This window comes from Glaesserella sp. (genome assembly GCF_041817755.1).
Taxonomy (GTDB): Bacteria; Pseudomonadota; Gammaproteobacteria; order Enterobacterales; family Pasteurellaceae; genus Glaesserella.
On record NZ_JBGYBX010000061.1, the window covers coordinates 1 to 47,310 of the forward strand.

At 43.5% G+C, this 47,310-nt stretch carries 38 protein-coding genes and 4 tRNA genes; 20 read left to right on the top strand and 22 right to left on the bottom strand.

Annotation, left to right across the window (positions count from 1 at the left end; genetic code table 11):
• From ACEYKX_RS09695 to ACEYKX_RS09730, 8 genes are all read right to left on the bottom strand, one after another.
• A partial coding sequence (locus ACEYKX_RS09695) for an ABC transporter transmembrane domain-containing protein (protein ID WP_373780715.1) occupies nt 1-619 on the bottom strand: 619 nt, incomplete at its 3' end.
• A 7-nt stretch (nt 620-626) separates the two neighbouring features.
• The gene (cydD, locus tag ACEYKX_RS09700; RefSeq protein WP_373766515.1) at nt 627-2,366 is read right to left on the bottom strand and encodes a cysteine/glutathione ABC transporter permease/ATP-binding protein CydD; all 1,740 of its coding nucleotides are present in this window, start codon (nt 2,364-2,366) and stop codon (nt 627-629) included.
• A gap of 100 nt (nt 2,367-2,466) precedes the next feature.
• Entirely contained in the window at nt 2,467-6,408 is a 3,942-nt protein-coding gene (locus ACEYKX_RS09705) for a translocation/assembly module TamB domain-containing protein (RefSeq protein WP_373766514.1), read from the bottom strand.
• 44 nt (nt 6,409-6,452) lie between these two features.
• The gene (locus ACEYKX_RS09710) at nt 6,453-8,186 is read right to left on the bottom strand and encodes an autotransporter assembly complex family protein (RefSeq protein ID WP_373766513.1); all 1,734 of its coding nucleotides are present in this window, start codon (nt 8,184-8,186) and stop codon (nt 6,453-6,455) included.
• Nucleotides 8,187-8,226: 40 nt separating this feature from the next.
• Nucleotides 8,227-9,081, bottom strand: a complete 855-nt coding sequence (locus ACEYKX_RS09715; protein ID WP_373766512.1) for a divergent polysaccharide deacetylase family protein — start codon at nt 9,079-9,081, stop codon at nt 8,227-8,229.
• A gap of 3 nt (nt 9,082-9,084) precedes the next feature.
• Nucleotides 9,085-10,251 (bottom strand): murein hydrolase activator EnvC, encoded by a 1,167-nt coding sequence (envC, locus tag ACEYKX_RS09720; RefSeq protein WP_373766566.1) that lies wholly within the window; start codon nt 10,249-10,251, stop codon nt 9,085-9,087.
• Between the two features lie 182 nt (nt 10,252-10,433).
• Nucleotides 10,434-10,510 (bottom strand) — tRNA-Arg (locus ACEYKX_RS09725).
• A gap of 32 nt (nt 10,511-10,542) precedes the next feature.
• Nucleotides 10,543-10,619 (bottom strand) — tRNA-Pro (locus ACEYKX_RS09730).
• 166 nt (nt 10,620-10,785) lie between these two features.
• Here ACEYKX_RS09730 and folD point away from each other — a divergent pair.
• The gene (gene folD, locus ACEYKX_RS09735) at nt 10,786-11,640 is read left to right on the top strand and encodes a bifunctional methylenetetrahydrofolate dehydrogenase/methenyltetrahydrofolate cyclohydrolase FolD (RefSeq protein ID WP_373766511.1); all 855 of its coding nucleotides are present in this window, start codon (nt 10,786-10,788) and stop codon (nt 11,638-11,640) included.
• Nucleotides 11,641-11,707: 67 nt separating this feature from the next.
• On the opposite strand, the gene ACEYKX_RS09740 is transcribed toward folD, so the two are convergent.
• Nucleotides 11,708-12,745 carry a porin gene (locus ACEYKX_RS09740; protein WP_373766510.1) on the bottom strand — a complete coding sequence of 346 codons (1,038 nt, stop codon included), beginning with the start codon at nt 12,743-12,745 and terminating at the stop codon, nt 11,708-11,710.
• Between the two features lie 443 nt (nt 12,746-13,188).
• Between ACEYKX_RS09740 and priC the strand changes: the two genes are divergently transcribed.
• The gene (priC, locus tag ACEYKX_RS09745) at nt 13,189-13,695 is read left to right on the top strand and encodes a primosomal replication protein PriC (protein ID WP_373766509.1); all 507 of its coding nucleotides are present in this window, start codon (nt 13,189-13,191) and stop codon (nt 13,693-13,695) included.
• Nucleotides 13,696-13,776: 81 nt separating this feature from the next.
• On the opposite strand, the gene polA is transcribed toward priC, so the two are convergent.
• Nucleotides 13,777-16,641 (bottom strand): DNA polymerase I, encoded by a 2,865-nt coding sequence (gene polA, locus ACEYKX_RS09750; protein ID WP_373766508.1) that lies wholly within the window; start codon nt 16,639-16,641, stop codon nt 13,777-13,779.
• 82 nt (nt 16,642-16,723) lie between these two features.
• Nucleotides 16,724-17,482 carry a M15 family metallopeptidase gene (locus ACEYKX_RS09755; RefSeq protein ID WP_373766507.1) on the bottom strand — a complete coding sequence of 253 codons (759 nt, stop codon included), beginning with the start codon at nt 17,480-17,482 and terminating at the stop codon, nt 16,724-16,726.
• 66 nt (nt 17,483-17,548) lie between these two features.
• On the opposite strand from ACEYKX_RS09755, the gene cmoA reads away from it, so the two are divergent.
• The 3 genes from cmoA (at nt 17,549) to ACEYKX_RS09770 (ending at nt 20,353) form a co-directional block, all read left to right on the top strand.
• Nucleotides 17,549-18,283, top strand: coding sequence for a carboxy-S-adenosyl-L-methionine synthase CmoA (cmoA, locus tag ACEYKX_RS09760; protein WP_373766506.1), 735 nt, complete (start codon nt 17,549-17,551; stop codon nt 18,281-18,283).
• Nucleotides 18,284-18,396: 113 nt separating this feature from the next.
• Nucleotides 18,397-18,621: a YejL family protein gene (locus ACEYKX_RS09765; protein WP_373766505.1), complete on the top strand. Its 225-nt coding sequence runs from the start codon at nt 18,397-18,399 to the stop codon at nt 18,619-18,621.
• 1 nt (nt 18,622) lies between these two features.
• Nucleotides 18,623-20,353, top strand: a complete 1,731-nt coding sequence (locus ACEYKX_RS09770; RefSeq protein WP_373766504.1) for a DUF3413 domain-containing protein — start codon at nt 18,623-18,625, stop codon at nt 20,351-20,353.
• Between the two features lie 174 nt (nt 20,354-20,527).
• On the opposite strand, the gene ACEYKX_RS09775 is transcribed toward ACEYKX_RS09770, so the two are convergent.
• From ACEYKX_RS09775 to pheS, 4 genes are all read right to left on the bottom strand, one after another.
• Entirely contained in the window at nt 20,528-21,055 is a 528-nt protein-coding gene (locus tag ACEYKX_RS09775) for a C40 family peptidase (RefSeq protein WP_373766503.1), read from the bottom strand.
• Nucleotides 21,056-21,113: 58 nt separating this feature from the next.
• Complete coding sequence (locus tag ACEYKX_RS09780) at nt 21,114-21,410, bottom strand: integration host factor subunit alpha (RefSeq protein ID WP_373766502.1); 297 nt, start codon at nt 21,408-21,410, stop codon at nt 21,114-21,116.
• 14 nt (nt 21,411-21,424) lie between these two features.
• Nucleotides 21,425-23,812: a phenylalanine--tRNA ligase subunit beta gene (gene pheT / locus ACEYKX_RS09785; protein WP_373766501.1), complete on the bottom strand. Its 2,388-nt coding sequence runs from the start codon at nt 23,810-23,812 to the stop codon at nt 21,425-21,427.
• 137 nt (nt 23,813-23,949) lie between these two features.
• Nucleotides 23,950-24,939, bottom strand: coding sequence for a phenylalanine--tRNA ligase subunit alpha (gene pheS / locus ACEYKX_RS09790; protein WP_373766500.1), 990 nt, complete (start codon nt 24,937-24,939; stop codon nt 23,950-23,952).
• 318 nt (nt 24,940-25,257) lie between these two features.
• On the opposite strand from pheS, the gene ACEYKX_RS09795 reads away from it, so the two are divergent.
• The 3 genes from ACEYKX_RS09795 to ACEYKX_RS09805 all read left to right on the top strand — a co-directional run bounded on the left by ACEYKX_RS09795 (nt 25,258) and on the right by ACEYKX_RS09805 (nt 27,904).
• Nucleotides 25,258-25,938 carry a TIGR00153 family protein gene (locus ACEYKX_RS09795; RefSeq protein ID WP_373766499.1) on the top strand — a complete coding sequence of 227 codons (681 nt, stop codon included), beginning with the start codon at nt 25,258-25,260 and terminating at the stop codon, nt 25,936-25,938.
• 23 nt (nt 25,939-25,961) lie between these two features.
• Nucleotides 25,962-27,224, top strand: coding sequence for an inorganic phosphate transporter (locus ACEYKX_RS09800; RefSeq protein WP_373766498.1), 1,263 nt, complete (start codon nt 25,962-25,964; stop codon nt 27,222-27,224).
• A 71-nt stretch (nt 27,225-27,295) separates the two neighbouring features.
• The gene (locus ACEYKX_RS09805) at nt 27,296-27,904 is read left to right on the top strand and encodes a TIGR04211 family SH3 domain-containing protein (protein ID WP_373766497.1); all 609 of its coding nucleotides are present in this window, start codon (nt 27,296-27,298) and stop codon (nt 27,902-27,904) included.
• A gap of 41 nt (nt 27,905-27,945) precedes the next feature.
• Here the strand turns inward: ACEYKX_RS09805 and ACEYKX_RS09810 are convergent, their stop codons facing one another.
• The 6 genes from ACEYKX_RS09810 to ACEYKX_RS09835 all read right to left on the bottom strand — a co-directional run bounded on the left by ACEYKX_RS09810 (nt 27,946) and on the right by ACEYKX_RS09835 (nt 32,088).
• Nucleotides 27,946-29,688, bottom strand: coding sequence for a hypothetical protein (locus ACEYKX_RS09810; protein ID WP_373766496.1), 1,743 nt, complete (start codon nt 29,686-29,688; stop codon nt 27,946-27,948).
• 186 nt (nt 29,689-29,874) lie between these two features.
• Nucleotides 29,875-30,114, bottom strand: coding sequence for a sulfurtransferase TusA family protein (locus tag ACEYKX_RS09815; protein WP_373766495.1), 240 nt, complete (start codon nt 30,112-30,114; stop codon nt 29,875-29,877).
• On the bottom strand, nt 30,114-30,626 hold the full coding sequence (locus tag ACEYKX_RS09820; RefSeq protein WP_373766494.1) for a hemerythrin domain-containing protein: 513 nt from the start codon (nt 30,624-30,626) through the stop codon (nt 30,114-30,116). Before ACEYKX_RS09820 ends, ACEYKX_RS09815 begins: the two co-directional genes overlap by 1 nt.
• A complete protein-coding gene (gene tgt / locus ACEYKX_RS09825) occupies nt 30,619-31,776 on the bottom strand; it encodes a tRNA guanosine(34) transglycosylase Tgt (RefSeq protein WP_373766493.1) in 1,158 nt (385 codons plus the stop codon). The genes ACEYKX_RS09820 and tgt overlap by 8 nt, the downstream gene beginning before the upstream one ends.
• A gap of 148 nt (nt 31,777-31,924) precedes the next feature.
• Nucleotides 31,925-31,998 (bottom strand) — tRNA-Cys (locus ACEYKX_RS09830).
• A gap of 14 nt (nt 31,999-32,012) precedes the next feature.
• Nucleotides 32,013-32,088: transfer RNA gene (locus ACEYKX_RS09835), tRNA-Gly, on the bottom strand.
• 192 nt (nt 32,089-32,280) lie between these two features.
• On the opposite strand from ACEYKX_RS09835, the gene efeO reads away from it, so the two are divergent.
• The 12 genes from efeO to ACEYKX_RS09895 all read left to right on the top strand — a co-directional run bounded on the left by efeO (nt 32,281) and on the right by ACEYKX_RS09895 (nt 47,003).
• Nucleotides 32,281-33,093, top strand: coding sequence for an iron uptake system protein EfeO (gene efeO, locus ACEYKX_RS09840; protein ID WP_373766492.1), 813 nt, complete (start codon nt 32,281-32,283; stop codon nt 33,091-33,093).
• Between the two features lie 9 nt (nt 33,094-33,102).
• Nucleotides 33,103-34,299, top strand: a complete 1,197-nt coding sequence (gene efeB / locus ACEYKX_RS09845) for an iron uptake transporter deferrochelatase/peroxidase subunit (RefSeq protein WP_373766491.1) — start codon at nt 33,103-33,105, stop codon at nt 34,297-34,299.
• Nucleotides 34,300-34,692: 393 nt separating this feature from the next.
• Complete coding sequence (gene glgB / locus ACEYKX_RS09850; RefSeq protein ID WP_373766490.1) at nt 34,693-36,906, top strand: 1,4-alpha-glucan branching protein GlgB; 2,214 nt, start codon at nt 34,693-34,695, stop codon at nt 36,904-36,906.
• Nucleotides 36,907-36,930: 24 nt separating this feature from the next.
• A complete protein-coding gene (gene glgX, locus ACEYKX_RS09855) occupies nt 36,931-38,916 on the top strand; it encodes a glycogen debranching protein GlgX (RefSeq protein WP_373766489.1) in 1,986 nt (661 codons plus the stop codon).
• 29 nt (nt 38,917-38,945) lie between these two features.
• Nucleotides 38,946-40,217: a glucose-1-phosphate adenylyltransferase gene (gene glgC, locus ACEYKX_RS09860; protein WP_373766488.1), complete on the top strand. Its 1,272-nt coding sequence runs from the start codon at nt 38,946-38,948 to the stop codon at nt 40,215-40,217.
• A 93-nt stretch (nt 40,218-40,310) separates the two neighbouring features.
• Complete coding sequence (gene glgA / locus ACEYKX_RS09865) at nt 40,311-41,744, top strand: glycogen synthase GlgA (protein ID WP_373766487.1); 1,434 nt, start codon at nt 40,311-40,313, stop codon at nt 41,742-41,744.
• Between the two features lie 176 nt (nt 41,745-41,920).
• Nucleotides 41,921-43,384, top strand: coding sequence for an IMP dehydrogenase (gene guaB, locus ACEYKX_RS09870; protein WP_373766486.1), 1,464 nt, complete (start codon nt 41,921-41,923; stop codon nt 43,382-43,384).
• Between the two features lie 80 nt (nt 43,385-43,464).
• Nucleotides 43,465-44,133 carry an HAD family hydrolase gene (locus ACEYKX_RS09875; protein WP_373766485.1) on the top strand — a complete coding sequence of 223 codons (669 nt, stop codon included), beginning with the start codon at nt 43,465-43,467 and terminating at the stop codon, nt 44,131-44,133.
• A 76-nt stretch (nt 44,134-44,209) separates the two neighbouring features.
• Nucleotides 44,210-44,611, top strand: coding sequence for a GFA family protein (locus ACEYKX_RS09880; RefSeq protein WP_373766484.1), 402 nt, complete (start codon nt 44,210-44,212; stop codon nt 44,609-44,611).
• Between the two features lie 43 nt (nt 44,612-44,654).
• Nucleotides 44,655-46,226 (top strand): glutamine-hydrolyzing GMP synthase, encoded by a 1,572-nt coding sequence (guaA, locus tag ACEYKX_RS09885; protein WP_373780716.1) that lies wholly within the window; start codon nt 44,655-44,657, stop codon nt 46,224-46,226.
• A 43-nt stretch (nt 46,227-46,269) separates the two neighbouring features.
• Nucleotides 46,270-46,575 carry a hypothetical protein gene (locus tag ACEYKX_RS09890; RefSeq protein ID WP_373766482.1) on the top strand — a complete coding sequence of 102 codons (306 nt, stop codon included), beginning with the start codon at nt 46,270-46,272 and terminating at the stop codon, nt 46,573-46,575.
• A gap of 164 nt (nt 46,576-46,739) precedes the next feature.
• The gene (locus tag ACEYKX_RS09895) at nt 46,740-47,003 is read left to right on the top strand and encodes a GlsB/YeaQ/YmgE family stress response membrane protein (RefSeq protein WP_373766481.1); all 264 of its coding nucleotides are present in this window, start codon (nt 46,740-46,742) and stop codon (nt 47,001-47,003) included.
• Between the two features lie 26 nt (nt 47,004-47,029).
• Here the strand turns inward: ACEYKX_RS09895 and ACEYKX_RS09900 are convergent, their stop codons facing one another.
• Entirely contained in the window at nt 47,030-47,245 is a 216-nt protein-coding gene (locus tag ACEYKX_RS09900; RefSeq protein WP_373766480.1) for an alternative ribosome-rescue factor A, read from the bottom strand.
• Nucleotides 47,246-47,310: the final 65 nt, after the last annotated feature.

Below are 47,310 nucleotides of genomic sequence, written 5' to 3' on the forward strand. Positions count from 1 at the left end.
ATCGAATCCACTCGATAAATTGGCTGCGATAATCCGCCCGAGATTGAACGACGGCTCGTCCCAGGCGACGACCGAGGCGATAAAATGTCAGTGGTAATAGGAATAATAAGACAAGGAGCGTACCGCAAATCACCCATGCCAATAAGGTCGAAACAAACGAAAGCCCGATGCCCATAAATAAAATCACCATCACTGCACTGATTACCGGTGAAAGCAGATTAAGGTAAAACGCATCTAAGGTATCGATGTCCGCCACCAAGCGGTTCAATAATTCGCTGTGACGATAACGATGTAACCCTGCCGGTGTGAGCGGAATCAATTTACGAAATATCGAAACGCGTAGCTGCGCCAACACCTTAAAGGTGGCATCGTGAGTGACCAGACGCTCAAAATAACGGGAAACCGTTCTCCCGATAGCCAAACCTCTCACCCCGGATGACGGATAGAAAAAATTAAACAATAAACTGGAACCAACCAACGCCGAAGCGGCAAGAAACCAACCGGATAAACTCAATAAGCTGATACCGGCCGCTAAACTGGTAACGGCAAGTACAATGCCTAATAACAACTGTCCCAAATGGGTTCGATAAAGTGAAAAAAACGGAAAAAGTACGCGCATATCGTTGTTAATGTCCTAATAATTCTGCAAAAGAACCTTGTTTCTCGAGTGATTCAAACGAACCTTGTTGAATAATCCGCCCTTTTTTCATGACCCAAATTTCATCGCATTGTTTCAGATCTTCAATGCGGTGGGTGATCATTAAGGTCGTCTGCATACGGCTTAATTGATGAAGGGCATCCAGCACTTGTTGTTCCGATTGCATGTCCAAACTGGCTGTCGGTTCATCAAGTAATAGCAAACGGTAAGGGCGCAGTAATGCTCTTGTAATCGCAATACGCTGAGCTTGTCCGCCGGAAAGACCGCCGTTAGCGTCCTGTATTTGGCTGTCCAAACCTAATCGATGAACAAATTCATCTGCCTTAGAAAGCGTCAATGCCTTCTCCAACTCTGCCGGAGAAGCATTCGAATTGCCTAATAAAATATTTTCACGTAATGTACCTCGAATTAACTGCGGATTCTGTCCGACCCACGCCAGTTTTGACCGCCAATCGGACAAGTTCAATTCACGCAATTCAACACCATTAATCCGTACACTGCCTTGATAAGGTAAAAAGCCCAGCAACATATTCATTAACGAACTTTTACCTGCGCCGCTTTGCCCGACTAACGCAACATGTTGATTCGATCGTAAAGTAAAATTCAGCGGCTGCGTTAAGGGTTGACCTTGGGCAGAAAAGATAACGCAGTCCGTCGCCGTAATATGAAGCGGCTGTTCCGGCAAGGCTGTTTTTCCTTCATATTGCACCGACACCGTTTCATTTAAAAACGTTTCTATACTGTCCGCCGCTCCGATTGCCGCTGCTTTATCGTGGTAATACACACCCAGCTCACGCAGAGGCTGATAAAACTCCGGCGCCAACATTAAGCAGAAAAAACCGATGAATAAGGTAACCGCAGTATCATAGTAACCGAAATCCAGTTCCCCCAAATAGGTAAAACCGAAATAGACCGCCATCACGGCAATCGAAATCGCCGTAAAAAACTCCAGTACCGCCGAAGACAGAAAAGCCATTTTCAGCACCTCCATGGTGCTTATACGAAATTCTTCGGTACGCTGATAAATTTTCTCCGTTTGCGCTTCGGCCTGACCGAATAATCGAATCGTTTCCAAGCCTTTTAAGTTGTCTAAAAATTGCCCGCTTAAACGTGACAGTACACCGATATTACGTTGATTGGCTTCCGCCGCTTTTATTCCGGCAAGCGCCATAAATATCGGCAGTAACGGCAATGTGGCAAACAGAATCAGACCGGCAGCCCAGTTCAACGGGAAGACGGCGCAAAGAATTACAAGCGGTACGATTAGCGATAAAAATTGCTGAGGTAAATAACGGGCGTAAAAATGATGAATATTGTCAACCTGTTCTAACATTAAGGTGGCCCAGCTACCGGCGGGACGCTGCTGAATCGTCATCGGGCCGATTTGAGAAAGTTTATCTAAAATGGCTTCCCGTAAATGTAAACGTAACATTTGTCCTGCTTTAAAACCGGTTCGTTCTCTTAGGATCAATAATACGGCGCGTCCTATAAAACAGCCCAAAAGAACGAAAAGGTATCCGGTAAATTCGGTCGGAGAACGGTGTTCCACAATCATCTGATGTAACATGGCCGCCAGCAGCCACATTTGTAATACCATCAAGATAGCACTGAAACTACCGAAAAGGACATTAAAGTACAGCCACTTTTTGACTTTCTTTTGCTGTTGTCGCAACCATTTTTGTAAATATTTTTGTCGTTGTTTATCCATGTTTTTTTATGTAATTAATTTTTGTGCATCAAACTTTCGTCGGGGCGTATTTACTATACGCCCCGACGATTAATTTTCTCTTTTGACTATGCGAGTACGATCAGTCGAATTCAAATCGATACATTAAATCGACTGCTTGATTCACACTGGATACCCATTGTAAATAAAGGCTCGGCGCCAAACGATAACGTAATGTTAATTCCGTCAACGGCGCAAAAATACCGACACCATATTTCACTTTGAATTTCGGTGTGAGACTGCCGCTTACCTCCACTTTAGTATTGTCACCGATACCGGCGGTACTCACATTCAAATCGGTGATACCGAATGCGCTACCGACACTTCCTACCGCTTTACTGCTTTTCGATAAACTCATCCCCACTAATGCGGCGGCAATTGAATTACTGGAACCCGCATCGCCGCTACTTTCCAACCCGCGACCGGTGAGGATATAAGACAATGCTTGATCCTGCGGTAAGGACGGCGTAGAAAAGATTTTAACTTCCGGTGCATCGGCAATACCGGTTACTCTCACCCCTGCCGTCACACTGCTGTCTTCCATCGCTTCAGGGTTACGAATGGCTTCAAAATCCAAGGTTGGTTGGGTCGGCAAGCCGGTAAATGAAATCAAGCCTTTACGAATAATCAGATCTTGCCCGAAAGAGGCAAAGGTTCCGTTTTTGAGATTGACTTGACCGTAAAGCCCCAAGCCCTTATTACCTTGCCGTACTTTAATCAGCCCTTCAAGATTGGTTTTTAAACCGTAAGCTTCTAATTTCACATCATTGCCGATATTGATCGACACATCGGCTTTAATTGCCATGCCGGAGCTGTTTTGCTGCGGTAACGTATCAAATTTATGTTTGGTTTTATTTTTGGCGGAACCATCCATAATGATTTCATCATCACTGACGCTGACCGCACTTTCAGGTAGTTCTTCCACCGCAATCCGCGCCCACGGAATATCAATATTTCCGCCTAAAATTAATTCCTTCGGCGTTGCCTTTACTTCAATATTCGGGCTAATGTCTACTTTTGCCATATTCGGCATATCGACACGGAATCGATTTGCTTGAGCATGAATACGCGTATACCACGCGTCTAATTTTTGCCAATTGGCATCGCCCTCAAGCAGTAAATTACTTTCTTTGGTTTGCATATTGCCTTTTAAGGTTGAACTTGCACCGTTAAAAAGAATCGCCAAATTTCCGCCGGTCACATCAAACGGCATTATAGTAGAGTTTGCTTTTAAACCGGTCAAATTAAGATTACCGTGTAATAACGGCGACAATGCCGTCCCGCCTAAGGTTAAGCGCGCATTGATATCACCGTCAACTTTGTCGCCGTTGCTCAGCAACGGAGAAGCTAAACCTAAATTAATCTTGTCGATATTGATATTGCCGGATAATCCCCGTGTATTAGCCAAATCTTTCATGAGCAATTCACTGCTTAAACGTCCGTTATTTTCAATTTTAATGTCGGTGTTTAATTTCAAATTGTTATCCGCCATATTCGCCGTGATTTTGATCGGCGTTAACGTCAGCGGGAAAGTCCGATAATCAATTTTCTGATTTAACGTGATCTTATCGGATGTTAATTCCACATTCACTTGCGGCGCTCTACTGCTGAACCATGCCGCATCACCTTTTGCATTCACAATTCCGGTGACTTTCGTTTCTTCGCTTAAATATTCCTGAATCATCGCCAAATCAAACTGCCTGATTTCAAACGGAACATGTCCTTCTTTTCCTGCGCTAAAAGTTTGTGGAAAACAAACATTCAATTTCGGATTAGCCCAGCAATGCGCAGAAATTTCCGCTTTCGTTTGCGAATGAAGATACGTCAGCTGAACCGTTTTATCGTTTTTCCATTCACCGACCGGTGACTGAACCGACACGTTGCTCAATTGCCCTTTCCATGTTTGTTGAGCGCGATTGAACGTTCCTGATAATTGTAAATCCGCACCGACCGGCTCACCTTTTGAAGTCAGTTTAACCGTGTGATTTGCTTCACTGCCTGAAGCGACCAAATTGGCATGTTGGAGATGAACGTCACCGTAGTTTAATTGGTTTAAGTCAATCTCAAGGTTACCTTGAATCTGTTTTTCCGTCGTGATTTTCCCTTTTGCCGTCAAATGCTGTAAGGCTAATTCTTGGTAACCGACATGATTGGCGGTTAAATCAAGATCTAAATCAGGTTGGTTAATATTGCCCGATAATTTGACTTTACCATTCACACTTGCTTGCAAACTTGGCATCAAACCTTGTAAATTCGGCGCATTAATCTCTGCGGTAAAATCGGATTTATCGCCGATCACGCCTTTCAACCCGATTGTATTTTCACCGTAGTTCAGACTCGCACCCGGTATATTTAATAACGTTTTATGGTTGGCGGTTAGCTCGCCTTTCAGTCGTAAATTTTTTTGGAATAAATTGCCGTGAATATCCATCTCGGACACCGACACGCTCCATTCATTACCTTTTTCACCGCGTGCGGTATATCCTTCGGTTTTAAGTCCGCCGGACAACACCGCCGCCCATTCCGGCAGTAATGATTGGGTATGAATGTTATTCAAGTTAACGCTTGATTGCCACTCTACCCCATTTGCCCAATCGACTTTACCGATGATATTGGTTTTTCCCTGCAGAGCATTTAACGTTAAATCACTTAATTCAAATTGTGTTAATTCGCCTTTACCTTGTAATGCAAGACTGCTTGCCGGTAAATTCATCCCTTTGGCATTCACGTTGGTATTTAAGTGATAATTTAATAAATCACCGCTTAATACCACATTTACTTTTTGTAGCGTCAGTGGCTCCATGCCTTTTTCCGGCGTGAACGGGTAAGTGATTTGATCACTTTTCACCGTCAAATGAAAAGGGGTTTTCGGCTCGGCAAGTTGAGCACTTGCTTGAATATCCGCCGCAACTGCACCACTTGTTTGTAAGGTTAATGCCGTAGACTTAAACAGCTCTCCGGATAATTTAAGATCGAACCCGCTTTCCGGAAGATTAAATTCGGGAAAGGTCAACGTCTCGGCGTGAATTGTCCAATCCAAAGGATAATCGCCGCTTAGCATGAGAGAGCCTGTACCGGAAACATTGCCTTTGTCGCTTTTTATCTCCAACCGGCTTAAGGTGATAGATTGCGCATCCGATTTGGCAACCAAATCAATGTCCGAAACATTGACCAATGATTTGGTGTGCGAGTCGCCTTGTGTCGCGATAACTTTTTGCTCAATGCCGATACGGGTTGCACTAAACTCCGGCACGTGAATATTTAACGGTAATTTGATGGGATCAAGCTTCGTCAATAGCGGTTGGGACAATTGTTGCTTTATTGCAGCCCAATCTATCGATTGCTTTGGTATTTCCGCCGAATTTGCATTTTTTTGCTCGGAACTGACCGCTTGCGGCGCAAGCGAAAGAGACAGACCATCCAGTTTTGTCGGTAAAAGCGTAACATCTTTACCATAACCGGTAATCCCCGAATGAAAATGATGTAAGCGAATATCCATGTCATCCACTTTTACCGTCAAATCATCTAAGGAAAGTCGCTTCAACATCACTTCCAACGGTAGATTAAATTCGCCGCCGGCTTGTGCTTCTTGTTCGGGTTGCGACGGCGGTAATTTGCTTGTGTCAATATTCACCACGGCATTTTTTAATGCCATATTTTCGACACACGTACTGCCTTTTAACAAACAACCGAAGCCGATATGCAGATCGGCTTGCCCCAACGAAACATCAACGCCGTCCGTCTTAAAACGGGTATCGGATAGTCTCAAACCGTCTTGTAAACTCCCCTCGACTTTACCGATTGTCAGTGGTTCCAGCCACTTATCCGCCAATTCCAGCACAGTACGTTGCCCAAAGCCCGTTGCTAAAAAAATGAAAGGGCACACGATGATAATCAGTAAAATAAAGAGGAGACGCCGCACACAACGCCATTTGGTTGCTTTTGGTTTATTGGGGGCTGAAGGCGCCGAAACGTCCTTATTATCTTTATCTGTTTCCGTTTGATGTACTACTTGCTGTTCCATAATGATTTCCACATGTAACCATAGTGATGCTACCGTATAGCTAATTACAGTTCCGAACCTAATCCGATATAAAATTTAATACCGTTATCGTTATTCGGTGAACGAACGGGCGTTGCAATGTCAAATTTAATGGCGCCGATCGGAGAAGCCCAACGCACACCGACACCAACTCCCGAGTGTAGATTATCGGCTTTATAACTGTCCGCGGCTAAGCCGGTATCATAAAAGAGCGCCGCCCACCATGTCGGATAAACTTGATATTGATATTCCGCCGTTGCCGTTGCCAAATGAGATGCACCGATCAAATAACCGTCTTCGTCTTTCGGTGAGATCTTTTTATAACCGAAGCCTCTCACGCTCATATCTCCCCCGGCAAAATAGCGTAACGCAGGAGTAATGCGCTCAAACTCATTGGATTTCAAATAACCGACTTCCGCTCGGAAATAAAAACGGTGATTATCAAAATACGTTCGGATCCAAGAGGTCGAGGCTTTAATACTGTAAAAATTGACATCCGACGCCCAAATTTTATTACCCCAGTTAACGGTAATTTTTTGCGAATCACCCCAAAGCGGGAAACGGGCACCGTCACTGCGGGTGCGGTTCATGGATGCCGTCGGATATAACAAGAGGGTCTTATATTTGTCGGAACCTTGTCTGAACGAGTCGTAACGCGCTTTTACCCCAAGAGAAAACGCCCAGCCCGTTTCATGATTCCAAAAGCGTTGAATACCGACATTCACACCGGTAAATTTCGTGTCGTTTTGATCTTCACGCTCAATTCCGCCTAATACTTGATAGTAATAATTCAGCGGATTCGCTTTAAGCGGAATCTTATAACCGAGTTCAATGTTTTGTTCAGGTCCGGAAATATAGGTGTTACTTTCAAAACTGTGTCCTCGGCTGTTGATCCAAGGCTTTTTCCAGTTAAATTGCAAACGCGGACCGACGTCGGTCGCAAAACCAAGACCGATTTCCATGTCATTTTTCTTCTTCGGGTGCAGTAACACATTCAGTGCAACTTGTTTTTCCGCCTCATTGACTTCCGGTTCGACTAACACGGAGGAAAACCAGTTGCTGGAAGTAAAATCGCTTGACAGTTTGGATAAGTCATTAATGTAGTAAGGATCACCCTCTTTGATCCGCAACATATTTCTTAAATATTCTTCCCTGATTTGACTGTCTTTAAAGGTGATCCGACCGTAACGGTAACGATCGCCGCTGGCATAACCTAAACGCCAATCGGCTAAATGTTCTTTCGGGTAAACTTCCAATCGGTGATAAAGCCAATGCGCATCCAAATAACCTTTGGATTGCGCTAATTTTTCCAAGCTACTTTTAAAACCGTCATAAGTCGCATGATTCAATACCGTGCCTTTTGGCGGTACCTCTTTTTCAATCAGCTTTTGAAAGTCCTTATCTTGCTCGGCTTGTCCCGTGATTTTAATATCCCGCTCATCCAATTGTACCGGTTTGTCCAGCTGCACTTGTAAAATCAGCTGATCTTTATCCGGCGATGTTTTCGGCATTCGTTCAAAATGATACCGGGTATTGTAATAACCTTTTGCCCGCAATGCTTTGTCGACCGTTTCTTTTACGCGATATTGATAACGCTCCGAGCCGTCCGCTTCCTCATCGCTGATTTGAGAAAGGTAAATGCGTACATTTTCTTCCAGCTCTTTATTATTAATGCCTTCTACTTTTAACGAAACGGTTTGTTCCGCAGAAGCCGAGCAGGTAATCACTAAAAATGCCAAATAATGTAATTTTGTTTTCATATACATTTCTCATTGTTTGAACGATATCCGTTCGGATGCGTTATTCTTTCGGGATACCGCGAAGTAGCGGAACACTTTTATAAGGTGCTTGGGATGTCGGAGCCGGCTCAACGTCAAACATCAAAATAAACGGTTTAACCGGTTCCCTATCTTGCCCGCGCCATAAACTACCGATACTGACCAGTTGAATATCCGGCGGTAAATTTGCCAAACCTTTTTCTAAAACGGTGATACTGTGTTTGCGCGGATGACCAATCATCACCGCCGTGCCGTTTTTACGGGCATAACGAATTGCGGCATTAAACTGCTTTTGCACCTCGGCAAGCGAATCACTGTCATCCAAGAAAATATGGCGTTCTAACGCACTGATCCCCATGTCTTTTGCCGTTTTAAACGCCACACTGTTACCTGCCGTTTTACTGTCTAAAAAAAACAGTTTCCGTTGAGAGAGCGCTTTCATCAGTGAATGCATGGTTTGCGGATCCGTCGTCGCTTTACTCCCCATATGATTATTCAAGCCGATAGCATGCGGTACGTGATTTTGTGCATCACTAACCAATCTTGTCACTTGCTCGTCAGTCATGCCAACCAACAATGCGCCTGCTTCAATAGGTTGTTTGGATTGCGGCTCCATCGGCAAATGAATCAATACATCCCGATTTTGTTCGAAAGCTTTGTTGGCTCTCGCCGTTGCGTAAGGTGAAACAGGGATAATTGCCACGCTCACCTCTTTCGGTAGTGCATAAATCGCCGCATCTTCTTTACCCCGATAACCGATATCATCAATCACGATAGCCAATTTACCCGCCTGTGCAAGCGGTGAGATCAGCAATAAAATTTGCAAAAAGCAGCTCGGAATAGACCGCTTGTAAGATCGTTTGTTCACGTTATTCATGATTTATTTTACCCATTTCAACGGGTTTACCGCCTGACCTTTCCGACGAATTTCAAAATAGAGTGCGGAACGACTTTGTCCGCCCGAATTACCGACGTTTGCAATAGTTTGTCCCGCCTGAACACGGCTGCCTTTAGAGACGGCAACGGATTGGTTGTACCCATAAAGCGACATGTCTCCGTTTCCATGATCAATGACCACCACTTGCCCGTAGCCTTGCAACCAATCCGCTAAGATCACCCGACCTGCGGCAATCGCTTTTACCGGTGTCCCCGCTCCGGCTTGAATAACAATGCCGTTCCACTTAAGTTCGCCCATTTGCGTTGAACCGAAGTTATTCGTCACTTTACCGGCAACCGGCATCGGATATTTGCCGCTTCCCAAACCGCTTCCCGCTCTCACGCGCTGCTTCTCTTGCTCCGTCGGCTTACGTTTCTCTTCAGTGTTCTTTTTTTGTTCTAATTGGGCGATTTCTTGTTTTTCTTGCTGTGCCGCTTCGTTTGCCGCTTTAGTCAGCTGATTACGTAAAGCGGTTTCGTTAGTTTTAAGTGCATCGAGACGGGTTTGATCCTGTTGCAATGTTTTATCGATGGATCGAATCGTACTCTCCCGTTCGTTTTTGACTTTTTGTAGATCTTTTTCCTGCTTTTTCTGTGCATTTAACTGGGTTTGCTGCCCTTTTTGTTGCCCTTTCAGTTCATCACGGCGCGTTTTTAATTCTTCTTGCGTCCGACGTAAATCATAGATGGCATCAATTCTGACTTGATTGATATGTTCATAATAAGCGCCCATACGATCCGCATTTTTGGCTTCTTCAGATAATAAACGTTCTAATACGGAAGGGTGAATGCCGGAACGGTATGCCGAATCCAACTGTTCTTTCAGCTTCTCTTTTTGCTCTTTTTCCTGCTTTTCCAACCGCTTGATCTCTTGTTCCGTCCGTTGAATGGCTTGACGGGTTTCTGCAAGCGTCAACTCGGTTTTTTTCAGATTATTTAAAACTTGCCCCATTTCGATTTCTTGATTTTTCAGGGTGGATTGAAGGGAATCTCGCTTTTTTTTCTGTTCATCGATTTTACTTTGTTGTTGCTTGATCTTTTGCTGAATTTGGGACAGATCATTCGCCTTTGCATATTGCGGCAATACAACACCGATACTGCATAACGACATGATAAATGTGAGGGTTCGACGTGCTTTCACGAGTATTCCTTATCCAAAGCAGATGAAACGATAAATTGATTATTCTAATCGGTTATTGATTAAATGACTATGCTTTTTAAGCAACCAAACGGAATAAACCATTTCGTTAAAAAGGATATGTGATAGAAGAGATAAGAGAGATCAAGATGAAATGGCACGCCCTAAAGGATTCGAACCTTTGACCCACGCCTTAGAAGGGCGTTGCTCTATCCAGCTGAGCTAAGGGCGCAAATCAGAATTATAAGAGACCAAAAAAAGAAATGGTCGGCGAGATAGGATTTGAACCTACGACCCACTGGTCCCAAACCAGTTGCGCTACCAAGCTGCGCTACTCGCCGACGAAGTGGCTGGCATTATAGATGGTTTAAGGATTCCGTCAATTGATTTTTAAGGAATATCCGCTGAATGCATGTTCTTTGAACATTATTTATGATGACCGACTTACTAAATCGGCAAATTTTTGCGACAATAGCAAACGATATCGTATTGACTTTGGGAGAAAACATGTCCGCACAAATTATTTCAGGGAGCGCTGTCGCTGCGCAAATTAAATCTCAGATTAAAGAGCAAGTGATGCTCTATGCTTCTCAAGGCAAACGGGTTCCCGGATTAGCGGTAATTTTAGTCGGTGCGGATCCTGCCTCTCAAGTTTATGTCGGCAGTAAACGAAAAACGTGTACGGAGTTAGGCATTCAATCCAAATCCTATGATCTGGCTGAAAATACGACTGAAGAAGCGCTTTTAACACTTATCGCACAATTGAATCAGGATACTGAGGTTGACGGTATTTTAGTGCAATTTCCACTTCCGGCTCACATTGATTCAACTAAAGTAATTGAAGCCATCTCACCGGATAAAGATGTGGATGGCTTCCATCCTTATAATGTCGGTCGTCTTTGCCAGCGCGTCCCGACCTTACGGGCATGTACGCCTTATGGTGTCATGAAGTTATTGGAAACGACCGGCGTCAATTTATACGGTAAACATGCCGTCATTGTCGGTGCTTCCAATATCGTTGGCCGTCCGATGGCACTGGAACTTCTTCTGGGCGGATGTACCGTTACGGTAACACATCGCTTCACCGTTGATCTCGAAAGTCACATTCGTCAAGCGGATCTTGTCGTAGTTGCCGTCGGTAAACCTCAATTTATTCCGGGAGATTGGATTAAAGAGGGAGCTATTGTGATTGATGTCGGCATTAACCGTATTGACGGTAAGTTAGTCGGCGATGTCGACTATGAGAAAGCCAAACAAAGAGCAGCTTTCATTACGCCCGTCCCCGGCGGGGTCGGACCGATGACGGTCGCCATGTTAATGCAAAATACGTTGCAGGCTTATGAACAACATATCACAAAGTAATACGAAGAATACAAAAATCCCCGCAAAGAGCGGGGATTTTTTATAAAAGTCTTCAAGTAATCACGAATTACCAGAATACGCGTAAACCTACACCAACAACTTTATCAGTTGTTTTAGCGCCGTTATCTACTTTAGTTTTCACAACACGACCTTCAAGGTAAGTAACAACTTGTTTATGTAATTGATAGTCTGTACCTAACAAAAATTTGTGTTTTCTCGTCTTATTGTCACTACCTTTTACTTTAGTATGCTCATAACCATATGCACCATATACGCCTACCGCACCAAAGCTGTATTTAGCACCAGCTGCAAGCGCAGATGTTCTGGTTTTCGCAGAACCGTTTTTCTCATATGCCTGGCTACCATCAAGAGCAACTTTTAAGCCACCGAGTTTATAGCTTGTAGCAACTTCCCATGCATCTTTGTAGTGTCTGTAGTTAGCATTAGTTACATAATTATCACGGGTATAACCGGCTTCTAACGCTAATGCCTGACCTTCCGCTAAAGGCAGAACATAAGTTGCACCTACACCGTAACCATTTTTCTTATCGCCAGTAGCAATTTCATTATTTGAATCACGTTTTTCTGCAAAGTTATAGTTTACACCAACTTGTAAACCGTCAATACCTTTGTAGTCATAACGTACAACAGCTGTACCTTCCGCCGTTAATAGACCTGGTGATACACCATAACTATAGTCAAAACCAGTTTCACCGATATCATCACCGATGGTCAATTGACGACCAAATGTCAGTTCACCGTATTGTTTGCTACCTAAACCAACATAAGCACGTTTTGCATATAAATCACCAAATTGATCAGTTGTAGTTGGTGAACCATTAAAACGCAATTCCAAACGACCTAATGCATAGAAATCTTCTGCAATATCGTGTTTTACACGAACACCAAAGCGAGATCCATCATTTTTTAAATTAGAGTGCTTCTCCGTTTTGTCACCATTTTTAACTTTGGAATCGCCTTTATCTAACAATAGACGCAAAGAACCGTCTACAACAACTTTTGTACCTTCATTTTCATACACAGTTACCGCTGAAGCTGATGCTGCGAATGCTGTTACTGCTAATGCTACAAGTGTTTTTTTCATAACGTTCACCTTAGGTTTTTGTATTTTAGTTAAAAAATCGCTCTCGTTAAGGTATAAGAACGATCCTCCAAACTGACATTCACTCCAAAATGTAATGTTGGGTAAATGTCATTTGCGGGCGAATAGTGGCAGAATCATTATTCGGTGTCAATATCTCTTACCATGCTTCAAATAAGCAAAAAACACTTTTAAAATCAATTCATTATATAAAAAGACGAGTAATTCTTCTTTATTTATTGAGAATCGCTCCATTACGGAGATAAGTGTAACACATTGTTTTATAAGCATTTAAATCACACAAGGAGAACAATTTACATTATTGTGAACTATTTCACATTTTTGAAAATTACTTTTCTTTTAGATTGTTTTTTATACAAAATTAACATTCAAAAAATGATTTCTCTTACCTATAATGCACTTATCACTGACTTACCGGTATAAAAATGACAAGTTTTACAGCCACTATTCGGCAACATTTAGACCAATTTACTCCATTTTCAGAGGAAACCCTTGAAATATCACCTCCGCTGTTTAGCCTTTCTCGTGCATCAGTGGCGTTTTTCTGTGCTGAAATTCTGCAAACCTGCCAATTACTGGAGAAACAAACAGAAAGTGATTATGCCGACATTTATGCACAAAAACTGGTCACACAATTTGATGCATTAAACCGTGCCGTAGAAAAATTAGCCGCTCATCACCGTCGCCATGCGGTTTTTCGTTCGACTTATACGTTTCCGAAACATATTCATCGTCTTCCTTCAACAAAACGATTAGCGGAATATCACAAAGCATTAAGAGCGTTAAATGAAAAAATCAGCTGGTTGACCGAGCAAAGTTATCGCTGTACCAATGCGCAAGAGAAAGCCGTTTACTTAGGACAAATTGAAGAAACGGAATATCGTAAACAGAAATGTTTAGCGGCGATTGAGGCGTTGGATTCCTATCAATAATGCCATGACAAGCGGTCGGATTTTCGTGTTTTTTTGCAAAAAACAAGCGGAATCCGACCGCTTGTTGATCTGTCTCCCATATTAGTGGGCTTCATCCCAATTATTGCCGATGCCGACTTCGGCAATCAGCGGGACGCTCAATTGAATAGCCTTTTCCATTTCGGTTTTAATCAATGCCGTATACCGTTCGACCTGCTCTGCTTTGACTTCAAACACCAATTCGTCATGCACTTGCATGATCATTTGAATATCGTCATTGTCGCGTATGGCTTTATCAATGCTAATCATCGCGACTTTAATGATATCCGCCGCCGTTCCTTGCATCGGTGCGTTAATCGCTACCCGTTCGGCGGCTTTACGGCGGATTTGATTGCCTGATTGAATGTCGGGCAAATATAAACGGCGACCGAACAAGGTTTCAACATACCCTTTTTCCGCCGCTTTTTCACGAATATCGATCATAAATTGTTGTACTGCGGGATAACGTTGGAAATATAAATCCATATATTTTTGCGCTTCAGCTCGCGAAATCCCCAATTGATTGGACAATCCGAACGACGACATGCCGTAAATTAAACCAAAGTTAATCGCTTTGGCACTGCGACGTTGTTCGCTTGTCACCGCTTCCAAAGACACGCCGAAAATTTCAGCGGCAGTCGCACGGTGAATGTCTTTACCTTCTGCGAAGGCTTTAATCATATTTGCATCGTTGGCAAGGTGCGCCATAATGCGTAATTCGATTTGCGAATAGTCCGCTGCTAATATTACGTAGCCTTCGCGGGCAATAAACGCTTGGCGGATGCGTCGGCCCTCTTCGTTCCGAATCGGGATATTTTGTAGATTCGGATCGCTCGATGAAAGCCGTCCGGTGACAGTCACGGCTTGGTGGTATGAAGTATGTACTCTACCTGTCTGCGGATTAATCATCTGCGGCAGTTTATCCGTGTAGGTTGATTTCAATTTGCTCAGCCCACGATGTTCCATCAATAACACCGGGACTTGATGCCCCATTTGCGCCAATTCTTCCAACACTTCCTCGTTGGTGGACGGCGCGCCTTTCGGTGTTTTTTTCAAGATCGGTAAACCTAATTTGGTAAACAAAATCTCTTGTAGCTGCTTGGTGGACGCCAAATTGAATACCTCACCGGCTTCCGCATGAACCTGCTGTTCCAATTCCGCCAAACGTTTTTCGATTTCAATCGATTGAAGGCGCAATTGTTGCGGATCGATCAACACCCCGTTGCGCTCCACCCGTGACAATACGCCGACCAGCGGCATTTCGATCGTTTCAAATAATGTCACCAATTCAGGAGACTTTGCCAGTTCCGCATGCAGAACCTGATGGAGTTTCATGGTGACATCGGCATCTTCCGCAGCATATTCCGTGGCACGCTGAATGTCGATTTGATCAAAGGTTTTCTGATTTTTTCCTTTACCGGCAACCTCTTCGAACGGAATGGTTTGATGCCCGAGATAACGCTCGGCAAGATCGTCCATGTTATGACGACCGGTACTGTCCAAGGTGTAGGATTCAATCATCGTATCAAATGCCACACCTTGTACGTCAATACCGTGGCGGGCAAAGACGGTCAAATCGTATTTGATGTTTTGTCCGATTTTTCGAATTGTCGGATTTTCTAAAATCGGTTTTAATTGACGTAGACAATCCGCTTTGTCGAGTTGGTTCGGTAGCAGTGAGTCCGTGTGTTCCGTCTCATCCGGCGCATCACCGAATAAATCCGTTTGCGGTAACGGTGCGGATTGTGCTTTATGAGCCAACGGAATATAGCAGGCTTCACCGTTTTCAAGGGCAAAAGAAACCCCGACCAACTCAGCTTGCATCGCATCCAAGTTATTCGTTTCGGTGTCCAATGCGATCAGTGAAGCGGATTGTAATTTCGTTAACCACTGTTGTAACAGCGACGCGTCATTCACACATTGGTAGCGGCTGCGGTCGATTTCCACGTTAATCGTTTTTGCAAATTTTTGCTCGGAACCGACCGCTTGTGTGGCTTGATAATTGTTCGGTATTTTTTCCGCACTGTTTTGAGTCACGGGATTCGCATTGCTCATCACTTCATTTAACCAACGCTTAAATTCATAGCGACCGAAAAGTTCGATCAATTGCTCCCGTTGTTGAGGTCGGGTCAATAATTGGTCATGGCGAACATCCAATTCGACATCGGTTTTGATCGTTGCCAATAGATAAGAAAGCTCCGCCGTCTCTTTTTCGGCGGCTAATTTCGGTGCGAAATTTTTCGCTCCGCGGAAAGCAAGCTCGGCGACTTTATCCAAATTCGCATAAATCTCTTGCATTGAGCCGATCCCTCGCAACAATGCCAACGCCGTTTTTTCCCCTACGCCTTTTACACCGGGGATATTGTCGGACGAATCGCCCAATAAGGCTAAATAATCGATGATCAATTCGGGCGGAATGCCGTATTTTTCAATCACGCCGTCACGGTCAAGCAAGGTATTGTTCATCGTGTTGATTAACATGATGTGATCGTTCACCAATTGCGCCATATCTTTATCGCCGGTACTGATTAACACGTTTTTCCCCGCCTTCGCCGCTTGCACGGCAAGGGTACCGATCACATCGTCCGCTTCGACGCCTTCAATCGATAATAACGGAATGCCGAGTGCGTTGATCATAGCGTGCAACGGTTGGATTTGCGCCCGCAGTTCATCCGGCATCGGTGGGCGATGTGATTTATATTGTTCAAACAATTCATCGCGGAAAGTTTTGCCCTTTGCATCGAAAACAACGGCAATATGGCTGGGATCGACTTGGTTGATCAAACTTTTCAACATATTCAGCACACCGTACATCGCACCGGTTGGTTCGCCTTGTTTGTTGGTCAGCGGAGGGAATGCATGAAAAGCGCGGTAAAGGTAAGAAGAACCGTCTACTAAGACGAGGGGATTTTGTGCAATCGTTGCCATTTGAGATCTCTTGGTTTGTCAAAAATGGCTCATTATAACGAATGCGCACGAATTACTGAAAACGTTTTAACAATTCTTCATGTTATCGACAGGCTTGAATCACTAATTCGGGACGATACTCAAAATGAACGGAATCATAACTTGCCCATTTGCCGCCCCAAATAAAACCATGTTTTTCGAAAATACGGACAATGCGATTTAATTTCGGATCGTTGAGTAGCTGTGTCGGATAAGGACAAACGGTATCTTCGTTTTGACACCCGCTCCAACGCCAATAATGATGCAAGTGTTTCGGCAACTGAAAATCTATGGCGATACCGAAACTGTGCGCGCTCAACCGAGAGGTACCTGCAATATTCCGATAATTAAAGGTTCCGAGGGGACGATTTACATAATCGACCAATTCGGGAAAACGGACAATTTCCTCACCGACTTTCTGCAGCTGCGCGGCGGCATGATTACGTCGGTTAAATTGAACGGATTGTCGACTCGGCGCCCAATTAATAGCAATGAGATTTTGCTCAATATCAACGCGGGTCGAACCATATAAATGTTTAAAAAAAGCGTCATGACGAATACGCCCCGCATCCTGATATTGTTGCGGCACGGCAAACTCAAGCGGATAACGTTGGGAAAGCTGATCGGCAACGCTCGCTTCAACTAGTTTTTGTCGAAAAGGCTTATCGGATAGTGTACCGATCGGCAAACGTCCACCGTCCGCAAAATGGATAACCGCTTGTTCGACTTGAATATCGGGATACGCTTGTTCAAGGCAAAAGGCAACATCATCAGCCAAACCGATAGACGGTAAAAACGCCGCACAGATGAGAAATTTTTTCATGACCGCTTCGCTTAATGGGTAAAATTGCGGGTACAATAGCAATTTTTAGTATAAATGAGAATAAAGATGAGCAAAGATACGTTGTTTTCCGCACCGATTGAAAAATTAGGCGATTTTACTTTTGACGAATCCGTCGCCGAAGTCTTTCCGGATATGATTCAACGTTCCGTACCGGGATACTCCAATATTATTACGGCGATCGGCATGCTTGCCGCCCGTTTCGTTACGCCGCAATCCAACGTATACGATTTGGGCTGCTCGCGGGGGGCGGGGATTTTGTCTATTCGCCGTAACATCCACGTTCCGAGCGTCAAGATTATCGGTGTGGATAATTCGGCTCCGATGGTGGAACGTTGTCGTCGTCATTTGGACGCCTATCATTCCGACATTCCCGTTGAGATTTTATGTGATGACATCCGCCGTATCGACATCAAAAACGCCTCCATGGTGGTGCTGAATTTTACTCTGCAATTTTTACCGCCGGACGATCGCCTTGCGCTTTTGCGTAACATATATCAAGGGCTGAATCCAAACGGTGTATTGGTGTTATCGGAAAAATTTACCTTCGCCGATGAAACGATGAATACGTTATTAATTGATTTACACCACACCTTCAAACGGGCAAACGGTTATAGTGAACTTGAAGTCAGCCAAAAACGGACGGCGCTTGAAAACGTGATGCGGACCGATTCCATCGATACGCATAAGTTACGTTTACGCCAAGCGGGATTTTCACAAATTGAGTTGTGGTTCCAATGTTTTAACTTCGGTTCGATGGTGGCGGTAAAATCATCCGATTAACAAGCGGTCTGTTTCGTCAGATTTTTTGCAAAATTTTATGTAAATCGCACCGCTTGTATTTCGCTTTTGTGCTACTATTCGTTCCTCTTTTATATTTCAGATGTCAATCCGCTATGGCAACAAAATCAAAATACCAAGATAAGCAACTGGACGCATTGTTAAACGATCTCATCGTTACTCTTGAAAAACATAAAGCGCCCGTCGATTTATCCTTAATGGCGCTCGGTAATATGGTAAGCAATATTTTAATCACCAACGTACACAGTCCCCAACAGCGGGAGGCTCTTGCCGATACCTTTGGTTCCGCCTTAAAAAACTCGTTAAAATCCGATAAATAGTATGCTAGAGAACATTCGCCGCTTGTTACCCGACAACTCTCGCCAATATCGAGAAGAAACCTCCCAACGCATTTCGTGGGGGCACTGGTTTGCGTTGTTTAATATTGTGGTGGCGTTACTGATCTCTTCACGTTATGCCTTCAACGCCGACTGGCCGAATACGCTGTTCGGTAAACTTTACTTTTTTATCAGTTTATTCGGGCATTTCAGTTTTGTCGTCTTTGCGCTCTATTTGCTGATTCTGTTCCCGCTGAGTTTTATCATTAAAAACCACCGTGCTTTTCGCGGAATTTCGGTCATTATTGCGACCTTCGGCATGACCGTGTTGTTAGTCGATACCGAAGTTTTTAAACGGTTTTACTTGCATTTGTCTCCGCTAGTTTGGGATCTGCTGGTTAACCCTGACGAAGGAGAATTAGCGCGGCAATGGCAGTTACTGTTTGTGCCGATGCCGATCATTTTATTGGTTGAAATGCTTTACTCCCGTTGGTGTTGGAATAAATTGCGCAGCTTCAACCGACAAAAATGGAGCAAGTACGTTGCATTGTTTTTCCTTATCTGCTTTACCGCCACCCATTTGTTATATGCGTGGGCGGATATGTCCCTCTACCGCCCGATTACGGCACAGCGGGCAAACTATCCACTGGCTTATCCGATGACCGCCCGTACCTTCTTAGAAAAACACGGATTGGTTGATCGTTCGGTATTAGAACAACAAATCGAAGAAAGCGGACGGCTAGACACGTTTTATCTCAATTACCCGAAAAAACCGTTGCAATACACCGCAGCGCCGAATAAGGTTAACTTGCTGTTCATTAATATTTCGGGTTTAACCAATGATGTCATTACACCGGACAAGATGCCGAATTTAACGCAAATCGGCTTAAATTCACGTCGGTTTATTCATCATTACTCCGGTGGAAATTCCGCTGCCGCCGGTATTGTCAGTCTTTTCTATGGGTTGAGCGGACGTTATGTGGATGCCATTTTAAATGAAAAAGAGCCGTCCGTATTGATTTCAACTCTGCAGCACTTTGATTACCAGTTCGGCTTATATTCCCATAACGGTTTCAATGAACCGATTTATTATCGGGCGCTTTTTGCCGGCTTCAAACTGCCTAAAGCGAAGAATAACCTTGAGGCGATTGAACAGTGGAAAACATGGTTAAATAGTCGAACGGAACAGCCTCTCTTCAGTTACTTGGATTTAGCACTTCCTTCGACAGACCATGATCAATTGGCACAACTTGATTTGCAACTGGCGGATATTTGGCTGCAATTGGAACAACAAGGGCTGACAAAAAGTACGCTGATTATTCTTACCGCCGATATCGCTGACAAACATATCGAAACAGCGAACGGTTTTACCCCTCAGCGTATCGAGGTACCGTTGTTAATGTACTGGCAAGGCGATAAAGGGAGCTATAACCGACTGTCCAGCCATTTGGATATGGTTCCGACACTGCTTAATCAGTTTTTTGGGGTTTCGTCTCCGATTAGTGATTATGCGCAAGGTATTGATCTGACTAAAGCGAATGAGCGTAAATGGTTATTGGCTTCCGATTATAAATGGAATGTCGCCGTTACTGCGGATAATGAACAGTTTCATATCGACCGCAAAGGAGATTTTGAATATTACGATGCTCAAGGTGAGCAACAACGTAATAACCGCCCGCCTCTCGCCCTCTTTTTGCAGCTGATTCAGCAAAGTAACCAATTTATCGAGAAATAAAAAAAGCCCCTAAATTAGGGGCTACTCGGAAAGCAAATTTATGAATTCGGTTGCTGGACACAACACTTGTTCTTAATGTGGGTATAGATTACGTCAAGTTATTCAGTTTTTCAAATGTTTTTGCAAAAAATTTACTAATTTTTTGCAAACTTGTGATCTGCCTCACATTTTGAATTACAAACGTCGCGCCTGCCAGAATGTTTTCGTCCAGTACGGTGAATTCATATCTGAATAAATTACGCCGCCTTTGGTTGATGCATGAAGAAACTGACCGTTTTTGACGTAAACACCGACATGTTTACCGTTTGGTCCCCGACCTGTTTTAAAGAACACCAAATCTCCCGTTTGAATGTCGCTTTTTGAAATTTTGGTGCCTTCCAACGCTTGTTCACTCGTTGTTCGCGGTAAATCAATACCGAATAAATCACGGAAGGTAATTTGCATAAAGCCGGAACAATCTACGCCACTACGACTCGTTCCGCCTAAACGATAACGTGTACCTTGCCATTCTCGCTGATGTTCGCTCAAACTGCTGATGACAAAAATAGGGTCTGAAATACTGCCTCTATTCGTTTTATAGATTTTATTCGCATTTTTGGCTTTTTGCGTTGTCGTGTCACTGCCGCTACATGCGGTAAGTACAACGGCAGACATTAAAACCGCACAAAAAGATGCGGTTCGTTTACTGAAAATCTTAAACATGTGAATTCCTCTAAAAAAGAAACATTCTGTCACCGATTAGTGACAGAATGCTTGTTTATTAGCCCTTTACCTTTGCATTTTCAACGCGTTCCCGCAATTTTTGCCCCGGTTTAAAGACAACCACTCTTCGGGCTGAAACGGCAACATCTTCCCCTGTTTTAGGGTTTCTGCCCGGACGGGCTTTTTTATCCCGAACGGAAAAATTACCAAAGCCCGATAACTTCACTTCTTCACCCTTTTCAAGTGACAAGCGAATTTCTTCAAAAAATTGTTCGACAAATTGCTTCGCAACACGTTTATCCAAACCGCATCGTTCAACGAGGTTTTCTGCTATTTCAATTTTGGTAAGTGCCATAACTCTTCCTTAATCTAATCTCTTAGATAAGCATTAAAACGCTGTGCAAGCGCTCCTAACACTGCTTGAATCACTACATTGATTTCATCTTCTTCAAGTGTCTTTTCAGTATCTTGAACAGTAAGACTAATCGCCAGACTCTTCTTACCGGATGCTAAATTCGCACCTTGATAAACATCAAATAAGTTAACGCCGACTAATTTCGAACCGCCCGCTTTGCGACATTCATTAATCACATCGCCGGCAGCCACATCCGTGTCAACCACTACCGCAATATCACGCTTATTGGCAGGGAAGCGGGAAATGTCTTTCGCATCCGGCACATCCCTTTCCGCCACGGCGGATGCCAATAGCTCAAATGCGACCGGTTTACCGGATAAGCCCAATTTTTGCACAATTCTCGGATGAATTGTACCAATAAAACCTATTTCTTTTCCGTCTAAGACAATTGCCGCAGATTGTCCGGGATGTAATGCCGAAAATGGTTTTGCGACAAACTGTAAATCATTTTTCGCACCGGTTAAAGAGAATATACGCTCCAAATCCCCTTTAAGATCAAAAAAGTCGACGTTTTCCGCTTTATGTTCCCAATGAACCGGACGTTTATCCCCCGCGATCACTGCACCGAAAACCATTTCCTGACGAATACCGTTTTCTGCCTGAGCATCCGGAATAAAACGCAAACCGGTTTCAAAAATACGCACACGATGTTGCTGACGATTTTGGTTATACGCTACGGTTTGTAATAAACCGGTAAGTAATGACACCCGCATTGCCGACATTTCACTGGAAATCGGATTCGGCAACATTAACGCTTCTTGTTCCGGATGTAACAACGTTTGAATTTTCGGATCCACGAAGCTATAGGTAATGACTTCCTGATAGTCGCTATCCACTAAAGCTGTTCTGACGCGAATGGCTTCCAGTATTTTTTCCGGAATACTGCGCATTTGCAAATGCGCTAACGGCGCATTATTCGGAATACTGTTGTAACCATAAATTCGAGCCACCTCTTCTATCAGATCTTCTTCGATCTCAATATCAAAACGCCAACTCGGTGATTGCACATGCCAAACATCATCGGCATAGTTTACTTTAAAGCCTAAGCGGTTGAAGATATCCGTTACCGTCTCGGTGTCAATATAGTGTCCTAATAATCTGTCTAATTTTTTACGACGTAACGTAACGATATTGGATTTCGGCACAAACAGCTGGTTTGTCGCTTCCACGATTTCTCCCGCTTCACCGCCGCAAATACTCAGTAATAACGAAGTTGCACGCTCCATCGCCTTGTGAGCCAGTTTCGGATCAACACCGCGTTCAAACCGGTGTGACGCATCGGTGTGTAAACCGTATTGTCTTGCACGACCGGTAATAGCTAACGGTGCAAAAAATGCCGCCTCTAAAATAACATCTTTAGTTTCGGTACTGACGCCGCTCGCCTGCCCCCCGAAAATCCCCGCCATAGCAAGCGGTCCGTTTTGGTCCGCAATCAACAAAGTATTCGGTTGTAATTTTGCCGTTGTTCCGTCTAACAGAACCAACTCTTCCCCTTCTTTTGCCATGCGAACCTGAACAGGTTGAGCGACTTTTGCCATATCAAACGCATGCATCGGTTGCCCCAATTCCAACAAAACGAAATTTGTAATATCGACAACCGGATCAATGGAACGAAGACCGCAACGACGTAACTTTTCTTGTAACCATAATGGGGACGTCGCATTTACGTTGACACCTTTTACTACTCGTAATAAATAGCGCGGGCAGGCTTGAGGAGCTTGTAAATCGATTACGACTTTATCCGCAATCGTTGCTTGAACCGGTTCAATCACAAGCTCGTTAAGCGCTTGTCTGTTAATGACACTCACTTCACGGGCAATGCCGGCAATACTCAAACAATCCGCACGGTTCGGTGTCAAACTGATTTCAATGGCATGATCGTTTAATTGTAAATATTCGCGTAAATCCGTACCGACAAGTGCATCGCTCGGTAATTCAATGATGCCGGAATGATCGTCTTTTATACCTAATTCGGAAAATGAGCACAGCATCCCTTCCGACGGCCGACCGCGTAATTTGGTCTTCTTAATCTTGAAATCACCCGGTAAAACGGCACCTTCCGTTGCACAGGCGACTTTTAAGCCCTGACGGCAATTCGGGGCGCCACAGACTATGTCCAATAAACGCTCACCGCCGACATTCACTTTCGTTACGCGTAATTTATCCGCATCCGGATGTTGAGCGCATTCAACCACTTCGCCGACAACAACGCCGGTAAATTCTCCGGCAACCGCGTCACAGGCATCCACTTCCAAACCTAACATGGTAATTTGGTCACATAATTGTTCGGTGGTAATCGCCGGATTAACCCACTCGCGTAACCAAGATTCACTGAATTTCATAATCTCTCTGATCCTATAATCACTTTATCTCTTCGATGCCGATATGAGCGCCGAATCAAGATAAAATTTGCAAAATTTTAATAAAATCTAACCGCTTGTCATTGATCCGAATGCCACATTCGTCTCTATAAAAACAATTATTTAAATTGTTTTAAAAAGCGTAAATCGTTCTCGAAGAATGCACGTAAATCAGTGACGTTATAACGTAGCATCGTTAAACGTTCGACGCCCATTCCAACGGCAAAACCGGTATATTCATCCGGATTGATGCCGACTTTACGCAACACATTCGGATGCACCATGCCGCAACCTAACACTTCCAACCATTTGCCGTTTTTGCCCATGACGTCCACTTCCGCCGACGGTTCCGTAAACGGGAAGTAAGACGGACGGAAACGCACCTGTAAGTCTTCTTCAAAGAATGCACGCAGGAAATCGTGGAGTAAGCCTTTTAGTTCGGTAAAATTGGCTTTTTTGTCGACATATAGCAATTCGATTTGGTGGAACATCGGGGTATGCGTTTGATCGTAATCGTTACGGTATACGCGGCCCGGTGCCATAATACGAATCGGCGGACACATTTTTTCCATAGTACGAATTTGTACGCCCGATGTTTGAGTACGAAGCAAACGTTCCGCATCGAACCAAAACGTATCATGATCGGCTCTGGCCGGGTGATGCGGAGGAATATTCAATGCATCGAAATTATAGTAATCGGTTTCGATTTCCGGTCCTTTTTCAACGGTGAATCCTAATTCCGCAAAAAATTTAACGACACGCTCAATGGTAATCGAAACCGGATGTAACCCGCCAAGCTCGGTTTTTCTTCCCGGCAACGTGACATCGATTTTTTCTTTTTCCAATTGTGCGTTGATGGCTGCTTGTTCCCATGCTTCTTTTTTTGCATTCAAGCTATCAAGAATAAACTGCTTCGCTTCATTGATTTTGGCACCGACCACCGGACGCTCTTCGGCGGCGACATCCCGTAAGCTTTGCATTAATTGGGTGAAATGTCCTTTTTTGCCAAAATATTCGACGCGAAATGCGTCCAATGCCTCAAGCCCTTTATCGTGTAACTCATCTAACGCAAGACGCGCTTGTTCAGTAATTTCTTTTAGGTTTTGCATTCCTATCCTCTAAAATTGCAATTAATTTTAAAAATCTGTTTACCGTTTAATAGGCATAATGGCTTGAATAATAATACTTCTGCGCGATATTGTAAATTTAAAGATAAACATCCGACCAACTAACCGGTTGATTTCTATAATATGACCATTAGGTTCTTACGTTTATTGACTATAGATTTTCAACAATTTGCAAAAAAATTAGCACATCAGACCGCTTGTTGAACATTAATCCGTGATCTTCACGAAAACATACGGTAAAATCCGCCCGGTTTGCAATTCGCAAACTAAAAATCGTATAACTTTAATGGAGATAAACCTATGGCAATGAATAATATTTTAGGATTATTCGCACATTCGCCACTGAAACCACTACAAAAGCATTCTAAAAAAGTGAATGAATGTTGTGGATTGTTAGTACCATTTTTTGAAGCGACCTTCCAAAGCCGCTGGGAAGATGCTGAAGAGATTCGCCGTCAAATTATTGACTTAGAACGCCGAGCAGATACGCTAAAACGCGAAATTCGTTTAAAACTTCCCCGTGGACTTTTTATGCCGGTTGAGCGTACCGATTTACTTGAACTCGTTACTCAATTGGATAAATTAGCGAATTATGCTAAAGATATTTCAGGACGTGTAGTCAGCCGCCATTTGGTTATTCCTGAAGTTTTACAGCCTGCGTTTCTTCATTTCCTTTCCCGCAGTCTTGATGCGACCCGCCAAGCCGATAAAGTCATTGATGAAATGGACGAATTGCTTGAAACCGGTTTCCGTGGTCGGGAACTCAATTTCGTCAATAACATGATTCTTGAATTGGATACCATCGAAGATGATACTGACCAACTTCAAATCGTGTTACGTAAAACGTTACTCGGTATTGAATCGGATCTTAACCCGATTGATATCATGTTCCTTTACAAAATTATTGAATGGATCGGGGTGCTTGCGGATCAAGCGCAACGTGTCGGTTCGCGTATTGAGTTAATGTTAGCTCGTTCATAAATTTCAACATAGGTAAAAAAACTATGGAACTAATTCACGAATATGGCACATTACTTGTCATCATTACTGCCGTCTTTGGCTTTTTTATGGCGTTCGGTATCGGAGCAAACGACGTATCGAATGCCATGGGAACCTCTGTAGGTTCAGGTACCATTACGGCTAAACAAGCGATTTTAGTGGCGATGGTTTTTGAATTCGCCGGAGCTTATTTAGCCGGCGGTGAAGTCACCGAAACAATTAAAAGCGGGATTATTGATATCCATCAATTCTCCGGCAGACCGGATACGTTGGTATTAGGCATGATGGCCGCCCTTTTTGCCGCCGGCTCTTGGCTGTTACTTGCATCCAAAATGGGATGGCCCGTATCCACCACTCACTCCATCATCGGTGCCATCATTGGTTTTGCGTTGGTAACGGTAGGTTCCGAAGCGGTTCATTGGGGGGATTTGTCCGGTATCGTCGGGAGTTGGTTCGTAACACCGGTAGTATCGGGTATTATTGCCTATGCGATCTTTACCAGTACTCAAAAATTGATTTTCGATACGGATAATCCAATGAAAAATGCACAAAAATACGGTCCGTTCTATATGGGGTTGACGACGTTTATTTTGAGCATTGTAACCATGACGAAAGGTTTGAAACACGTCGGTTTACATTTAACTACCAGTGAAACCTTATTGATTTCAAGCGCCATTTCCGTTACTTCGATCATCACTTGTTTTTTCTACTTCCGTAGCCAATCTTTTGCAAACCGTGTACAAGGCGGTACGTTCGGCGGAGTAGAAAAAGTATTCAGTATCTTAATGCTATTAACCGCTTGCTCTATGGCATTCGCTCACGGTTCTAACGATGTTGCTAATGCGATAGGTCCGTTATCAGCGGTAGTTTCCATTGTCGAAAACGGTGGTGTTATTCAAGCAAAATCAACGCTTGCACCGTGGATTTTACCGTTAGGTGCAACCGGTATCGTAGTCGGTTTGGCCGTCATGGGCTATAAAGTCATGGGAACCATCGGTACAGGAATTACCGACTTGACACCAAGTCGCGGTTTCTCCGCCGAATTTGCAACGGCAATGACCGTTGTTGTGGCCTCCGGTACGGGTTTACCGATTTCAACCACACAAACGTTGGTCGGTGCGGTACTCGGGGTCGGGTTTGCACGCGGTATTGCCGCACTGAATTTGACGGTAATCCGTAATATTGTCGCCTCCTGGGTAATCACACTACCGGCAGGCGCTATTTTTGCAATTATTATTTACTATATTCTAAGTGCAACTTTCTACTGATTTTTTATAACATGAAGAGAAGTACGTCGTTGTACTTCTCTTTTCTTTTTTAATAATAAGGATAACCTCTTATGTCAAAACGAATTTCTGCTTTGCTTGCTTGTTTATTACTTGGCTCCTCACTTCATGCGATTGCCGAAACACAATACGTCACAGAAAACCTGAATACTTATTTAAGAAAAGGTCCGGGTGATCAATACAAAATTTCGGGATCAATTCAAGCCGGTGAGAAAGTGACGTTAATCGACAAGAAAGAACGCTATGCATTAATTCGTGACGGCAAAAATCGAGAGGCATGGATTCTCAATTCGGAATTAACTTCTACACCAAGTTCGAAAGAACTTACACCTCAATTGCAGCAGCAAGTCCAAGAACTTTCGCTTAAACTAAATACGATAGACAAAGATTGGCAACAACGTACCGCCGAAATGCAACGTCGCACACAATTGGCGGAACAACAAAGCAACCAATTACTTGAACAAAATGCCCAATTAAAACGCGAATTGGATATTTTGAAAAATAAAAACCGCGATCTTGAGACGCTACAAGATGCGGAATCTCGTGAAATCATGATTCAGTACTTTATTTACGGCGGTTCGGTATTAGGCGTAGGCTTATTACTGGGACTGCTGATTCCGGTTCTTCTTCCCCGCCGTAAACGTAATAATGGTTGGGCATAACCCTAAAACTGAAGCCTCGAATGTTCGAGGCTTCGTTATCACTATGAGCATGAAATCGAATCAATTGCAAGTAAATGGTTAGAGAACCCGTCTTGCGATTCGCACCGCCATGTTGCCCAAAGTTTGGTATTGTTCGGGGCATTATCCAATTCAATTGCTAACCAGTTACGGGTAGCCATGACATAGCGATTGGCGTTCGGAAACAACATCATCTCTGCAAACAGGTTCACATCCAATGCTTGTTTTTTCTTCGCTACCGTATTCAAGACATTTAAAAACAGTCGCTCCATAATGGAAACAAGTGAAGGATGGACAATTGCCGTAGAAGTCAGTTGATGAATTTGTGCCCAATTCTCTTTTGGTGCAACATCCTGCTTATATAAAACTCCCCACGCCGCCACATGCACATCACCTGAAACAAACGTCACTTTAACCTTTTTCTCTTTGGCTAAGCGCAATAATGTTTCCGCCAACCGTTTCCGCTCACCTTCATGGTTATCATGTGCCCAATGATCTTTCAAATCATCCGCACTGCTGTCCAAAACATGATCCGAACCCAAATTATCCAGAAAGGCTTCTGCAAGAGACAATTTAGGGTGGACGACCGGTACGGAAGAAATAAACAATAAATGGCGACAACTGCCGTTATCCTGAATTTGACCGAACCATCTGTGTAACGCACTCCACGTGTTCGGTCCGAGAACTTGATTGACGGATCTTTCCGTTCTCAAATCCGGCACGACAATTTGCAACGGTCCGATTTGATACGCAAAAGAGAAACTGGCTTGACCGTCAAATAACGGCAGTGCCAAATTATCATGTTTAAGCTGATTTGACCATGTAATAGGTTCAAAAAGCGGATCATCGCTACGGATATACGGGTTGTTCTGTCTCGTTAACTCAGGCAAATCTTCGATACATTGCTGCATTTGGAACACCCAAAATGCTCTGCGGGCATGATAAAACAGTCGCTGAAACATCGGGCTTTGTTGCATTTCTTTAGAATAAGACCCCCAACCGTCAAAAATATCATGATCATCCCACATCATAATTGTCGGAATATTCGCCATGCCGTACGCCGAATCCAGCGTTTTGGTTTTGGCTCCCCATGGATTACGGTCTTTTGACAACCAACTTTCACAATAATGATGAATATAGTAGCTTTCGATTTCCTTATCTAATTTTTCGGGAACGCGATATTTCAGCTGATCTTGCCGAGACATACCAATCCATTTTTTCATCAATTTAATATCTTCCCACATGGAATCCAAATAAAGTTGATCGCCCCCCATGATAAGCAAATGAAAACGTTGAATGCCTTTATCGTGAATACGCGATTCGTGCCATAATTGCTCTTTGTCTAATTGATAATTGGTCGGTCTTAACCGTTTATCATGGTTAGAAAGTAAATCCGTCCACACCGAATTTTTTGCTTTAATTAATTTGCGCAATCCGTTCGGATCGGATAACCCGTTACAAGATACATAGGTTACACGCGGAGCCGTATTTTTCGCGGGAATCGTAAAATGCCATGTTTCGCCCACTCCGACAACGGTATAAGGTACACAAACTTCTTGTTCCTGTTGAGGATAACTTAAATCATAGCGAAAATAAGTCCGCCCGCCGTGTTCCAATAATATACGGGGCGGAGGTGTCGGCTTGCCGTCAAGCAATATTTGAGGCACCGATGCTCTGCTGTCGACGGCAATGAGCGCCGATACTTTCCACTCGTCTTCAGTACAACCGCGAAATGACAAAACCGGTCCGAAAAATAATTTAGTCATAGAACCTCCAAGTCAGAAATGAAAGGATAACGAAGAACAATCTCATTATTCGGAAATCAATTGCATAAGGTATTGATAAAAATCAAGATTCAATATGGTTCTCAATAAATGGCAAACTGATATGACCTCAATGAATCGGCCATAAAAAAAAGCTTCATGATCCCATCATGAAGCTTTTGCAAATTTTTAGTCGGAACTGACCGCTTGTAATTCAAACTGTAACGTCCATTTTCCGTTATTTAAACACTCAGACTGTAAAAGCCGTGCACCGATTTTCTCACACAATAACGCAAAATCATTCAAACTGACATCGTGGCGTACAATTACGCTCAACCGCTCTCCCGGCATCAAGGAATGCAGTGCACGCTTTGTCATTAATACCGGCAACGGGCAACGGTAATCGGACAAATCAAGTTGATATTCCATTATGCTTTACGGCGATCCGCCATAATTTGCCCGATTGAGTTGAGTTCTTCTTGACTTAGATGCTCTCGCCCTAATTCAAAAAGCGGTTCTTCAATCGCAATATGTTGATCATAACCTGCCACAAAACGTTGGATTAGCTCTCGGTCAATTTGTTGAATTTCGCCATTGAGTAAGGCGACTAATTGGGTGGAGAGTTCGTCCCAATTTCGATGTAATTCAATATGTTGTGCCTCGAGTAAATCTACGTCCGTTTGGGCTTCTGGGCGTTGTTTAATCAATGCAGGGAAGAAATCTTTCTCTTCGTCATCGTGGTGTAAAGGGGCAGATTGATTGAAGTAATTTAAGATCTGCTGCACATCATTTTTGACCGCTTGATTTACCCCGTTTTTCGCTAAGTAATCCGGCAACAGTTGTAACTGACGGCAGAAACTTTTGACTTTTCCGTGGCAAGCATAAAGCATTTCAATCGGTTCGTCCCAAGTGACGAACTTTTGAGGTTCTAAATTAAGCATTTTCACCTTCTTTGGCTAATTGTAACGGCGGTACTTCCTTGCCGATGCGTTGATAAAATTCGACAACAAAATCATCAAAGCGATCTTCGTCAATCGCTTGGCGGATTTCTGCCATTAAACGTTGGTAATAACGTAAATTGTGAATGGTGTTCAATCTTGCCCCTAAAATTTCACCGCATTTATCAAGGTGATATAGATAGGCTTTGGTGTAGTTTTTACAGGTATAGCAATCACACTCAGGATCAAGCGGTGAGATGTCGTTGCGATATTTCGCATTGCGGATTTTGACAATACCGCTGGTGACGAATAAATGTCCGTTGCGTGCGTTGCGGGTTGGCATTACACAGTCGAACATATCGATCCCACGGCGAACGCCTTCCACCAGATCTTCAGGTTTACCAACGCCCATTAAGTAGCGAGGTTTATCGGCTGGGATTTGCGGACAAACATATTCTAAAATGCGGTGCATATCTTCTTTCGGTTCGCCAACGGCTAAACCGCCCACCGCATAGCCGTCAAAGCCGATTTCAACCAGTTTTTCCACGGAAACTTTACGCAATTCTTCATAAACGCCCCCTTGAATAATGCCAAATAAAGCATTTGGGTTTTGCAGTTCGTCAAAGCGATCACGACTGCGTTTCGCCCAACGTAGCGACATTTCCATAGATTGTTTTGCATAATCAAAGGTCGCTGGGTATGGGGTACATTCATCGAAAATCATCACGATATCCGAGCCGAGATCGTATTGGATTTCCATTGATTTTTCAGGGGATAAAAAGACTTTTTCGCCACTGATTGGATTTTGGAAATAAACGCCTTCTTCTTTGATTTTGCGTAATTTGCCTAAGCTAAAAACTTGGAAACCGCCCGAGTCCGTAAGAATTGGACCGTGCCATTGCATAAAATCGTGTAAATCGCCGTGCTGACGCATAATCTCTTGCCCTGGACGTAACCATAGGTGGAAAGTGTTACCAAGCAGAATTTGCGCGCCTGTTTGCGCCACTTCTTCAGGGGTCATACCTTTAACCGTGCCGTAAGTCCCGACAGGCATAAATGCAGGGGTTTCAACGTGATACTCGCCCTTAGGACGAGAAAACGTTAAGCGACCACGACGAGCGTTGCTGTTTGTTTTTTTAAGTTCGTATTTCATTAAATCCTCGAATAAACAGTTCAAGTATATCAATAAGACAGTATTTTAACCGATACTCACAGTAGAAAGCGAATGTCTATGCGAATAGCCTCATCCACTGAATATTACCAAAAAAATAGAGTTATCAAATTAAATCTAAGGAGATCGATGGAGGCGCGTCCCGGAGTCGAACCGAGCTACATGGATTTGCAATCCAGTGCATAACCGCTTTGCTAACGCGCCATAAGGGGAAAAAATGGAGCGGGAAACGAGGCTCGAACTCGCGACCCCGACCTTGGCAAGGTCGTGCTCTACCAACTGAGCTATTCCCGCATTTGAGTTGTGTTAAAACGGAGTGCATTTTACGAATTTTCATTTCAGTGTCAAATTTTATTTATCGAATTCATGTTGACTGATGAAAAAAAGGGCATAACGTTGATTTTTTAATAAATCTATTGCATCAAATCATAAAAGAAGTTAACTTATTGAGAATAACTCTTATTTACCACTTATTAAGGAGCGACTATGCGTATTACATCCCTTGCTTTAGCTGTTTCAACACTACTTTTTACAACATCTGCGTATTCCGCAGATTTTTCTCAAGAAGTCCAAAGTTACAAAGTATTCGTTACCGGTCAAATGGATCACTTAGTGTCTGATACTGAAAAATTCGTCGGCTATTTGAAAACCGGTGATGTGCAAAAAGCGAAGCAAATCTATCCGCTTGCGCGTATGTACTTTGAGCGTTCAGAGCCGATTGCAGAGAGTTTTGGCGATTTAGACCCGCGTATTGATGCTCGTCTTGCGGATTTAAGTGAAGAAGGGAAAACCGAGAAAGATTGGTCGGGTTTCCATAAAATTGAGAAAGTACTTTGGGAGCAAAATACGACGAAAGGCACAGAAACGACCGCTGATCAGTTGATCAAAGATGTGAAAGAACTGCGTGCGAAAATTCCAACGGCGGAAGTAACCCCTGATTTAATGATTACCGGTGCGGTGGATTTGTTAAATGAAGTGTCCACCACAAAAGTAACGGGCGAAGAAGAGATTTTCTCAAAAACCGACCTTTACGATTTCAAAGCCAACATCGAAGGGGCGGAAAAAATTTATGAGATCTTTAAGGCAAAATTAGAGCAAAAAGATGCGAAATTGGCAAAAGAGATTGCCGATCGCTTCCAAGATGTGAATGTGTTATTGGCGAAACATAATAAGTCAAAAGATGGTTATAACTATGTGCCTTATAACACCTTAACAGACAAAGATATTAAAGCACTGGCAGAAGCCGTGAATAAATTAGGCGAGCCTTTAGCTCAAATGGGTATTCTTCTTGGTAAATAGGGATAAGTTATGAGCGGAACAAATTCTACTGCTCGTCGTGACTTCCTTAAACAAGCTGCGGTATTGGGTGCCGGCGTGATGGCTGGCACCGCTTTTGCCTTGGAGCCGAGAGCAACGCCTAAAATTAAAAATATCTATTCATTTTACGGAACACATCAACAGGGCATTGCCACGCCTGCCCAAAAACAGATTTATTTTATGGTGTTAGATCTGCATTCCACCGATCTCAATAAAATCAAAGAGATGTTTAAAATGTGGACGGATTATAGTGCGAAATTAACGCAGGGGCTGAATGTGAAAAGCTACCCTGACAATGCCTATATTCCGCCAACCGATACGGGCGAAGCGGACAGTTTAAATCCGTACAATCTCACGCTAACCTTTGGTGTCACTGCCTCTTTCTTTGATAAGCTGGGTATCGCACAGTTCAAGCCAAAACAGCTTAAAGATCTACCGCACTTTCCACGTGATCAGCTCAAAGAGCATTACACCGGCGGCGATATCTGTATCCAAGCCTGTGCCGACGATCCGCAGGTGGCATTCCACGCCGTGCGTAACTTGGTGCGTGCCGCTCGTACGAACATTACAATGCGTTGGAGCCAAGCGGGTTTCAACTCTTTTGAGGGAGGCGATACACCACGCAACCTGTTCGGTTTTAAAGACGGCACGGGTAATCCGCAAGGCACAGCCCTTGATGAAACCGTTTGGTATCAGGACGATAACTGGTTGAAAAACGGTACATTTTTAGTGGCTCGCCGTATTCAGATGCACTTGGAAACTTGGGATCGCACAAATCTCAACGGGCAAGAAGAAACCTTTGGTCGTCATCGGGATAGCGGTGCGCCGATTGGTCAGAAACAAGAGTTTGATACGGTTAATCTTGAGCAGAAAGATGAAAAAGGCAATCCGGTTATTCCTGAAATTTCCCATTTGCATTTGGCGAAAAAGACAGGGTTACAGATGTTAAGACGTTCCTTCTCTTATGCCAGCGGTGTTGATCCGAAAACAGGGCAGTTTGATGCAGGTTTGTTGTTTATCTCGTTCCAAAAAGATCCGCAACAATTTATCACCATTCAAAACAGCCTTGGCAATATCGACAAGATGAACGAATACATTACCCATATCGGTAGCGGATTATTTGCGTGCTTTGCCGGCGTCAAAAACGAACATGATTATTTGGGAAAAGCACTGTTTGATCAAATTTAACTCTTCAGTATAAACGCTCGGGCAATACCGGGCGTTTATGTCGACAATATAAACAAGCGGTACGTTTGGCATTATTTTTTGCAAATTTTCTGTATTGCGATACAGAAATCACACAATATTTTATCTCATAATTTTTACGTATTTTACGCTCAAACGATAATTTACATAACTTACTTTCAAATACATTTTGATAAAAACTTTTAATTAAAAATAATTTATCAGTATAATTTTCAGTGGTACAACCTGTTGATTTTTAAAGGGCTCATTTTATATTTTCATAATTGTGATCTATATCAAATTTTAAGATTGTTTTGTAAAGCTTTTTTTGATACATTCCATGCAATCGTTTTCATCTGCCATATCTATATTTGCTGTTTGGCCAAGGAGAGCAATATGAAGAAATCCTTAACCCCACCTCGCTATAAAAAAACTGAAACTGATGCTGAATTTATCAAACAGCTTTCTTTAAGCTATTGTCGAGACCCTTTTTCCTATTTAGGCATTCACAGTGACGATAAAGAAGGGGTGGTCATTCGCGCCTACTTGCCCGAAGCTCTTCAAGCAAATGTGATCGATGTGAAAGGTAAGCCGCTTTCAGCAATGGAAAAAATTGATGATGCCGGCATTTTCGTCGCCAAACTTTCGAATCACTCTACTGATTTAGCTTATCGCTTTGTTGTGAAATATGCCCATACCGAAATTGATATTGAAGATCCTTATCGCTTCCAATCACATATCAGTGATCTCGATAATTGGTTGCTTGCCGAAGGTTCACATGTCCGCCCTTATGAAAAACTCGGTGCACATCTTGTTACGCAAAACAACGTCGGGGGCATCCATTTTAGCCTTTGGGCGCCGAATGCAAGACGTGTTTCCGTGGTAGGTGATTTCAATTTTTGGGACGGACGTCGCCATCCAATGCGCTTCCATCCGAGCAGCGGTATTTGGGATATTTTTATTCCGAATGCACCAAAAGGCACGTTGTATAAATTTGAGATACTGGATAAAAATGGGCAAATTCGTTTGAAATCTGACCCTTATGCTTTCTCGGCACAATTCCGCCCTGATACAGCTTCCGTGGCTTCAGGCTTACCGCCGATTGTCGAAAGAAACCAAGAACGCAACAGAGCAAACGATCCCGATCGTCCGATTTCCGTTTATGAAGTTCATTTAGGCTCTTGGCGCCGTAATTTAGAAAATAATTATTGGCTGAATTACGAAGAAATTGCGAACGAGCTTATTCCTTACGTCAAAGAGATGGGATTTACCCACATTGAATTATTACCGATCTCCGAATTCCCGTTTGATGGTTCTTGGGGATATCAACCGACCGGGATTTATGCTCCGACCAGCCGTTTTGGTACGCCAGAAGGGTTACGCCATTTGATTAGCAAAGCACATGGTGCGGGAATCAATGTAATCTTGGACTGGGTAGTCGGTCACTTCCCGACGGACGATCACGGACTGGCCTCATTCGATGGTACACATCTTTATGAACATGCTGATCCGAAAGAAGGCTATCATCAAGACTGGAACACCTTAATTTTCAATTACGGTCGCAATGAAGTGCGTAACTATCTGACCGGTAATGCGCTTTATTGGATCGAACGCTTCGGTATCGATGCGTTACGTGTAGATGCGGTTGCATCGATGATTTATCGTGATTATTCCCGTAAAGACGGTGAGTGGATTCCGAACCGCTACGGCGGTCGTGAAAACTTAGAAGCGTTGGATTTCTTACGTGGCACAAATGTAATGCTCAAAAAAGAAGCAGAAGGAAGTGCGACTATTGCCGAAGAATCCACATCCTTCCCGGGCATTACCCATTCTGCCGAATTTAGCGGTTTGGGTTTTGACTATAAATGGAATATGGGGTGGATGAATGACACGCTTCGTTATATGCAAAAAGAACCGATTCACCGTAAATATCATCACGATTTAATGACTTTCGGCATGATTTATCAGTACAGTGAAAAATTTATGCTTCCGCTTTCCCATGATGAAGTAGTACATGGTAAAGGCTCGCTTCTCGGTAAAATGCCGGGAGACTGTTGGCAGCAATTTGCAAACCTACGCGCCTATTATGGGTATATGTGGGGTTATCCGGGTAAAAAATTACTCTTTATGGGGAATGAATTCGCCCAAGGCCGTGAGTGGAATTACCAAGAAAGTTTAGATTGGTTCTTACTTGGTGATGAGAACGGAGGATGGCATAAAGGTGTATTAAATTGGGTACGAGACTTAAACCGTCTTTATACTTCAACGGAAGCACTTTATGAGCTTGATTACTCTCCTGAAGGGTTTGAATGGCTTGTAGTCGATGATTCCGAGCAGTCCGTATTTGCATTTGAACGTAAAGCAAAAAACGGAAAAAGCATTATTGTTATTAGTAACTTTACCCCTGTTCCTCGTCACCATTATCAAATTGGTGTCAATAGCATGGGGAAATATAAAGAAGTACTTAACTCCGATTCTGCTTATTATATGGGTAGTAATGTGGGAAATTTCGGTGAAATTCTTTGTGAAGAAATTCCAAAAAACAATAAACCGTATTCAATCAGTTTAACACTACCGCCACTTGCTACATTATTTATTATTAAAGAATAACAACTATAAATTTAAAGGTTTATTATGGAATACCTTGCTGGTAGACCGTTTCCGTTAGGTAGCCGTGTTTCGGTGATTAACGGGAAATCTGGCGTTAATTTTGCGCTTTTTTCTCGCAGAGCCAGATCGGTTGAACTATCAATTTTTACCGACCATGGTGAAACTCGCTTTCCCATGGTTAAAACAGATGAAATTTGGCACATTTTCCTTGTGGGATTAACTGCCGGAGCCGTTTATGGTTTTCGTGTAGACGGCGAAGTCAATGAAGAATTGGGGGATCTTTTTAATCCTCAAAAATTATTGGTTGATCCCTATGCTAATGCCTTAGTCGGTTCGCCTGATTTAAGCAGTGATGAAGCGGATAAGTGGTTTCATTGGAACGACCCAAGAGATAACGCCCATTTAGCGCCGAAATCGATTGTTGTAGATCGTGCCGCTTTTGACTGGGAAGGTGATTATAAGCCTTTTACCTCATGGGCTGAAACAATTATTTATGAAACCCATGTTAAAGGATTTAGTAAAATAAATCCCAAAGTACCAAAAGAGATTGCCGGTACGTTTGCCGGTATGGCTCATCCTGAGTCTATTGCTCACCTAAAACGATTAGGTATTACTGCGGTTGAGTTATTGCCGATTACTTATCATATTGATGAGCCGCATTTACAGAAAATCGGTTTGTGCAATTACTGGGGATATAACGTACTAGGAAATTTTGCCGTAGATCCTAAACTGGCCTATAACAAAGATGATCCGTTAAACGAATTTAAGCATTTAGTCAAAACGCTTCATAAAGAAGGTATTGAAGTTATTATGGATGTGGTATTCAACCATACGGCAGAAGGTGGAAAAGACGGTCCTATGCTTTCCCAGCGGGGAATCGACAATGAAGCTTACTACTGGTTAACAGATAATAGCGAATACCTCAATTGGACCGGATGTGGTAATACATTAAACGTATCTTCCGATGTCGCTGTACTACGTTGGGTTATCGATTGTCTATGCTATTGGGTAAAAGAATGTCATGTTGACGGTTTCCGTTTTGATTTAGGTGCTGTATTGGGCAGAACACCTACATTTTCTGAACATTCCGCATTTTTCACGGCAATTTACAGTAATTCGACTTTATCGCATGTAAAAATGATTGCTGAGCCTTGGGATGTTGGTTGGGGCGGTTATCAATTAGGCTCCTTTCCAAAACCGTTTGCAGAATGGAACGATCGTTATCGTGATGATATACGTCGCTTCTTCTTAAAAGAGAGTGGTAATTTAGCGGCATTTGCCCGTCGCTTTGCTGCAAGTGATGATATTTTCGCCCGAAACCGCCTGCCATCAAACGGTATAAATTTTATTACGGCACATGACGGTTTCACGTTACAAGATCTTGTGAGTTATAACGAAAAACATAACTGGGCAAATGGTGAAAATAATCGTGACGGTCATAGTGATAATATTAGCAATAACTATGGTATAGAAGGCGAAACAAGCAATTCTACAATTTTGGCAAAACGAGATGCTACACGCCGAGCACTATTAGCAACGCTACTTTTGTCCGGCGGTACCCCAATGCTACTTTCCGGGGATGAATTAGGTAATAGCCAACAAGGTAACAATAACTGCTACTGCCAAGATAATGAGATGACATGGTTAGATTGGATAAATGCAGACCAAGATCTTATTGACTATACCGCTAAACTTATTTCGATAAGAAAACAAATCCCACTGCTTTCCCAATATGATAAATGGTGGGCTGGTAATTCCGTTCAGTGGTTACGCACTGACGGTCAACATATTCAATTTAATGATTGGCATGACCATTCGATTAAAGCCATCCAAATATTGTTAGAAAATAAATGGCTGATACTAGTCAATGCCAAGCAGACAGCACAACGGTTCTTATTACCTAAAGGAAATTGGCAAATACTTTTAGGTACGGAAAAAGCGACTCTGATGACTGATACGCTTGCAGTTACCCTCAAAAATATTGAGGTATGCGTACTTCAAAGGAATTAAGTTTAATTATTCAATTTGGAGATAACAATATGTTGAAACAGGAAGCTTCTACTAGTAGACGCAATTTGACCGAGCAAACCTTAGTACTTATCCTTGCAGGCGGGCGGGGATCTCGTTTGTATGAACTTACGGATAAACGTGCAAAACCGGCTGTTTATTTCGGTGGTAGTCGTCGTATTATTGACTTTGCTTTATCAAATTGTATTAACTCTAACCTACTTAAAGTTGGAGTAATTACACAATATGCAGCACATTCACTTCTCCGTCATTTACAACGCGGTTGGTCGTTCTTACCTTATGAACGTAACCAATATATTGATATGCTTCCTGCCCGTCAGCAAATTGATGAACACACTTGGTACCGCGGTACAGCCGATGCGGTATACCAAAATATGGCGATGATGAAATCCCACTATCGTCCTAAATATGTTGTTATCCTTGCCGGCGACCACATCTACAAAATGAACTATAACAGAATGTTAGAAGATCACGTAGATTCCGGCGCAAAATGTACTGTCGGTTGTATTGAAGTACCGCGTGAACAAGCAACCGAATTCGGTGTTATGGCCGTGAACGAAAAATTGAAAGTCAAAGCATTCGTCGAAAAACCGTCTGATCCGCCTACCATGCCGGACAAACCGGAATCATCCCTTGCATCAATGGGAATCTATGTATTTGATGCCGATTATCTCTATGAGATGTTGGAAAGTGAAGTCAGCAACCCGGACACCTCACATGATTTCGGGAAAGATATTATTCCGAAAGCCGTTGAACAAGGTGTAATTTATGCGCACCCGTTTGAACGCTCTTGTGAAGGTCGTAACACAACAGGTACTATTTACTGGCGTGATGTAGGTACGATTGATAGCTACTGGGCGGCACATATGGATCTTGTCAGTGAACAACCGCAATTAGATTTATATGATGAGTCTTGGCCTATCCACGGCCGTCCGCAACAAACCGCCCCTGCTCGTTTCTTCTATAAAAAGTCTCGGGCAAGAACCTTGGATAACTCATTAATTGCCGGCGGTTGCGTAATTACCGATGCTGAAATCAGTAACTCCGTTTTATTTAACCGCGTACACGTTGATGAAGAAAGTGTCATTGAGGAATCCGTGATACTTCCTCAAGTTACCATCGGTAAAAATTGTATTATTAAACGTGCTGTTGTCGACCGCCATTGTACTATTCCTGACGGATTACAAATCGGTGTCAATCCGGAAGAAGACGCTAAACGGTTCCGAATCAGCAAAGGCGGTATTGTTTTAGTATGTCAAAAAATGCTTGACGCACTTAAATAATATAACGGCTTAATTTCATAATATCAGCTCCCCCTTCTCAATAGACGGAGGGAGCTATATTTTCCTGATGATTGTTAAACTGGTTAATACTCAATGAAAATATTACATATTTGCTCGGAAATGTATCCGCTAATCAAAACGGGCGGATTAGCTGATGTTATGGGTGCATTACCTTACGCACAACAAACTGCCGGTCATGATGTGCGCGTATTACTCCCATATTATCCTCAAGTAGCTGAAAAACTCGAATCTCCTGTTGAAATCGTTACACTCAATACGTTTGCCGGTATCGTGACGTTACGCTTTGCCTATTTTAACGGACTTGGCGTCTATGTCGTCGATGCTCCGGATTTGTTCTTTCGTCGTTTACCTTATTATGACGACAACTACCAAGACTACAGCGATAACTATAAACGCTTTGCATTACTCAGCTATATAGGGGCACAACTTTCTGAAGGTCTAGACAATTGGTGGGGACGCGCAGACATTCTCCACGCTCACGACTGGCAGGCAGGCTTGGCTTGTGCATATCTGAAGAGTTGGAATAGCCCGGTAAAAAGCGTATTTACCATACACAATATTGCTTATCCGGGGCGCTTCCAAGCACACCACTTAGGTGAATTAGCTTTGCCATGGGAATTCTTAAATACCGACGGATTAGAATTCTACGGTGAAATGTCTTACCTCAAAGCCGGTTTATACTATGCCGATCGTATTACCACCGTCAGCCCAAGCTATGCTCAAGAAATTACTGAAGCGATTGCCGGTGGCGGTATGCACGGCTTACTCCAAACCCGCCAAGCGGAAGGCAGACTTCGCGGTATTCTCAATGGCGTAGATGACACGGTTTGGAACCCGGATAGCGACACCAATATCGTTGCCAATTATCGCCCGAGCTATATGCACGGTAAGGCTAAAAATAAAGCGGAACTTCAACGTATTTTCGGCTTACCGGAAGATAAAGAAGCCATGCTGATGGTGATGGTAACCCGCTTAACCGAACAAAAAGGTGCGGACTTCCTGCTAGCAAAAATTGATGAAATCATGCAACATCCAGTGCAACTTATCGTATTGGGTAGCGGAGCACCTGATTTGGAACATGCATTACGTGAGGCTCAAGCCCGTTATCCGCAAAAAATCGGTTTAAAAATCGGTTACGATGAAGCGCTTTCCCACCAAATCATTGCCGGAGGGGATGTAATCCTTGTTCCTAGCCGCTTCGAACCTTGCGGGTTAACACAACTTTACGGATTAAAATACGGTACGCTTCCGCTTGTCCGTAAAACCGGCGGACTGGCTGATACCGTCAACGACAGCCATAAAGAAACCATTGAAAACCGCACCGCAACCGGATTTGTATTCAAACATCCGGATGCCAACGATTTCTTTGAAGCAACACTCCGAGCCATTAATTTATGGAAAAAACAAAAATTATGGTCCGGTGTTCGTCAAAACGCACTTGCTCAAGATTTCGGCTGGGCAAAAGTTGCTCAACAATATCAAGAGCTTTACCAAGAAATCCTATAAATTCGATTTCCCCTTTCAACTTAATGAAAGGGGAATCGACTTAATTTGCAAAATATCGAGAAGATCATACCACTTGTCGTGAGCTTAGGAATTTACAAACACTCCTCTCTTCTGTATAATCCGCCCGCAATTTTTCCAAGTTTGTTTTAAATTTATCTATTTGAGGAACTATTGCAATGCTACGAGTAATCAAAGAGGCGCTCACATTTGATGACGTACTTCTCATCCCGGCACATTCTACCGTGCTTCCGAATACCGCCGATTTATCCACCCAACTCACCTCAACCATCCGATTAAATATCCCCATGTTATCCGCCGCCATGGATACCGTCACCGAAACCAAACTGGCAATTTCCCTTGCGCAAGAAGGCGGCATTGGTTTTATTCATAAAAATATGAGTATCGAACGCCAAGCGGATCGCGTGCGCAAAGTGAAAAAATTCGAAAGCGGTATGGTTTCCGATCCCGTTACCGTCAGACCGGATTTAACCTTAGCGGAATTAAATGAAATCGTGAAGAAAAACGGCTTTGCCAGCTTCCCGGTGGTGGATGAAAATAAAAATTTGGTCGGGATCATTACCGGGCGCGATACCCGTTTTATTACCGATTTAACCAAAACCGTGGCGGAATTAATGACCCCGAAAGCGCGTTTAATCACCGTACAGCGCAACCCGTCACGCGAAGAAATTTTCGGGTTAATGCACCAACACCGCATTGAAAAAGTGCTTGTCGTGAATGACGAATTCAAATTGAAAGGCATGATTACGCTGAAAGACTACCAAAAAGCGGAAAGCAAACCGCAAGCCTGTAAAGACGACCTCGGACGTTTACGCGTCGGTGCGGCGGTCGGTGCCGGTCCGGGTAATGAAGAACGCATTGAAGCCTTAGTCAAAGCAGGCGTGGACGTACTGTTAATCGACTCATCCCACGGGCATTCCGAAGGCGTATTACAACGCGTTCGCGAAACTCGTGCAAAATATCCTAACTTACCAATCATCGCAGGTAACGTCGCTACCGCTGAGGGCGCAATCGCTCTTGCTGATGCCGGTGCAAGTGCGGTGAAAGTCGGTATCGGTCCGGGCTCTATTTGTACCACCCGCATTGTCACCGGTGTCGGCGTGCCGCAAATCACCGCCATTGCCGATGCAGCAGAGGCGTTAAAAGATCGCGGCATTCCGGTTATCGCCGACGGCGGTATCCGCTATTCGGGTGATATTGCCAAAGCCATCGCCGCCGGCGCCTCTTGCGTCATGGTCGGCTCCATGTTTGCCGGCACGGAAGAAGCCCCGGGCGAAATCGAACTGTATCAAGGCAGAGCATTCAAATCTTATCGCGGAATGGGTTCACTCGGCGCGATGTCAAAAGGTTCTTCTGACCGTTATTTCCAATCCGATAACGCCGCCGACAAATTGGTACCGGAAGGCATTGAAGGACGCATTCCGTACAAAGGTTTGCTCAAAGAAATCATCCACCAACAAATGGGCGGATTGCGCTCCTGTATGGGGCTGACCGGTTGTGCCACCATTGACGAATTACGAACCAAAGCCCAATTCGTTCGTATCAGCGGTGCCGGCATTAAAGAAAGCCATGTTCACGACGTGACCATCACGAAAGAAGCGCCGAATTATCGGATGGGCTAACCTTACAAGCGGTCGGATTTTCCTAACATTTTGCAAATGTTGAGCGCATTCCGACCGCTTGTCACCAAAAAGAGAACGTCATGTTACAAGCCATTATTTTTGATATGGACGGTGTGATTGTCGACACTGAATATGTCGAATTCACTCTACAGAAACAGTTTATTGCCGATATTCAGGAACATAACCGCCCGATTACGCTTGAACAACAATCAGAAGTGGTCGGCAAGTCCTTAAGAGAAATCCCTGAAATCGTCAAAAAACTGAGCGGTTCGAGCTTACCGTTGGCAGAAATTCAAACCCGCTATCAAGCCTTTTTTAACGATTTATTTGACAACGTGGATTACTTAGCGATTTTCCGTTCGGATATTAAACAAATTATCGCCTTTGCCAAAGCCAACCGCATCAAACTGGCGGTGGCCTCGTCTTCCGCCCTGTCGCATATCAATAATATCTTGACCGTGTGCGGCATCAAAGATGATTTTGACCTGATCGTCACCGGCGACGACTTCGCCCACAGCAAGCCTGATCCGGCGATTTACCGTTATACCTTAGAAACATTAGGTGTTTGCGCCGAACACGCCGTTGCCGTAGAAGATTCCTATTATGGTATGATTTCCGCCAAAGGCGCAGGGCTCACCGTTATCGGCTACGAAGAAAAACGCATGATCATCGATCAATCCCCGGCAGATTACATAGGGAAAGATATGTCGGAAATTTTGGCGGTGATTAAACGGCTCCATGCCGAATAAAGTGCGGTCGGATTTTGCAAAGTTTTATGCAAATCGCACCGCTTGTCTCCACTATAAATGACTAAGGAGTAAAAAAATGAAAGGTCAATGCTTATGCGGTTCAGTGACAATCACTGCACCCGAAAACAAAAACGTTCATGCCTGCCATTGCGGGACTTGTGTCCGTTGGAACGGCAGTCCGTTATTTTCTTTAAGTTATCAACAAAAATTAGATATTTCAGGTGAAGATTTCATCCAATGTTATCAATCTTCCGAATGGGCGGAACGTGCTTTTTGTAAGAAATGCGGCACGCATTTATATTATCATTTATTAGGTACGGATAATTATGAACTGTCCGCCGGTTTATTTAGTGCGGAAAACGAGTTTACTTTAGAGCAGGAAATTTATATTGATCGTAAACCGTCTTTTTACTATTTAGGCAATGCTGTTCCTAAATTAACGGAGAAAGAATTTTTAGCAACATTAGGCTTAGAATAAGCAATCAACTTTAAGCAAATTCTTACAAAAACAGAGAAACACAATGAACAACATCCACAACCACAAAATCTTAATCCTTGACTTTGGTTCACAATATACCCAACTGATCGCACGTCGTGTGCGTGAAATCGGGGTTTACTGTGAACTTTGGGCTTGGGACGTGACGGAAGAGCAAATCCGTGAATTTAACCCGACGGGGATTATTCTTTCGGGCGGTCCTGAAAGTACCACCGAAGAAAACAGCCCGCGTGCGCCTGAATATGTGTTTAACGCCGGCGTGCCGGTGCTGGGTATTTGCTACGGTATGCAAACCATGGCGATGCAGCTCGGCGGATTGACCGAACCGTCCAGCCATCGTGAATTCGGCTACGCTTCCGTTGATTTGCACGTGCAAGATGCATTATTTGCAAAATTGAACGATGATCCGACCGCTTGTAGCCCGAAACTCGACGTATGGATGAGCCACGGCGATAAAGTCACTCGATTGCCACACGACTTCCAAACCACGGCGGTAACCTCAACCTGCCCGATTGCGGCGATGTCCGACGAACGCCGTCGTTTCTATGGTGTGCAATTCCATCCGGAAGTGACCCACACCAAAAGCGGTTTGGAATTATTGAAAAACTTTGTGATCGGCATTTGCGGCTGCGCGACCAACTGGACACCGGATAACATCATTGAAGATGCCGTTGCCCGCATTAAAGCGCAAGTCGGCGATGACGAAGTGATTTTAGGTTTATCCGGCGGTGTAGATTCCTCCGTCACCGCACTGCTGTTACACCGCGCTATCGGCAAAAACTTGCACTGCGTCTTCGTGGATAACGGCTTATTACGCCTTAACGAAGGCGATCAAGTTATGGAGATGTTCGGCGATAAATTCGGCTTGAACATCATTCGAGTGAACGCGGAAAATCGCTTCTTAGACGCACTCAAAGGCATTGATGAACCTGAAGCGAAACGCAAAACCATCGGCAAAGTGTTCGTCGATGTGTTTGATGATGAATCGAAAAAACTGACTTCGGTGAAATGGTTGGCGCAAGGCACGATTTATCCGGATGTGATCGAATCAGCGGCGAGCAAAACGGGCAAAGCGCACGTGATCAAATCTCACCACAATGTCGGCGGCTTACCGGATTATATGAAACTCGGCTTGGTTGAACCGTTGCGTGAATTATTTAAAGACGAAGTACGTAAAATCGGCTTAGCGCTCGGCTTACCGGCGGAAATGCTGAACCGCCACCCGTTCCCGGGACCGGGCTTGGGCGTACGTGTATTGGGTGAAATCAAAAAAGAATACTGTGATCTATTACGCAAAGCGGACGCCATTTTTATAGAGGAACTCTATAAATCCGGCTGGTATTACAAAGTCAGCCAAGCCTTTACCGTATTCCTACCAGTCAAATCTGTAGGCGTAATGGGCGATGGACGCAAATACGACTGGGTTGTCAGCCTGCGCGCCGTCGAAACCATCGACTTTATGACCGCCCATTGGGCGCATTTACCATACGATTTACTCGGTAAAATCTCCAACCGCATTATCAATGAAGTAGACGGCATTTCCCGAGTGGTGTACGACGTCAGTGGCAAACCGCCGGCGACGATTGAGTGGGAGTAGCAAAATACACACTCACAATTAAAACTATCAAAAGGAAAGTGTTATGACTACCAACATTAATGAAATAAATAAAGATCATGTGTTTACTGCTTATGCGGTTCTTCACGAAGAATTTCAGAAAGATCCTAAATTTAAAGAAAATATAAATAATGTCTTTAAAGAAAAGTTTTCCAAAGAAATTCTTGAAGAATTAAAGAGTCAAGCCTTTGATGATTATAAAGAACTTGATGATATGTTGAAAAAATTTCCAGCTTTTAAAGCTGATTTAAGAGAAATTATTATTAAGCAATTTGCTAAAAGAAATGATAAGTTCCAAGCAGTTCATTTTCTCTTTATGCATCAAAAGTAAGTATTTTATTGAAATACGATAACATATTCCCACACCGACACTTAAACCGTAAAAAAGTGAACATCATGTTCACTTTTTTTCTATCATACATTTAATTTTTCTTTAAACTCATATTTGCAAAATAATGCTAGAATCAGACCGCTTGTAAACAAATAGGAGGCTGTATGGGGTGGATTTCAGCGATTATTGTCGGTGCCGTTATCGGCTGGATTGCCGAAAAAGTCATGAAAAGTGAAATGGGATTATGTATGAATGTCCTCATCGGTATCATCGGTTCTTCATTAGGGCGTTGGTTGTTCGGCGATCTGCTGGATATCGGTTCCGCTCATGCCGCCGGACGTTTTAACGTATCCGGCTTACTTTTCGGTGTATTGGGCGCCTGTGTACTCATTTTTCTGTTACGTCACTTCCGTATCATGAAAAAATAGTGCCGGGCATATCCGTGTTTTACCGACTAAAAAGCCCATTTAAAACCATTCGTCAGAACATTTTTAAATGGGCTTTCACTTCTGTCATAACCTTTTCGATGTTTGGCGTTACGTTGATAACTGCCTTTCCCTTTTCGGTTTCGTTCTACTCGGCTTCTGAATAGCTTATCCGTAACTAATGCCTTAATGGCACTTTGTTGAATGTCACCGCGCTCGTGTGCGTAGTTGGTTTGAGTTTTCATGATAAAATATCCTTCCATTTTTGCACTCACATAAAGTTTGTATTTTCTCAAAACCAACTACGCAC

Bases quoted from the DNA above. Each gene is read 5' to 3' on its own strand.
- cydD (WP_373766515.1), bottom strand. From the start codon at position 2,366: ATGGATAAACAACGACAAAAATATTTACAAAAATGGTTGCGACAACAG.
- ACEYKX_RS09705 (WP_373766514.1), bottom strand. From the start codon at position 6,408: ATGGAACAGCAAGTAGTACATCAAACGGAAACAGATAAAGATAATAAG.
- ACEYKX_RS09710 (WP_373766513.1), bottom strand. From the start codon at position 8,186: ATGAAAACAAAATTACATTATTTGGCATTTTTAGTGATTACCTGCTCG.
- ACEYKX_RS09715 (WP_373766512.1), bottom strand. From the start codon at position 9,081: ATGAATAACGTGAACAAACGATCTTACAAGCGGTCTATTCCGAGCTGC.
- envC (WP_373766566.1), bottom strand. From the start codon at position 10,251: ATGTCGTTATGCAGTATCGGTGTTGTATTGCCGCAATATGCAAAGGCG.
- folD (WP_373766511.1), top strand. From the start codon at position 10,786: ATGTCCGCACAAATTATTTCAGGGAGCGCTGTCGCTGCGCAAATTAAA.
- ACEYKX_RS09740 (WP_373766510.1), bottom strand. From the start codon at position 12,745: ATGAAAAAAACACTTGTAGCATTAGCAGTAACAGCATTCGCAGCATCA.
- priC (WP_373766509.1), top strand. From the start codon at position 13,189: ATGACAAGTTTTACAGCCACTATTCGGCAACATTTAGACCAATTTACT.
- polA (WP_373766508.1), bottom strand. From the start codon at position 16,641: ATGGCAACGATTGCACAAAATCCCCTCGTCTTAGTAGACGGTTCTTCT.
- ACEYKX_RS09755 (WP_373766507.1), bottom strand. From the start codon at position 17,482: ATGAAAAAATTTCTCATCTGTGCGGCGTTTTTACCGTCTATCGGTTTG.
- cmoA (WP_373766506.1), top strand. From the start codon at position 17,549: ATGAGCAAAGATACGTTGTTTTCCGCACCGATTGAAAAATTAGGCGAT.
- ACEYKX_RS09765 (WP_373766505.1), top strand. From the start codon at position 18,397: ATGGCAACAAAATCAAAATACCAAGATAAGCAACTGGACGCATTGTTA.
- ACEYKX_RS09770 (WP_373766504.1), top strand. From the start codon at position 18,623: ATGCTAGAGAACATTCGCCGCTTGTTACCCGACAACTCTCGCCAATAT.
- ACEYKX_RS09775 (WP_373766503.1), bottom strand. From the start codon at position 21,055: ATGTTTAAGATTTTCAGTAAACGAACCGCATCTTTTTGTGCGGTTTTA.
- ACEYKX_RS09780 (WP_373766502.1), bottom strand. From the start codon at position 21,410: ATGGCACTTACCAAAATTGAAATAGCAGAAAACCTCGTTGAACGATGC.
- pheT (WP_373766501.1), bottom strand. From the start codon at position 23,812: ATGAAATTCAGTGAATCTTGGTTACGCGAGTGGGTTAATCCGGCGATT.
- pheS (WP_373766500.1), bottom strand. From the start codon at position 24,939: ATGCAAAACCTAAAAGAAATTACTGAACAAGCGCGTCTTGCGTTAGAT.
- ACEYKX_RS09795 (WP_373766499.1), top strand. From the start codon at position 25,258: ATGGCAATGAATAATATTTTAGGATTATTCGCACATTCGCCACTGAAA.
- ACEYKX_RS09800 (WP_373766498.1), top strand. From the start codon at position 25,962: ATGGAACTAATTCACGAATATGGCACATTACTTGTCATCATTACTGCC.
- ACEYKX_RS09805 (WP_373766497.1), top strand. From the start codon at position 27,296: ATGTCAAAACGAATTTCTGCTTTGCTTGCTTGTTTATTACTTGGCTCC.
- ACEYKX_RS09810 (WP_373766496.1), bottom strand. From the start codon at position 29,688: ATGACTAAATTATTTTTCGGACCGGTTTTGTCATTTCGCGGTTGTACT.
- ACEYKX_RS09815 (WP_373766495.1), bottom strand. From the start codon at position 30,114: ATGGAATATCAACTTGATTTGTCCGATTACCGTTGCCCGTTGCCGGTA.
- ACEYKX_RS09820 (WP_373766494.1), bottom strand. From the start codon at position 30,626: ATGCTTAATTTAGAACCTCAAAAGTTCGTCACTTGGGACGAACCGATT.
- tgt (WP_373766493.1), bottom strand. From the start codon at position 31,776: ATGAAATACGAACTTAAAAAAACAAACAGCAACGCTCGTCGTGGTCGC.
- efeO (WP_373766492.1), top strand. From the start codon at position 32,281: ATGCGTATTACATCCCTTGCTTTAGCTGTTTCAACACTACTTTTTACA.
- efeB (WP_373766491.1), top strand. From the start codon at position 33,103: ATGAGCGGAACAAATTCTACTGCTCGTCGTGACTTCCTTAAACAAGCT.
- glgB (WP_373766490.1), top strand. From the start codon at position 34,693: ATGAAGAAATCCTTAACCCCACCTCGCTATAAAAAAACTGAAACTGAT.
- glgX (WP_373766489.1), top strand. From the start codon at position 36,931: ATGGAATACCTTGCTGGTAGACCGTTTCCGTTAGGTAGCCGTGTTTCG.
- glgC (WP_373766488.1), top strand. From the start codon at position 38,946: ATGTTGAAACAGGAAGCTTCTACTAGTAGACGCAATTTGACCGAGCAA.
- glgA (WP_373766487.1), top strand. From the start codon at position 40,311: ATGAAAATATTACATATTTGCTCGGAAATGTATCCGCTAATCAAAACG.
- guaB (WP_373766486.1), top strand. From the start codon at position 41,921: ATGCTACGAGTAATCAAAGAGGCGCTCACATTTGATGACGTACTTCTC.
- ACEYKX_RS09875 (WP_373766485.1), top strand. From the start codon at position 43,465: ATGTTACAAGCCATTATTTTTGATATGGACGGTGTGATTGTCGACACT.
- ACEYKX_RS09880 (WP_373766484.1), top strand. From the start codon at position 44,210: ATGAAAGGTCAATGCTTATGCGGTTCAGTGACAATCACTGCACCCGAA.
- guaA (WP_373780716.1), top strand. From the start codon at position 44,655: ATGAACAACATCCACAACCACAAAATCTTAATCCTTGACTTTGGTTCA.
- ACEYKX_RS09890 (WP_373766482.1), top strand. From the start codon at position 46,270: ATGACTACCAACATTAATGAAATAAATAAAGATCATGTGTTTACTGCT.
- ACEYKX_RS09895 (WP_373766481.1), top strand. From the start codon at position 46,740: ATGGGGTGGATTTCAGCGATTATTGTCGGTGCCGTTATCGGCTGGATT.
- ACEYKX_RS09900 (WP_373766480.1), bottom strand. From the start codon at position 47,245: ATGAAAACTCAAACCAACTACGCACACGAGCGCGGTGACATTCAACAA.